A 53435-nucleotide genomic window follows, 5' to 3' on the forward strand; every position below is an offset into this window, starting at 1 on the left:
GGTGATGCCGGGCGACAACATCGCGATGACGGTCGAGCTGATCGTGCCGATCGCGATGGAGGAGAAGCTGCGCTTCGCGATCCGCGAAGGCGGCCGCACCGTCGGCGCCGGCGTCGTCGCCAGCATCATCGAGTGATCGGAACCTTCTTGCTTTGACCGCGGCGGGCGCGCCGGACCTCCGGCGCCGCCCGTCTCGTGGAGACGGACGAACATGAACGGCCAGAACATCCGGATCCGCCTGAAGGCGTTCGATCACCGCATCCTCGACACCTCGACTCGCGAGATCGTGTCGACGGCGAAGCGGACCGGCGCCCAGGTGCGCGGACCCATCCCGCTGCCGACGCGCATCGAGAAGTTCACCGTGAACCGCTCGCCTCACGTCGACAAGAAGAGCCGCGAACAGTTCGAGATCCGGACGCACAAGCGTCTTCTCGACATCGTCGACCCGACCCCGCAGACCGTGGACGCGCTGATGAAGCTCGACCTCGCGGCCGGCGTGGATGTCGAGATCAAGCTCTGATCGGATTATTGGGAAGGACGACGCACATGCGGTCCGGACTCATCGCACAGAAGCTGGGCATGACCCGCGTCTTCACGGACGCCGGCGAGCATGTCCCTGTGACCGTGCTGAAGGTTGACCAGTGCCAGGTGGTTGGCCACCGCACTGTCGAGGCTCAGGGCTACGTCGCGCTTCAGCTCGGCGCGGGCTCGCGCAAGCCGAAGAACGTGACGCGCGCCGAGCGCGGCCACTTCGCCAAGGTCGAGGTGGAGCCGAAGCGCAAGCTCGTCGAGTTCCGCGTCAGCGAGGATGCGCTGATCCCGGTCGGCGCCGAGCTGACCGCTGACCACTTTGTGGCCGGCCAGCGCGTCGACGTCACCGGCACCTCGATCGGCAAGGGCTTCGCCGGCGCCATGAAGCGGCACAATTTCGGCGGCCTTCGCGCCACCCACGGCGTGTCGATCTCGCACCGTTCGCACGGTTCGACCGGCGGCCGCCAGGATCCCGGCAAGGTCTTCAAGAACAAGAAGATGGCCGGCCACATGGGCGACGTCCGGGTGACCACGCAGAACCTGCGCGTGGTGTCCACCGACGTGGAGCGCGGCCTGATCCTCGTCGAGGGCGCGGTTCCGGGCGCCAAGGGCGGCTGGATCCTGGTGCGCGACGCCGTGAAGACCAAGCTGCCCGAGGGCACCCCGATGCCCGGCTCGTTCCGCGAGCGCGGCGCCGCCGCGGCCCCGGCCGAAGCCTCGGCCACCGAGACGGAGAACGCGTGATGGTCGACATCGCGATCACCAAGGCCGACGGCCAGGCCGGCGAGACGGTCACGCTGTCGGACAAGATCTTCGGCCTCGAGCCGCGGACCGACATCCTGCACCGCGTCGTGCGCTGGCAGCTCGCCAAGCGTCAGGCCGGCACGCATCAGACGCTCGGCCGCTCGGACATCGCCCGCACGGGCAAGAAGATGTACAAGCAGAAGGGAACGGGCCGCGCCCGTCACGCCCAGGCCTCCGCTCCGCAGTTCCGCGGCGGCGGGCGCGCCTTCGGGCCGGTCGTGCGCTCCCATGCGCATGACCTTCCGAAGAAGGTGCGCGCGCTCGGCCTGAAGCATGCGCTTTCGGCCAAGGCCCGCGACCAGCAGATCGTCGTCGTCGACGCCTTCGGTCTCGAAGAGGCCAAGACGAAGGCGTTCAAGGCGCAGATCGAAAAGCTCGGCTTCTCCAACGCGCTCGTCGTCGACGGCGCCGAGGTGAACGCCAACGTCAAGCTCGCGGCCCGCTCCGTGCACACCGTCGACGTGTTGCCGGTGCAGGGCATCAACGTCTACGACATCCTCCGCCGCGACGTGCTGGTGCTGACCAAGGCGGCGATCGATGCGCTGGAGGCGCGCTTCAAATGACCGATCTGCGCCACTACGACGTCATCCGGTCGCCGATCATCACCGAGAAGGCGACCTACGCGTCCGAAGAGAACAAGGTCGTGTTCCGGGTTTCGGACACGGCGACCAAGCCGCAGATCAAGGCGGCGGTCGAGAAGCTCTTCGACGTTAAGGTCGTGAGCGTCAACACGCTGGTCCGCAAGGGCAAGACGAAGCGATTCCGTGGCCGGCTCGGCCAGCAGTCGGACTCCAAGCGCGCGATCGTGACGTTGGCCGAAGGCCATTCGATCGACGTGACCACGGGTCTCTGAGGCGGGACGGGGAAGGGAGCCGACAATGGCGCTCAAGAGTTACAATCCGATCACGCCCGGCCTCCGCCAACTGGTGATCGTCGACCGTTCGGCGCTCTACAAGGGCTCGCCGGTCAAGCAGCTGACCGAAGGGCTTTCGTCCAAGGGCGGCCGCAACAATTACGGTCGCGTCACCGTCCGCTTCCGCGGCGGCGGCCACAAGCGGACCTATCGCCTGATCGATTTCAAGCGGCGCAAGCTCGACGTGCCGGCGACCGTGGAGCGGATCGAGTATGATCCGAACCGGTCCGCCTTCATCGCGCTGATCCGCTATTCGGACGGCGAGCTGAGCTACATCCTGGCGCCGCAGCGCCTGCAGGTCGGCGACTCCGTGGTGGCCGGCGCGCAGGTTGACGTGAAGCCCGGCAATGCGATGCCGCTCGGCGCCGCGCCGGTCGGCACGATCGTCCACAATGTCGAGCTCAAGATCGGCCGCGGCGGCCAGATCGCGCGCTCGGCGGGCTCCTACGCGCAGATCGTCGCCCGCGACCAGGGCTATGTCACGCTGCGTCTGAGCTCGGGCGAGCAGCGGCTGGTCCACGGCCAGTGCTTCGGCACGGTCGGCGCGGTCTCGAACCCGGACCACTCGAACATCAATCTCGGCAAGGCTGGCCGTTCGCGCTGGCTTGGCCGGCGTCCGCACAACCGCGGCGTCACCATGAACCCTGTCGACCATCCGCATGGCGGCGGCGAAGGCCGCACCTCGGGCGGCCGTCACCCGGTCACCCCCTGGGGCAAGCCGACCAAGGGCAAGCGGACGCGCAGCAACAAGGCGACCGACAAGTTCATCGTGTCGAGCCGTCACGCCCGGAAGAAGAAGTAAGGAGAGCCGGCCATGGCGCGTTCAGTCTGGAAGGGTCCCTTCGTCGACGGGTACCTGCTGAAGAAGGCGGACACTGCGCGGTCCTCGACCCGCAGTGAGGTCATCAAGACCTGGAGCCGCCGCTCGACGATCCTGCCGCAGTTCGTGGGCCTCACCTTCGGGGTCTACAACGGGCAGAAGCACATTCCCGTGGCGGTCTCCGAAGAGATGATCGGCCACAAGTTCGGCGAGTTCGCCCCGACGCGCACCTTCTACGGGCACGCGGCGGACAAGAAGGCGAAGAGGAAGTAACGATGGGCAAGCAAGCAGCCAAGCGCGCGCTTCCCGACAACGAGGCGAAGGCCGTGCTCCGCATGGTCCGGATCTCGCCGCAGAAGCTGAACCTCGTCGCGCAGATGATCCGCGGCAAGAAGGTCGAGACGGCGCTCGCCGATCTGACCTTCTCGCGCAAGCGGATCGCCGGCCAGGTGAAGAAGACGCTCGAGAGCGCGATCGCCAACGCCGAGAACAATCACGACCTCGACGTCGACGATCTCGTCGTTTCACAGGCCTTTGTCGGCAAGTCGATCGTGATGAAGCGCTTCAGCCCCCGCGCCCGCGGCCGCGTCGGCACGATCCAGAAGCCGTTCTCGCATCTGACGATCGTGGTTCGTCAGGTCGAGACGGAAGCGGCGAAGGCCTGAGGAGAAGACGATGGGTCACAAGGTCAACCCGATCGGGCTTCGGCTCGGCATCAACCGCACCTGGGATTCGCGCTGGTTCGCCAGCAAGGGCGAGTACGGCAAGCTTCTGCGCGAGGACGTCGCCATCCGCGACGCGCTCCTGAAGGATCTGAAGCAGGCGGCGGTCTCCAAGATCGTCATTGAGCGGCCGCACAAGAAGTGCCGCGTTTCGATCTATTCGGCGCGCCCGGGCATCGTGATCGGCAAGAAGGGCGCCGACATCGAGAAGCTTCGCAAGAAGGTCGGCTCGATGACTTCGTCCGAGGTCCACATCAACATCGTCGAGGTCCGCAAGCCCGAGATCGACGCGACGCTGGTGGCGGAGTCGATCGCCCAGCAGCTCGAGCGCCGCGTGGCGTTCCGCCGGGCGATGAAGCGCGCCGTTCAGTCGGCGATGCGTCTCGGCGCCGAGGGCATCCGGATCAACTGCGCCGGCCGTCTCGGCGGCGCTGAGATCGCCCGCACGGAGTGGTACCGCGAGGGCCGCGTCCCGCTGCACACGCTGCGCGCCGACGTCGATTACGGGGTCGCCACCGCGAAGACTGCGATGGGCACCTGCGGCGTTAAGGTGTGGATCTTCAAGGGCGAGGTCATGGAGCACGATCCGATGGCTCAGGACCGTCGCCTGAACGATGGCGAAGGCGGTCGTCCGCCGCGCCGCGACCACGCGTGAGCGGGGACGCGAGGAGTTAAGCCATGCTGCAACCGAAGAAGACCAAGTTCCGCAAGCAGTTCAAGGGCCGCATCAGCGGCGTCGCGAAAGGCGGATTCAATCTGGACTTCGGCGCTTTCGGGCTGAAGGCCCTGGAGCCCGAGCGCGTCACCGCGCGTCAGATCGAGGCCGCGCGCCGTGCGCTGACCCGCCACATGAAGCGCGCCGGCCGCGTCTGGATCCGGGTTTTCCCGGACGTGCCGGTCTCCAAGAAGCCGACCGAAGTCCGCATGGGCAAGGGCAAGGGCGCGAACGAGTTCTGGGCCGCCAAGGTGAAGCCGGGCCGCATCATGTTCGAGATCGACGGCGTTCCGGCCGACATCGCGCGCGAGGCGCTGGCGCTCGCCGCCGCCAAGCTGCCGATCCGCACGCGCTTCGTCCAGCGCATCGCCGAGTGAGGATTTGACCATGGCCAAGGCGCAGGACTTTCGCGCGATGACCGTCGACCAGCTCGACGACGAGCTCGTGAAGCTGAAGAAGGAGCAGTTCAACCTGCGCTTCCAGAAGGCCACGGGCCAGCTCGAGAACACCTCGCGCGTGCGCCAGGTGCGGCGCGACATCGCCCGCATCCGGACCGTCGCGACCGTCAAGCGCGGCGAAGCCGCCGCGAAGGCCTGAGGAGGACATCATGCCCAAACGCGTCCTTCTGGGGACTGTGATCTCCGACAAGAACGCCAAGACCGTCGTGGTCAAGGTCGAGCGCCGCTTCACGCATCCTCTTCTCAAGAAGACCGTGCGGCGGACCAAGCACTACCACGCCCATGACGAGGACGGCCGCTTCAAGGTGGGCGACCTCGTGTGGATCGAAGAGAGCCGGCCTATCTCGCGCCTCAAGCGCTGGATCGTCAGGTCGGACGCCTCGGTGAGCCCGGACGCCTCCGCGCCCGCGCCGACCGAATAACAGACCCATCTGAAGGACAGGCCCGCCGGGCGAGGTCCGCGTGAATGCGGATACCGGTCCGGGCGAAATGGAAAGGCTGAACGGCCATGATTCAGATGCAGAGCAACCTCGACGTCGCCGACAATTCCGGCGCCAAGCGAGTGATGTGCATCAAGGTGCTCGGCGGCGCCGGCCGGCGCTATGCGAGCGTCGGCGACGTGATCGTCGTCTCCGTCAAGGAGGCGATCCCGCGCGGCCGCGTGAAGAAGGGCGACGTCATGAAGGCGGTCGTCGTTCGCACCGCCAAGGACATCCGCCGTCTCGACGGTTCGGTGATCCGCTTCGACCGCAATGCGGCCGTGCTGATCAACAACCAGAAAGAGCCGGTCGGCACGCGCATCTTCGGCCCGGTTCCGCGCGAGCTGCGCGCCAAGAACCACATGAAGATCATCTCGCTCGCGCCGGAGGTGCTGTGATGGCCGCGAAGATCAAGAAGGGCGACAAGGTCGTCGTTCTCGCCGGCCGCGACAAGGGCAAAACCGGCGAGGTGCTGGAAGTGCGTCCGAAGGACGAGCGCGCCGTGGTTCGCGGCGTGAACGTCGTCGCGCGCCACCAGCGCCAGACGCAGACCCAGGAGGGCGGCATCATCCGCAAGGAAGCCGCGATCCATCTTTCCAACATTGCGCTCGCTGATCCGAAGGACGGCAAGGCGACGCGCGTTGGCTTCAAGGTCCTGGACGACGGCCGGAAGGTGCGCGTCGCGACCCGCTCTGGGGAGCAGATCGATGGCTGAGGCAGTCTACACGCCGCGCATGAAGCAGCACTACGACGAGGTGGTGCGCGCCAAGCTGATCGAGGAGTTCGGGTACAAGAACCCGATGGCCGTGCCGGCGATCGACAAGATCGTCATCAACATGGGCGTCGGCGAGGCTGTCGCGGACTCCAAGAAGGCGACCAACGCCGCCGGCGAGCTGGCCAAGATCGCCGGCCAGAAGCCGGTCATCACTCACGCCCGGAAGTCGATCGCGACTTTCAAGCTGCGTGAGGGCCAGGCGGTCGGCGCCAAGGTCACGCTGCGCCGCCAGCGCATGTACGACTTCCTGGACCGGCTGGTCACGATCGCGCTGCCGCGCGTCCGCGACTTCCGCGGCCTGAACCCGAAGAGCTTCGACGGCCGGGGCAACTACGCCCTGGGCATCAAGGAGCACATCGTGTTCCCGGAGATCGAGTACGACAAGATCGATCAGGTCTGGGGCATGGACGTCATCGTCTGCACGACGGCGAAGTCTGACGACGAGGCGCGCGCTCTTCTGCGCGCCTTCAACTTCCCCTTCAGGCAGTGACGGGAGGATCGCATGGCTAAGAAAAGCGCGATCGAGAAGAACAACCGGCGCCGCCGCCTGGTCGCCAGGGACGCTGAGAAGCGTGCCGAGCTGAAGGCGATCGCCAAGGACGAAAGCCGTGAGCTGGAGGAGCGCTTCGCGGCGCGCCTGAAGCTCGCTGAGTTGCCGCGCAACGGCTCCAAGGTCCGCATCCGCAATCGTTGCGACATGACGGGCCGGCCGCGCGCCTACTACCGCAAGCTTGGCGTCTCGCGCATCGCGATCCGGGATCTCGGCTCGAAGGGCCTGATTCCCGGTCTCCTGAAGTCGAGCTGGTGAGGAGGAGGGAATCATGTCGATGATCGATCCCCTCGGCGATATGCTGACGCGCATCCGCAACGCGCATATGCGGAACAAGACCTCGTGCTCGACGCCCGGCTCCCGGCTGCGCCAGCACGTGCTGGACGTGCTGGCTGCGGAAGGCTACATCCGCGGCTACACCCAGACCGAGCTCGCCAACGGCCGCACCGAGTTCGAGATCGAGCTCAAGTACTACGACGGCGCGCCGGTCATCCGCGAAATTCAGCGGGTGTCCAAGCCGGGCCGTCGGGTGTACGCCTCGGTCAAGAACCTGCCGCGAGTCGCCAATGGCCTCGGCATCTCGATCCTGTCCACGCCGAAGGGCGTGATGGCGGATCATGACGCCCGCGATCAGAACGTGGGTGGGGAGATCCTCTGCCGCGTCTTCTGACGCTTGGGCAGAGGGTTTTCCGAGAAGAGCAGGATACGGAGAGCGATCATGTCGCGCATCGGCAAGAAGCCGGTCGACGTGCCGTCGGGCGTGACCGCGGCGGTTGACGGGCAGAACATCAAGGTCAAGGGTCCGAAGGGCGAACTCGCCTTCCGGGCGCATGACGACGTCGTCGTCGAGTTCAAGGACGGCAAGATCTCGGTCCAGCCGCGCGAGGACACCAAGCGCGCCCGGTCCATGTGGGGCATGTCGCGGACGATGGTGCAGAACCTCGTCACCGGCGTGACCACGGGCTTCGAGAAGAAGCTCGAGATCAGCGGCGTCGGCTACCGCGCCGCCGTCCAGGGCAAGAACCTGGTGCTGGCGCTCGGCTACAGCCATGACGTGGTCTATCCGATCCCGGACGGCATCCAGATCGTGGCCGGCAAGCCGACGGAGCTCACGGTGAGCGGCGTCGAGCGGCAGCGGGTCGGTCAGGTGGCCGCGGAGATCCGGGACTTCCGTCGCCCCGAGCCTTACAAGGGCAAGGGCGTGAAGTACGCGGGCGAGTTCATCTTCCGCAAGGAAGGCAAGAAGAAGTAAGGGCCCGGAACATGTCGAAGAATCTTGCGACCCAGGCTCGCCGCAAGGCGCGCGTCCGCCGGGCCCTCCTCGCCACCGCCAACGGTCGTCCCCGGCTGTCGGTTCATCGTTCGTCGAAGCAGATCTACGCGCAGGTCATCGACGACACGAAGGGCGTGACGCTGGCCGCCGCCTCGACGCTCGACAAGGACTTCCGCGGAAGCGGCAAGACCGGAGCGGACATCGCGGCCGCGCAGGCCGTCGGCAAGATGCTGGCGGAGCGCGCCCAAGCGGCCGGCGTCAAGGACGTCGTGTTCGACCGCGGCGCCTACATCTATCACGGCCGGGTCAAAGCCCTGGCCGAGGCCGCCCGTGAGGGCGGGCTCAACTTCTGAAGCCCGCTCGAGGCGAGAGGATAGCAAATGGCTCGTGAGCCCAGAGAGAACCGCCGCGATCGCGACCGCGAGGACAGCGAGTTCGTCGACAAGCTGGTCCACATCAACCGCGTCGCCAAGGTCGTCAAGGGCGGCCGGCGCTTCGGCTTCGCGGCGCTTGTCGTCGTGGGAGACCAGAAGGGCCGCGTCGGCTTTGGTCACGGCAAGGCCCGCGAGGTGCCGGAGGCGATCCGCAAGGCGACCGAGAGCGCCAAGCGCGGCCTGATCCGCGTTCCGCTGCGGGAAGGCCGCACGCTGCATCATGACGTCGACGGTCGCCACGGCGCCGGCCGCGTCGTGCTGCGCGCAGCCCCGGCCGGCACCGGCATCATCGCCGGCGGCCCGATGCGCGCGGTGTTCGAAACGCTCGGCGTTCACGACGTCGTCGCCAAGTCGCTGGGCTCGTCGAACCCCTACAACATGGTGCGCGCCACCTTCGACGCCCTCAAGGCCGAGGATAGCCCGCGCTCCGTCGCCGCCCGCCGCGGTCTCAAGGTCTCGACGCTGCAGGCTCGCCGCCGCGACGTCGACGCCGACGCTGTCGCCGAAGGCTGACGGTTTTAAGGGAGCTTGATCATGGCTGACGCCGCCAAGAAGAAGTCGCAGTCCGGCAGCGTGACGGTGGTCCAGACCGGCTCGTCCACCCGCCGTCCTGCGGACCAGCACGCCACGCTCGTGGGTCTCGGCCTCGGGCGCATCGGCAAGCGCCGCGAACTGGCCGACACGCCCGCCGTTCGCGGGATGATCGCGAAGGTCGCGCACCTCGTGCGCGTCGAGACGCCTGCGGGAGAGAAGTGATGGTGAAGCTCAACGATCTCCGGGACAATCCCGGCGCGACCAAGGAGCGGATCCGCGTCGGCCGCGGCATCGGCTCGGGCAAGGGCAAGACCGGCGGCCGCGGCGTCAAGGGTCAGAAGTCCCGCACGGGCGTCGCGATCAAGGCGTTCGAAGGCGGCCAGATGCCGCTCTATCGCCGCCTGCCGAAGCGCGGCTTCCACAACCCGTTCTCGCTCGACCTGAACGAGGTCAACCTCGCGCGTCTCCAGCAGGCGGTCGACGCCGGCAAGCTGGATGCGTCGAAGCCGGTCACCGAGGCTGCGCTGATCGAGGCCGGCGTGCTGTCCAAGAAGCGGGACGGCGTGAAGGTGCTCGGCCGCGGCGAACTGACGACGAAGCTCGACCTCGAGGTTTACGCGGTCTCCAAGTCGGTCGCGGACGCGATCGAGAAGCTCGGCGGCAAGGTGACGCTGCTCGCTCCTCAAAAGGATGCGGACGCCGCCTGACGTCCCTATCTGGGGGCGGCGTTTGTACTCCTATTCGTGGACGTGATCGATGGCTTCCGCCGCTGAGCAGCTTGCTGCCAACCTGAACTTCTCCGCCTTCTCGAAGGCGGGCGAACTCAAGAAGCGCATCTGGTTCACGCTCGGCGCGCTGCTCGTCTACCGGCTCGGCACCTACATCCCCATGCCGGGCATCAATCCGGCGGCGCTGGCGGAGGTCTTCCGCCAGCAGTCGACCGGCATCATCGGCCTGTTCAACATGTTCTCCGGGGGCGCGGTCGGCCGTATGGCGATCTTCGCGCTCGCGATCATGCCCTACATCTCCGCCTCGATCATCGTGCAGCTGATGACCACGGTCTCGCCGCACCTGGAGGCGCTGAAAAAAGAGGGCGAGCAGGGCCGAAAGATCATCAACCAGTACACGCGCTACGGCACCGTGGCGCTGGCGGCCATTCAGGCCTACGGCATCGCCGTCGGGCTGGAGGGCCAGAACAACGTCGTCGTCGACCCCGGGCTGTTCTTCCGCCTCTCGACCGTCGTCACGCTGACCGGCGGCACGATGTTCCTGATGTGGCTCGGCGAGCAGATCACGGCGCGCGGCATCGGCAACGGCATCTCGCTGATCATCTTCGCCGGCATCGTGGCGGAACTGCCCCAGGCGATCGCCGGAACGCTCGAGCTCAGCCGTCAGGGCGCGCTGTCGACCGGGCTGATCCTCGCCGTGATGGTGATGGCGGTCGCGGTCATCGCCTTCATCGTCTATGTCGAGCGCGCGCAGCGCCGGCTGCTGATCCAGTATCCGAAGCGGCAGGTCTCGCAGAACAAGATGACGGGCGGCGAGTCCTCGCATCTCCCGCTCAAGCTCAACACCGCGGGCGTGATCCCGCCGATCTTCGCCTCCTCGCTGCTGCTGCTGCCGACGACGATCGCGAACTTTTCGGCCGCGCAGGCCGGCGGCTCGGGTTGGCTGAGCATGATCACCACGTATCTGGCGCATGGCCGCCCGCTCTACATGGTGCTCTACGTCGCGCTGATCGTGTTCTTCTCGTTCTTCTACACGGCGATCGTCTTCAACCCGACGGAGACCGCCGACAATCTCAAGAAGTATGGCGGTTTCATTCCGGGCATCCGGCCGGGCGAGCGCACCGCGGAATACATCGACTATGTGCTGACTCGCATCACGGTCGTCGGCGCGGCTTACATCGCACTCGTCTGCGTGATTCCTGAGATCCTTATCTCGTATGCGGCGGTGCCGTTCTATTTCGGCGGCACGTCCCTGCTGATCGTCGTTTCGGTGACGATGGACACGGTCGCGCAGGTGCAGGGCCATCTTTACGCCGCGCAATATGAAGGCCTCATCAAGAAGGCCAGACTGAGAGGAAAGCGCCGATGAGGCTGATTCTCCTGGGCCCGCCAGCGGCCGGCAAGGGCACGCAGGCGGAGCGTCTGGTTGAGAAGCACGGCATCATCCAGCTCTCGACCGGCGACATGCTCCGCGCCGCGGTCGCGGCCGGCACCCCCGACGGTCTCGAGGCCAAGGACCTGATCGCGCGCGGTCAGCTGTGCCCCGACGATCTCGTGGTGAAGATCGTCGCCGATCGAATCGAGCAGCCCGACGCCCAGCGCGGCTTCATCCTGGACGGTTTCCCGCGCACCGTGGGGCAGGCCGAAGCGCTCGAGCGCATGCTCGAGGAGAAGCACATGGAGCTCGACGCCGTGATCGAGCTTGTGGTCGACGAGGACGCGCTGCTCGCGCGGGTCGAGGGCCGCGCGCGCGACGCGGCTGCGGCCGGCAAGCCGCTCCGCAGCGACGACGCCCCCGAGGTCGTCGCGCGGCGGATCGCCGACTATCGCGAGGTCACGAGCCAGCTGCGGCCGTTCTACAAGCAGCACGGCCTCTACGCCGCCGTCGACGGCATGGCGCCGATCGACGAGGTGGCGCGCGCCATCGACGAAGTGCTGGCGGAGGCGCAGGCCTCCGCCTGATCGCCGCGAGCGTAAATTTCTGCTTGACGCGAGCAGCCTGAGGCGCTACGCGCACCTTCTCACCTATAGCGTGATGGTTGCTGGCGTTGAGCGCCAAGCTTCCCTCTTGCTTTTTCAGCGCGCAAGGGCCGGGCTCCACCGGACGCGCGTTTGTCCCGGCGACGCCGGATCTTACATGGAGACTGCCTCTTGGCCCGTATCGCCGGCGTAAACATCCCGACGAACAAGCGCGTCGTCATCGCGCTCCAGTACATTCACGGCATCGGCGCCCAGAAGGCGACCGAGATCTGCGAAAAGGTCGCGATCCCGTCCGAGCGCCGGGTCAACCAGCTGACCGACGCAGAAGTCATCCAGATCCGCGAGACGATCGACCGCGACTACATGGTCGAGGGCGATCTTCGTCGCGAGGTCGCGATGAACATCAAGCGCCTCATGGATCTCGGCTGCTATCGCGGCCTGCGGCACCGCCGCGGCCTGCCGGTCCACGGCCAGCGCACGCACACCAACGCCCGCACCCGCAAGGGTAAGGCGAAGCCGATCGCCGGCAAGAAGAAGTAACGGCCTGCGGCCGTCAGGCCGCAGTTCGTCATCCTGGCCGCGCGGCGGTCGGGATCGTCCTCGCGAGAGGGTGTCTCGAAACGATCCTGGATCGGCCTCCGCCGTCCTGGATGACGCAAACTCCCGAGCGCCTGGAATTACGGGCGCGCCTGAAGGATCAAGAGTTATATGGCCAAGGAAGCCCAGCGCATTCGCCGCCGCGAGCGCAAGAACATCGCGTCGGGCGTCGCCCATGTGAATGCGACGTTCAACAACACGATGATCACGATCACCGACGCTCAGGGCAACACCGTGTCCTGGTCTTCGGCCGGCGCGCAGGGCTTCAAGGGCTCGCGCAAGTCGACGCCCTACGCAGCTCAGGTCGCCGCCGAAGACGCCGCCAAGAAGGCGGCCGAGCACGGCATGCGGACGCTCGAAGTCGAGGTTCGCGGTCCGGGTTCGGGACGCGAGTCGGCGCTCCGCGCTCTGCAGGCCGCCGGTTTCATGGTGACTTCGATCCGCGACGTGACGCCGATCCCGCACAATGGCTGCCGGCCGCGCAAGCGTCGGCGCGTCTAAGTAGACCGCCGGTTTTGCGTGCGCCCCGTCCGCGGGGCGCGTGTCCGTTTCAGGCCCCCGCCGCGGCGGCGAGGCCTACTGTGGGGCGCGAGGGCGCGTTTCCGCGGTGACTGACGAAGGATGCAGTCCGTGATCCAGAAGAACTGGCAAGACCTGATCAAGCCGAACAAGCTCGAGGTCTCCTCGAGCGGCCATGGCGACCGCATCGCCACCATGGTCGCCGAGCCGCTTGAGCGGGGCTTCGGCCTCACGCTCGGCAACGCGCTGCGCCGCATCCTGCTGTCCTCGCTTCAGGGCGCGGCCGTGACCTCGGTGCATATCGACGGCGTGCTGCACGAGTTCTCGTCGATCCCCGGGGTGCGTGAGGACGTGACCGACATCGTCCTCAACATCAAGGATGTCGCGATCAAGATGCAGGGCGAAGGCCCGAAGCGGATGGTGCTGCGCAAGCAGGGCCCCGGGCAGGTGGTCGCCGGCGACATCCAGGTGGTGGGCGACGTCCAGATCCTGAACCCGGACCTCGCGCTCTGCACGCTCGACGACGGCGCCGAGATCCGCATGGAGTTCACCGTCGACACCGGCAAGGGCTATGTCCCGGCGGACCGCAACCGTCCGGAAGACGCGCCGATCGGCCTGATCCCGGTCGACAGCCTGTACTCGCCTGTGAAGAAGGTCTCCTACCGCGTTGAGAACACGCGCGAAGGCCAGATCCTCGACTACGACAAGCTCACCCTGACGGTGGAGACCAACGGTTCGGTCTCGCCCGAGGACGCGGTCGCCTATGCGGCCCGCATCCTGCAGGACCAGCTCGAAGTGTTCGTCAACTTCGAGGAGCCGAAGAAGGAAGCCGCGCCCTCGGCGATCCCGGAGCTCGCCTTCAATCCGGCGCTGCTCAAGAAGGTCGACGAGCTCGAGCTCTCGGTCCGCTCGGCGAACTGCCTGAAGAACGACAACATCGTCTATATCGGCGACCTCATCCAGAAGACCGAGGCGGAGATGCTCCGCACTCCGAACTTCGGCCGGAAGTCGCTGAACGAGATCAAGGAAGTGCTGGCCCAGATGGGCCTGCACCTCGGGATGGAAGTCGGCGGCTGGCCGCCGGACAACATCGACGAACTCGCCAAGCGCTTCGAAGAACATTACTGAGATCGCTGAGCTCGGCGGCCAAGCCGCCTGAGCTCCGAAGGAGAAGACGAAAATGTCCATGCACGCCCGGCGGGGACGCCGCTTCAACCGGCTGCAGAGCCACCGCAAGGCGATGTTCGCCAATCTCGCGCTGTCGCTGATCGAGCACGAGCAGATCGTCACCACCCTGCCGAAGGCCAAGGATCTTCGGCCGGTGGTGGAGAAGCTGGTGACTCTCGCCAAGCGCGGTGACCTGCACGCGCGCCGTCAGGCGATCTCCGAGATCCGCCACGTCCCGACCGTGAAGAAGCTCTTCGACACGATCGGCCCGCGCTACAAGGACCGCAATGGCGGCTATCTGCGCATCATCAAGGCGGGCTTCCGCCATGGCGACAACGCGCCGGTCGCAGTGATCGAATTCGTCGAGCGCGACGTCGACGCCAAGGGCGCCGCCGACCGCGCCCGGACCGAGGCCGAAGCCGCCGCCTGATCAGGCGACAGCCCATCTTCGACTTCTGAAAGCGGCCGGCGACGGCCGCTTTTTCGTTTTCAGGCGTTGGCGACCGCAGCGTTCAGCGGCGCGACCAGGCGATGAGCGCGAGCCCTCCTGCGGCAAGCCCGGCGCCGTAATACGCCCATTCGGTCTGGCGCAGCATGAAGCTGGAGGCGGGCCAGGCGATGTAGCCGAGACCCTGGCCGATCCAGAGCCCGCCGATCGCTAGGGCCGCGAGGCCGATGAAAAGCAGCAGGGGGCGCAAGGCGGTTTCCTTCGGGTTGGCTCGAGAGGGCGTGCGGCGGGGTCGCAGTTTTACGCGCGCGCCCGCCGCATTATGTGAGACGGCTTCTGACGCCGTCGATGCGGAGCGTAAGTCATGAAACTCATCCCGGCCTTGGGCGTGGCTCTGCTCGCCGCCCTTTCGGTCCTTCCGGCCGGCGCGCAGGCCGAGGACCGGCGGCTGCCGGAGAGCCGCGAGGAGGTCAAGCTGTCCTTCGCGCCGGTGGTGCACAACGTTACCCCCGCGGTGGTGAACATCTACGCCAGCCGCACCGAGCGACGGCAGCGCAACCCGCTGTTCGACGATCCGTTCTTCCGGCAGTTCTTCGGCGACGGCGGGATGCCGCGGGAGCGCGTGCAGCGCTCTCTGGGCTCCGGCGTGATCGTCGGACCCGATGGCCTGGTCGTCACCAACAACCATGTCGTGGAGGGAATGACGGAGGTGCGCGTCGCGCTCGCCGACAAGCGCGAGTTCGAAGCCAAGATCCTGCTCAAGGACCAGCGCGCCGACATGGCGGTGCTGAAGATCGGGGACGGCTCCGAGAAGTTTCCGACTCTGGACTTCGCCGACTCGGACGCCGTTCAGGTCGGCGACCTGGTGCTCGCCGTCGGCAATCCGTTCGGGGTCGGGCAGACGGTGACGTCCGGCATCGTCTCCGCGCTTGCGCGCACGCAGATCGGCGTCGACGACTACCAGTCCTTCATCCAGACCGACGCCGCGATCAACCCCGGCAATTCCGGCGGCGCGCTGGTCGATCTCGACGGCAAACTGGTCGGAATCAACACCGCGATCTTTTCGCAGTCCGGCGGCTCCGTTGGCATCGGTTTCGCGATCCCGTCGAACATGGTGCGGGTCGTGCTCTCATCCGCGCGCTCGGGCGCCAAGTCGGTGGTGCGCCCCTGGTTCGGGGCCTCGCTGCAGACGGTCACGCCGGAGATCGCGGAGGGCCTCGGCCTCAAGCTGCCCACCGGCGCGCTGGTGTCGAACGTGGCGCCTGACTCGCCCGCCGCGAAGGCGGGCGTCGAGCAGGGCGATCTGGTGGTGGCGGTCGACGGGCGGCCGGTCGATGGCGTGGAGGGCTTCAACTACCGCTTCGCGACCCGGCCGGTCGGCGGCCAGGCGGAGATCACGCTCAGCCGCGGAGGCGCCGAGCGCAAGGTCCGGGTGGAGCTTTCGCGCGCGCCCGAGATTCCGGCGCGCGAAGCGCGTGCGCTCCGCAGCGAGTCGCCTTTCCAGGGCGCGACCGTCGGCAATCTGTCGCCGGCGCTCGCCGACGAGATGTCGCTCGACCAGGCGTTGCGCGGCGTGGTGGTGATGGAGGTCGCCGACGGCTCGATCGCCCAGCAGCTCGGCTTTCAGAAGGGGGACATCGTTCGCGCCGTGAACGACGCGAAGGTCGCTGACGTGCGCGACCTCGTCCGTATCTCCTCAGGTCATCCGCGGGTCTGGAAGGTCACCATCGAGCGCGACGGGCATACCATCACCTCCGTGTTCGGAGGCTGATGGACGTGGCCAACCTGTTCGAGGCGGCTGGACTTGAGCGCGACGCGCCGCGCCCGCTTGCGGACAGGCTCCGCCCGACGACGCTCGACGAGGTGATCGGGCAGCAGCATCTGCTGGGGCCGGACGGCGCGCTGGGTCGCCTGGTGGCGGCGCGCAGCCTTGGCAGCCTGATCTTCTGGGGACCGCCCGGCACCGGCAAGACGACCGTCGGCCGGCTGCTGGCGGACGCCACGAACCTCGCCTTCGAGCCGATCTCCGCGATCTTCTCCGGCGTCGCCGATCTGAAGAAGGTGTTCGAGACGGCGCGGGCGCGCCGCGCCGCCGGCCGCGGAACCCTGCTGTTCGTCGACGAGATCCACCGCTTCAACAAGGCGCAGCAGGACAGTTTCCTGCCGGTGATGGAGGACGGCACCGTCACGCTTGTCGGCGCCACCACCGAGAACCCGTCCTTCGCCCTTAACGCCGCCCTGCTGTCCCGCGCCCGCGTGCTGGTCTTCAAATCGCTCGACGCCGAAGCGATCGAGAAGCTGCTGGCGCGCGCCGAAGCGATCGAGGGCAGGGGGCTTCCGCTCGACCCGGAGGCGCGCGCGGCGCTGATCCGCATGGCCGACGGCGACGGCCGCGCGGCGCTCACGCTCGCGGAGGAGATCTGGCGTGCGGCGCGGGCGGGGGAGGTGTTCGACGCAGAGCGCGTGCAGGACGTCGTGCAGCGGCGCGCGCCGATCTACGACAAGTCCGCCGACGGGCACTACAATCTGATCTCCGCGCTGCACAAATCGGTGCGCGGCTCGGACCCGGACGCCGCGCTCTACTGGCTGGCCCGCATGCTCGACGCCGGCGAGGACCCGCTCTACCTCGCCCGCCGGCTGATCCGCATGGCCTCCGAGGATATCGGCCTCGCCGATCCGCAGGCGCTCACCGTCGCCATCGCGGCGCGCGACGCCTATGAGCAGCTCGGGACCCCGGAAGGCGAGCTAGCGCTTGCGGAATGCGTGGTGCATCTCGCGACCGCTCCGAAGTCGAACGCGGTCTATGTCGCCTACAAGCGGGCTCGCGCGGCGGCGAAGGAGCACGGCTCGCTGCTTCCGCCCAAACACATCCTCAACGCGCCCACCAAGCTGATGAAGTCGGAGGGCTACGGCGCCGGCTACGCCTATGATCACGACGCGCCCGAGGCGTTTTCGGGTCAGGACTACTTCCCCGAGGAAATGGGCCGTCGGCGGTTCTACGATCCGCCGGACCGGGGGTTCGAGCGGGAGCTCAGGAAGCGGCTGGACTATTGGGCGAAGCTCCGGGCGGAGCGGGAGTAGATCATGGTCCCTGCGCTTCTCGTCGCGCTCGGGGGAGCGCTGGGCTCCGTCGCGCGCTATCTGGTGAACGTCGCCGCCGCCCGCGCCTTCGGGATGAGCTTCCCTTGGGGCACGTTCACGGTGAACGTCGTCGGCGGCTTCGTCATGGGGCTGATCGCGGCCATGCTGGCGTTCAGGAGCGGCTCGCAGGAGCTGCGCGTGTTTCTGATGACCGGCGTGCTTGGCGGCTTCACCACCTTTTCGGCCTTCTCGCTCGACGCGGTGACGCTATGGGAGCGGGGGGATGCGGGCCTCGCCGCAGGTTATGTGGCGGCCTCCGTCGCGCTCTCGATCGCTGCTCTGTTCGGCGGCCTCGCGCTCGGGCGCGCGCTAGGCTAAAAGACCAGTTCTTCTCAATCGAAACGTAAAGTCGTCGACGCGCCGCGAGCCGGGCGTCGCGGCCGTATCGGCGAACCGAAAGCACGTCCGTGATGGCCGACCGCACCTCACGCGGATCCAAGCCGGGGTCCCGCCCCCCTGTACGCACCAAGGCCGGCCGTCCGACCAAGGCGGCAGCCAGGGCCGCCGCCGGCGCGGCGTTCCGCAACCCGGCCAAGAAACCCGCCGCGCCGAAGCTCTCCGGAGCGCCGCGCTCGGCGGTCGAGAAGAGCATCGCGATGGCGGCCAAGCCGCTGCCGGCGCTGCCCGGCAAGGCGGCGGGCGTGCAGACGATCCCGGTGCGCGACTCCGAAGAAGGCATGCGGCTCGACCGCTGGTTCAAGGAGCGCTTTCCCGCGCTCGCATTCGGGCACCTGCAGAAGCTTTGCCGGACAGGCCAGATCCGGGTGGACGGCGCGCGCGCCAAGACGGCGACCCGGCTTTCCGCCGGCATGCAGATCCGCGTGCCGCCGCTCAAGAACGAGGACGAAGACGGGGAGGGCGTTGCCGCGCCCGCCGTGCGCCAGGCGTCGAGCGACGACAAGGACGCCAAGTTCCTGAAGGACATCACGCTCTTCGAGAGCCGCGAAATCCTGGTGCTGAACAAGCCGTTCGGTCTTGCGGTGCAGGGCGGCTCCGGCACGACGCGACACGTCGACGGGATGCTTGACGCTTTGCGCGACCGGCAGGGCCAGAAGCCGCGCCTCGTCCACCGCATCGACAAGGACACAGCGGGCGTTCTGGTGGTGGCCAAGACCCGGCTCGCCGCCTCGGAGCTCGCCCGCGCCTTCCGCTCCCGGCTCACCCGCAAGATCTATTGGGCGCTCGTCGCCGGCGTGCCGCGCGTGCGGCAGGGCCGGATCTCGACCTATCTGGCGAAGGGCGAAGGCGAGGGCGCCGAGGGAGAGCGCATGCAGGTCGCGCTGCACGGGGACGACGGCGCGGCCCATGCCCTTACCTATTACGCCGTGGTCGATCAGGCCGGGCAGAAGCTCTCATGGCTGTCGCTGAAGCCGGTCACGGGCCGCACCCACCAGCTCCGCGCCCATTGCGCCCATATCGGCCATCCCATCGTCGGCGACCCGAAGTACTTCAACGTCGAGAACTGGGAATTTCCCGGCGGCCTGCAGAATCGGCTGCACCTGCTGGCGCGCCGGCTCGTGCTGCCGCTCGCGAATGGCGACATCCTCGACGTCTCCGCGCCGCTGCCGCCCCATATGGCGCAGTCCTGGAGCGTGCTCGGCTTCGACGCCAGCGAGTACGATCCGATCGTCGACGCGCCGGAAGACTGAGCCTCGATCGCCCAGCGCGGCTCGCTTGTGCGCAACGGCGCGCGGGCTTAGGTCATGGCCTATGAAGCTCGTGATCTTCGATGTCGACGGAACCCTCGTCGACAGCCAGCACGCCATCGTGGCGGCGATGTCGGAAGCCTATCTGCAACATGGCCTCCCGGCTCCGACGCGAGAGGCGGTGCGGGCGATCGTCGGCCTCTCGGTGGCCGAGGCCGTGGCCGAGCTCTCGGCGGAGGCGTCCGACCATCCGCTCGAGGCGCTCGGCGAGGCCTTCAAGAGCAGCTTCATGGATCGCCGCAGGCGTTCGCCTGACGCGATGCCGCTCTATCCGGGCGCGCTCGAGATCATCGAGGCTCTGGCGGCGCGCGAAAATGTGCTGTTGGGCCTCGCCACCGGAAACTCGCGGCGCGGGGTGGCGCACTTCCTCGACCGGTATGGACTGCACGGCCGTTTCGTCACTCGGCAGACCGCCGACGACGCGCCCTCGAAACCGCATCCCGCGATGGTGCTTCAGGCCGCCGCCGAGGCCGGCGTGGCTCCGCAGGACGCCGCGATGATCGGCGACACCACCTTCGACATGGAGATGGCGCGCGCTGCGGGCGCGCGGGCGATCGGCGTCTCGTGGGGGTATCACCCGCGCGACCGGCTGCTGGCGGCGGGCGCGGAGACCATCCTGGATAGTTTCGAGGAACTGCCGGGAGTTCTGGGGCTTCTCAACGTGGAGGCGGCGTGATGACTGATGTTCGTTCAGATGCGCCCGGCAAGACCGCGCTGCCGAAGCGGTTCTACAAGCAGGTCGATGTTCTTGAGGACGCGGGGCTTTTTTTCGTAACGCTCGACAGCCGGAAGGTGAGGACGCCCGCCAGGGCCGAGCTCGCCTTTGCGTCGCGCCGGCTCGCCGAAGCCGTGGCGGAGGAATGGCGCGCCCAGAAAGAGGTCATAGACCCGCGGACGATGCCGCTCACCCGCATCGCCAATGTCGCGCTCGACGGCGTCGCCCGCGAGCGGGACGCCGTGGTGGCGGAGATCGTCAAATACGCTTCGAGCGATCTCGTCTGCTATCGAGCCGACACGCCCGACCGGCTGGTGGCCCGGCAGAGGGAGCATTGGGATCCGGTGCTGGCCTTCGCGCGCGACGAACTGCGCGCCCGCTTCATCCTCGCGGAAGGCGTGATGTTCGTCGATCAGCCGGCGGAGACGCTCGAGGCGGTGCGCCATGCGGTGCCGCGGGAGGACGATTTCGTCCTCGCCGCCCTCAGCACGATCACGACCTTGACCGGTTCGGCGCTTCTCGCGCTTGGCGTCCTGCGGGGCTGGCACACGGCCGAACAGGCGTGGGCGGCCGCAAACGTGGATGACGGGTGGAACGCCGAACTCTGGGGCCATGACGCCGAGGCCGCGGCCCGGCAGGAAGCCCGGCGCGTCGAGATGGACGCCGCCGCGCGCATGCTCGCTCTGAGCGCCTTGCGCGACTGAAGCAGCCTGCGATCTCGCCTCAAGCGGCGGCCTAGACGCCTGAAACGCAGTTCCTCTGCAGATCCCGCTGCTGACCTACCCTGGACATAGTTGTCGCACCTTCCGGTGGAGAACTTTGCTCTGATTGATCATTCGACAATATTCTGCGCGTCGCGGTTGAGGGCTTCGGTTAAGCAGGAGCTTTCCGGGGGGAAACAACATGCGAATCGTTCGTCTGCTCCACGTCGCCGCCGCCGCGCTCGCGCTTGGCGTCAGCGCCTGCGCAAGCTATCCGCCAATGGTTCCGAGAGAGTCCTTCATCGACAAGGTCGATGTGAGCCTCAAGGAAACCGTGACGTCGCCCACGATCGGCGGCCTCGTCGCCGCGCAGACGCGCCGGGAGGCCTCGCGTTTCGGTCACAGCGGCGCGCCGAAGCAGCTGCGGATCATGGTCACGGAGCTTCACTACAAAGACGCTTTGAAGTCCGCTCTGGTGGGCGACGCCAATAAGCTGTCCGCTCACGTTTCGGTCGCCGACGCCAGCGGCAGGCCGCAAGGCGAATTCGACGCCGTCGCGCTCGACCAGGTGGCGCTGAACGGGCTGTCGGGGGTGCTGATCGCGGCGATGCAGGACAAGAGCGTCGTCGACCAGCGTCTCGCTGACGGGCTCGCGGTCGAAGTCATGGCCAAGGTTTACGGCTCCGACGCCGCCGCCGAGGCCAGCAAGCGCCCGATCGTCGAGGAAGCGGAGCCCGCGCCGATCGCGCCATCCCCCGCAGCGCCTGAACGACAGGGTGCGCCGGTGAAGCCCAAAGCGGCTCCTGCGCCCAGCGCCTGAGGGCGCGGGTGTGAAGATCGGCCCCGCAGGCCGGGCCGGTCTTCCTCCTTTGTCGACGTTGCCGCGCCGCGTGCGCCGGGCTAGGGCTGCACCGCAACATCCTTGATTTTCGAAGGGCGCGGTCGCGATGAAGGACATTCTGCAGGAGCTTGAGCAGCGCCGCGCGACGGCCCGACTCGGGGGCGGAGAGAAGCGCATCGCCGCCCAGCACGCGCGCGGCAAGCTCACGGCGCGCGAGCGGCTCGAGATCCTGCTCGATCCCGGCTCCTTCGAAGAATACGACATGTTCGTCGAGCACCGCTCGAGCGACTTCGGCATGGAGAAGCAGAAGATCCCGGGCGACGGCGTCGTCACCGGCTGGGGCACGGTGAACGGCCGCAAGGTCTTCGTCTTCGCCAAGGACTTCACCGTGTTCGGCGGTTCGCTGTCCGAGGCGCACGCGCAGAAGATCACCAAGATCCAGGACATGGCGATCCGCAACCGGGCGCCGGTGATCGGCCTGTTCGACGCCGGCGGCGCGCGCATCCAGGAGGGCGTCGCGGCGCTTGGCGGCTATGGCGAGGTGTTCCAGCGCAACGTGCTGGCCTCAGGCGTGATCCCGCAGATCTCGGTGATCATGGGTCCGTGCGCCGGCGGCGACGTCTATTCGCCGGCGATGACTGACTTCATCTTCATGGTCCGCGACCGCTCCTACATGTTCGTGACGGGTCCGGACGTGGTGAAGACCGTGACCAACGAGACGGTCACGTCCGAGGAGCTGGGCGGCGCAAAGGTCCACACCACCAAGTCCTCGATCGCCGACGGCGCCTATGACAATGACGTCGACGCTCTGGTCGACATGCGCCGGCTGATGGATTTCCTGCCGGGCAACAACATCGAGGGCGTGCCGGAATGGCCGTCCTTCGACGATCCCGACCGGCTGGACGCCTCGCTCGACACGCTGATCCCGGACAATCCGAACAAGCCCTACGACATCAAGGAGCTTATTCTGAAGACGGTCGACGAGGCCGACTTCTTCGAGATCCAAGAATCCTTCGCGCGCAACATCGTCACCGGCTTCGGGCGGATGGAGGGCCGCACGGTCGGCATCGTGGCAAATCAGCCGATGGTGCTGGCCGGGGTTCTCGACAGCGATGCGAGCCGCAAGGCCGCGCGCTTCGTGCGCTTCTGCGACTGCTTCGAAATTCCGATCGTGACCTTCGTCGACGTGCCGGGCTTCCTGCCCGGCACCGCGCAGGAATATGGCGGCCTCATCAAGCACGGCGCCAAGCTGCTGTTCGCCTACGCGGAGGCGACCGTGCCGAAGGTCACCGTCATCACCCGCAAGGCGTTCGGCGGCGCCTATGACGTCATGGCGTCCAAGCATCTGCGGGGCGACGTGAACTACGCTTGGCCGTCGGCGCAGATCGCCGTGATGGGCGCCAAGGGCGCGGTCGAGATCATCTTCCGCGGCGCCGACGCCGAGGGCATCGCGCAGAAGACGAAGGAATACGAGGACCGCTTCATGTCGCCCTTCGTCGCGGCCGAGCGCGGCTACATCGACGAGGTCATCCTTCCTCGCTCGACGCGCCGCCGGGTGGCCCGCGCGCTCGCCATGCTGAGGGGCAAGCGGCTCGAGAACCCGTGGAAGAAGCACGACAACATTCCGCTGTAAGGCTTGTTTCGTCCCACCTTGGGACGGGCCGTCCGAAAAAGGTTGACGCCGATTTGCGGCGATAAACCTTTCGGTAACTTCCGACTCGCTTTCGCGCGCTGTTAACGCTTCATTAACCCTCGCGATCGAGAGCGAGGGCGTGCGCCTGCGCGCCGCTGACCAGGCGGCGCTTCGTGGCCGATCGCGCGTAGCGATGAGGTCAGGAATGGTCGCACTCGATCTTGCACCGCTCCGCGGCGAAGCCGAGGAGCGTGTTCACCCGCGCAAGGGCGTCAAAGTCGGCGGGCCCGACGCGCTCTGGAAACGGCTTGAATACGGCACGCTGATCGGCGGCATGGCGGTCGGCGCCATGTTCGGCGTCTGGTGGATGTTCACGCACCAGATGACCTGGATCGAGTGGACCTCGCTCGCCGTCGGCTACGTCGTCATCAATGTCGGCGTGGGGATGGGCTATCACCGCTACTTCACCCACCGCGCCTTCGAGACTTCAACGCCGATGCGCTACGCGATCGGCATTCTGGCGCAGCTCTGCTGCCAGGGCTCGGTGCTGCGCTGGGTCGCAGACCATCGCCGCCACCACGCGCACGCGGACCAGTGCGGCGACGTCCACAGCCCGGTCGTCGACGGCATGTGCAACAATGAGGGCACGCTGAGGGGCCTGTTCCACAGCCATATCGGCTGGCTCGGCGACGCCACGACCACCGACCTCGACGTCTTCGCCCGCGACCTGCAGCAGGATCCAGTGATCATGTGGTGCCATCGCACCCGCTGGTTCTGGGCCTTCGTCTCCATGGCCGGAGCGCCGTTCCTGTTCGGCTACGCCTTCGGCGGCCTCGAGCACGGGATAGGTTCGATGCTGGTCGGCGGGTTCCTGCGGACCTTCCTGTTCCTCAACATCGTGCTCGCGGTGAACTCGATCGGCCATACCTTCGGCTCCGAGCGGTTCGACAACCACAGCCACGCGAAGAACAACTGGATCCTCGCGCTGCTGACCTTCGGCGACGGCTGGCACAACAACCATCACAAGCATCCGCGCAACGCCTATGCCGGGCTCGCCTGGTACGAGATCGACGTCAACGGCTACATCATTTCCGGGCTGGAGAAGCTCGGACTTGTCTGGAACGTCGTGCGCGTGCCGACCGCCAAGGCGGACTGAATCCGCCGCCTTTCCTTTCTCCCGCGACTGCCTGCCGGAGCCATGTGCTCCGGCTTTTTTGCATGCGCGGATTTGCGCGCCGAACGGGAAGCCCTTCTCGCCTCGCAAGTCCTATAGTTAGACGGAGGCCGGTGGGCGGGCTCGGACGGTCAGGCTACATGATGCGCGTACTGGTCGTGTCTATCGGCACTTATGGCGACGTGCTGCCGTTCATCGCGATGGCGGCGGAGCTCAGCCGCCGCGGGCACGACGTCACGCTTGCGAGCGCCGAGACGTTCGAAGCGCCGGCGCGGCGGGCCGGCGTCGACTTCAAGCCGCTGATGTCTGCCGCCGACTATGCCGGCCTGTTCAATCATCCGGATTTCTGGCGGCCATGGGCGGGCCCGCGCCGCCTGTTCGCCGCGCTTCCTGACCTGGTTCGGCCGACCTACGACTTCATCGCGCGCAATCATGTGCCCGGCGAGACCGTCGTGGTCGCGTCCGCGCTCGCGCTCGGCGCCCGCGTGGCCGAAGAAGTCCTCGGCGCGCCGGTGGTCTGGGCGCATCTCACGCCGATCCTGCTCCCGAGCCGTCATGAGCCGCCGCGGTTGCCCTTTCTGCCGCTGCCGCGCTGGTTGCCTCGGAGTCTGAAGTGGAAGCTGCAGACAGGCGCATACAAATTCGCCATCGCGCCGCGACTGCGCCCCAGGCTGAACGCCTTCAGGTCCGAACTCGGCTTGTCCCCGATCAAGAACCTCCGCAAGTGGTGGCGGCCGCGCCGGCGCATGGCGCTGCTGTTCCCGGACTGGTTCGCCGCGCCGCAGCCGGACTGGCCCGGGCAGGCGCGCCAGCTTGATTTCCCCCGCGCTGATCTCTTCGGCGCCCGGTCGGAGCGGCTGGACCCCGCTCTGCAGGAATTCCTCGAGGCAGGCGAGCCGCCGATCGCGGTGACCTTCGGGTCTGCGCGGTTCGGGTCCGACAAGCTCTACCGCGCCGCGATCGAGGCCTGCGTGCGGCTTGGCCGGCGCTGCGTGGTGCTCTCGCAGCAGCCCATGGAGGCGCTGAAGGGGCTCGAGCACGCCGCCTTCTTCACCGAATACGCGCCGCTGAGCGAGGTGCTGCCGCGATGCGCGGCGCTGGTGCACCATGGCGGCGTCGGCACGGTCTCGCTCGCCTTCGCCGCGGGCGCGCCCCAGCTCATCGTGCCGATGGCTTTCGACCAGTTTGATCATGCGGCGCGTGTGCGACGGCTCGGCTGCGGAGCGTCCGTGTCCCGCCGACGCTTCAGCGCGCGCCGCGCCGCTGACGTCCTAAGCCGGATGCTCGTCTCGCCAGAGGTTGCAGAGCGGTGCGCGGGCGTGGCGGCGCGCTGCGGCCGCACGGACGCGATCGTCGACGCCTGCAATTTGATCGAGAGCGAGGGAGCGCCTCGCGCCGTGGCGACGCCCGCGCGGCGGCGCCGGAGCATTTGACGAGGCGGCCGCTCCCTGCATGAATTGAGGGGAAGCGCTTGGTTGGCCCCTCTGGCCGCCAAGCTCGGCCTCATGCACGTGCTGATTGCGGCGATCGGGAGCTCCGGGGACGTCCTCCCGCTGATCGCGATAGGGGGCGCGCTCCGGCGACGCGGGCATCAGGTGACGCTGGCCGCGCCGGCTCCGTTCGGCCCGCTCGCCGCGCGCGCCGATATCGGCTTCGAACCTCTTGGAACAGAGCAGGATTATGCGGCCGCCTTCGCTGATCCCGTGCTCTGGAGCTCACGCCGCGGCGTGAGGAGGCTTTTTGCGGCCGTCGCTGCGGCCATCGAGCCGACATTCGCCTTTGTGATGCGGCGACACCGCCGCGCGCGGACGGTCGTGTTGGCCTCGTCGCTGGCGCTTGGGGCGCGCGTGGCGGTCGGCGTACGACGGTGCCCGTTCATTGTCGTCCATCTGCAGCCGGTGCTGATGCAGAGCCGGCATGAGGCGCCGCGACTGCCGGGGCTGTTTCGGATGGGGTGGCTGCCGGCGGCGCTGAAATGGCGACTTCAGCTCGGCGCCGACCGATACGTCATCGACCCGGCGCTGCTCCCGGCGCTGAACGCGTTCCGCGCCGGGATCGGGCAGGACCCTGTGCGCCGCCTGCGGCACTGGTGGAACGCGCGCGGCCGGGTGCTGCTGCTCTATCCGCCATGGTTCGCGGCGTTCCAGCCGGACTGGCCGGACAACGCGCGGCAGGTCGGGTTCCTCTGCGCCGACATGCTGGGACCGCCGGACGACCAGCAGCAGGCGCTCGCCGCCTTTCTGGACTCCGGGCCGCGGCCCGTCGCCGTGACCTTCGGCACGGGCATGCTGTATGGAGAGGCGATGTATCGAGCGGCAGTGGCCGCCTGCGCCTTGCTCGGGCTCCGGTGCGTCGTGACGTGCCCGCATCCGCTCGAGATCCCGCCTGAGCATCGGCGACAGGTCTTCGTCCTGCGCTATGCCCCGTTCAGCGTTCTGCTGCCGCGTTGCCGCGCAATCATCCATCACGGCGGAATCGGCACCTTGGCGCAGGCGTTCGCCGCGGGCATTCCGCAACTGATCGTGCCGCTCGCCTTCGACCAGTTCGACAACGCGGATCGCGTCAGGCGGCTCGGCTGCGGTCTCATTCTGCGCCGCGAGCTCTTCGGCGCGCGCACGGCCGCGTGGCGCCTGCGGCGGCTGCTCGCCTCGACCCGGATCGCCGAGGCCTGCGCCGGCGTTGCGGCGCGCTGCGTCGGAGCGGACGCGATCGCGGAAATCTGCGAGGAGGTCGAGACGGTTTTTGCAAAGAGCAGGGCCGGGCGCGGCCGAGGAGGTCGATAGACGAGCGTCCTGCGTCGTCAGAGGATATGCATGGGGAGGGCCGACTCGCGAGGTGAAACGATGCGCTTACCCGACCGGGCGGAGATGGAGCCGACGCGATCCGCGTCCGCCTCCACGACCTCCCCTGGCCGCGACGGCGCCCCACCCGACGCAGGAGGCCCATCGGCGGCGGAAGCCGCAGCGTCGGCCCAGGAGGTCAGGCGTCGGCACGTCCTCTACATCCAGGGCTACGATCCGCGCGGCCCGGGGGAGTATCGGCGCCTGATCGCGCTCGAGCTCCGTCGCTTCGCCCGTCTCTGGGGCGCGGCGGTGAGCATCAGGCCGGGTCTTCGCGATGACGACCGGACTCCGAGCGCGGAGTGGACGGCTTCCTTTCGGGGCGGCGAGGCGCACGTCGAGGTCCGATACGAAACCCTGCGTTGGGACGACCTGGTCCAGAAGGACTTCGCGGCCCCGCTCCCGATCAAGGTGCTGCGCGGGTTCGTGACGCTCTGGGACGCGGTGACGTCAGGTCTGCTGTGGCGGGTCGCGCGGGCTTCGCCGCGCTGCGCGGTGGCCTGGAGCTATCCCGTGGTCGTGACCCTGCTGATCGCGGCCATATGCGCGGCGATCGGTTGGGCCGCCGGCGGGTGGGCGGCGGCGCACGTTCCCTGGGCGCTCGCTGTGGCGCTGGGCTGCGCGCTCGCGGTCTGCCTGATGCTGGGCGCGATGCACCTCGTGAAGCGGGCCGGCGGCTTCGTCATCCACCTGATGGACGATGGCCGCTCGCAGCGGCGCTATGCGCGGCGCGCCGACGCGGCGTTGCACGCCCGCGTCGACCAGTTCGCCGTCCGGATCCGCGAAGTGGCGGCCGAGGGAGGTGCCGACGAAATCCTGGTCGTCGGCCATAGCAGCGGCAGCTTTCTCGCGATTGACGCGCTTGCGCGCGCCTTTGAAGCGGACGCCGGCTTCGCGGAGCGCAGTCGCTCGACGCTCTCGCTGCTCACGGTCGGCGCGACCGAGCTCCTGATCGGCCTGCACTCCAAGGGCGGCTGGTTCCGCGATCGCCTGCGCCGGCTCGCGGCCGAGCCGACGCTGTTCTGGGCGGAAGTCGTAGGTCCCTGGGACTTCCTCAATTTCCCGCACCGCGACCCGGTGACCGAGCTGCGCCTGTTTCCGGGCCAGAAGCCTCCGAACCCGACGTTCCGGCGGGCCTATCTGACCAAGATGCTCGGCCAGCAGAGCATCGAGCGCATGCGGCGGCGCTGGCAGGTGTTCCGCCTCCATTTCCAGTTCATCATGGCGAACGAGGTGAAGGGGCCGTACGACTACTTCTCGCTCGTGTGCGGTCCGTGGGCGGCGCGCAGCCAGTTTGCGCGCACCGCGAAAGGATCGCTGATGGCGCCGCTCCCTGGTCCGCCGCCGCCGCCGCTGCCACGGCCCGCCTATCTTCCGCCTCTGCCCGCCGCCGACCGATGAACGGGACGCTCCCTCCGCCCTTCGGCCGATGGACGCGGCGTCCGCAGCTACCGTAAGAACGCGCGTTCCCTCCGTCCTGTCCCGTTCGGGACGCTGCCTCCGTCTGGGGATTTAAGCCTCCATGTTCAGCAAGATCCTCATCGCCAACCGGGGCGAGATCGCCTGCCGCGTCATCAAGACGGCCCGGCGGATGGGGATTGCGACCGTCGCGGTGTTTTCGGACGCGGATCGCGATGCGCTGCATGTCGAGATGGCCGACGAGGCGGTGCATATCGGACCGCCGCCGGCCGCGCAGTCCTACCTGCTGATCGACAGGATCGTCGCCGCCTGCAAGCAGACTGGGGCGCAGGCGGTGCATCCCGGCTACGGCTTCCTGTCGGAGCGGGCCGCCTTCCCGGAGGCGCTCGCGGCCGAGGGCATCGTGTTCATCGGACCGAACCCAAGGGCCATCGAGGCCATGGGCGACAAGATCGAGTCCAAGAAGGCCGCGGCCGCCGCCGGAGTTTCGACCGTGCCGGGCAACCTCGGAGTGATCGAGACGCCGGAGGACGCCGTGCGGGTCGCCGAGGAGATCGGTTTCCCGGTGATGATCAAGGCCTCGGCGGGCGGCGGCGGCAAGGGCATGCGCATCGCGCATTCGGCCGAGGACGTCGCAGAGGGTTTCCGGGCGTCGCGCTCGGAAGCCAAGTCGTCATTCGGCGACGACCGGGTGTTCATCGAGAAGTTCATCGTCAATCCGCGCCACATCGAGATCCAGGTGCTGGGCGATAAGCACGGCAACGTCATCTACCTCGGCGAGCGCGAGTGCTCGATCCAGCGCCGCAACCAGAAGGTGGTCGAAGAGGCGCCGTCGCCGCTGCTCGACGAGGCGACCCGCCGCGCCATGGGCGAGCAGTCGGTCGCGCTGGCGCAGGCGGTCGGCTACGATTCCGCCGGCACGGTCGAATTCGTCGCCGGCCAGGACAAGTCCTTCTACTTCCTCGAGATGAACACCCGGCTGCAGGTCGAACATCCGGTGACGGAACTCGTCACCGGGATCGACCTTGTCGAGCAGATGATCCGGGTCGCGGCTGGCGAGAAGCTCTCGATCCGCCAGGAAGACGTCAAGCTGAGCGGCTGGGCGGTGGAGAGCCGCGTCTACGCCGAGGACCCGTATCGCAACTTCCTGCCCTCGATCGGCCGGCTCACCGCGTATCGGCCGCCGGCGGAATCGACCGAGAACGGGATCACCGTCCGCAACGACACCGGCGTGACGGAGGGCGGCGAGATCTCGCTGTTCTACGATCCGATGATCGCAAAGCTGGTGACCCACGGTCCGAACCGGCTGGCTGCGATCAAGGCGCAAGGCGCGGCGCTCGACGCCTTCGCGATCGACGGCATCCAGCACAACATCCCGTTCCTCGCGGCGCTGATGGAGCATCCCCGCTGGCGTGAGGGCCGTCTGTCGACGGGGTTCATCGCCGAGGAGTTCCCCGACGGCTTCGCGCCACGCAAGGCTGAGGGCGAGATCGCCCAAACGCTGATCGTGATCGCGGCCCAGATCGACTGGCTCGTAATGGAGCGCCGCCGGCTGATCTCGCACCAGCTCCGCAAGGGCGCGGCGACCAAGGAGCGCCTGCGCACTGTGTTGCTCGACGGCGAGGCGACCTGCGTCGAGACCAGCGCCGACGGCGATGCGGTGATCGTTCGCACGCTGGACGGCGCCGGCGCGGAGACGGGGGTGCGGCGCGTCGTGACCGACTGGCGGCCAGGCGAGCCGGTGTGGCGCGGCGAGATCGACGGCGCAGCCGTCTCGGCGCAGGTGCGCCGCCGGCGCGGCGCCTATGGCTATGACCTCTCCCACCGGGGCGTCGCGGTCTACGCCCGCGTCCATGGCGAGCGCATCGCCGAACTGCTGGCGATGATGCCCGAGAAGGCCGTCGCCGACACCTCCAAGCAGCTGCTGTGCCCGATGCCAGGCCTCGTCGTGTCGATCGCCGTCGACGAGGGGCAGGAGGTCAAGGTCGGCGAGACCCTGGCCGTGGTGGAAGCCATGAAGATGGAGAACGTGCTGCGCGCCGAGCGCGACGGGACCGTCCAGAAGGTCCACGTCAAGGCCGGCGACAGCCTCGCGGTCGATGCGGTGATCCTGGAGTTCGCCTGAGAATTCCAGGCCGGGCGAGCGGGGCCGGCGATCTTGCCGGTAGATGTTGCTCCCCCATGTCCTCGGCATGACCGAAGCCGTCGAGCGCCTCGAGATCACCGGCCGCGTGCAGGGCGTGTTCTACCGCAAGTGGGCGAGGGACGCCGCCCGTTCGCTCGGCCTGCGGGGCTTCGTCCGCAACCGCAGCGACGGCTCGGTGGAGGCTGTCGTGGCAGGACCGCAGGAGAGCATCGACGCCTTCGCGGAAGCGTGCCGCCAGGGACCTGAGCGGAAGCAGGTGAGTTCGGTGCGCCGCTCGGCGGCCGAGGCCTCGGACGTCGCCGGCTATGACGGCGTCTTTGTCGCGGACGACGCCTGAGCGGTCTTAGCGCTCGTCGACGGTCGGCCCGAAAATCTCCTCGAACGTGTCGCGCAGCGCCATGTCGACTTCGGCCATGGAAACGATCCGGCCGAGATCGGCGAGACTCGTGACGCCGTGCTCGCGCACGCCGCAAGGCACGATGCCGGCGTAGTGCGCAAGGTCCGGCTCGACGTTCAGGCTGACGCCATGGAGCGTGACCCAGCGCCGCACGCGCACGCCGATCGCCGCGATCTTATCCTCGGCGCCGCGGCCGCGATCCGGCCGGCGCACCCAAACCCCGACGCGGTCCTCGCGGCGCTCGCCCGTGACGCCGAAGCGATCGAGGGTCGCGATCAGCCAGGCCTCGAGGGCGGCGACGTAGCGGCGGAGGTCCGGCGCACGCCGGCGGAGGTCGAGCATCGCATAAGCCACCCGCTGCCCGGGTCCGTGATAGGTGTACTGGCCGCCGCGGCCGGTCGGAAACACCGGCAGAAGGTCCGGCTGAGTCAGGTCGGCCGCGCGCGCGCTCGTGCCGGCCGTGTAGAGCGGGGGATGCTCGAGCAGCCAGACGAGTTCCGGGGCGCGGCCCTCGGCGATCGCCGCGGCGCGCGCCTCCATAACCCCGGCGGCCTCCTGGTAGCCGACAAGCCCGTCGGTGACGCGCCAGCCGACCGGCGCGGCCGCGGCCGTGGGCAGAAATGCGCCGATGAGCGAATCGCGACGACTGGAAGGCGCTGGATCAACCATGCGTTAACCACGTCCGTGGCGTGATCGGCGGGAGCGCGGCTAAAGTCCGCGCCGCGGAGACGACGTTTCGTGCCCCCGATCGACAAGGTCAACCTCGAGATCTCCGTGGTGCTCGGCGCCACGACCATGCCCATCCATCAGTTGCTGCGGATGGGGCGCGGCGCCGTGATCGAGCTTCAGGCCGGCGAGGACGACGCCGTGACGCTGCTCGCAAATGACCATCCGATCGCGCGCGGCGCGGTGTTCGTGAACGGCGACCGCATCGGCGTCGAGATCACCAGCATGCTGCTGCGCGACCAGCGGGGCCGCACGGAACGCGAGCCCGCGGAAGAGCCCTCGGAAGTCGCGGCCTGACAAGCCGCCGAACGCGCTTGTGGTCCGGAGATCGATTTGTTATCAGCACGCCGCCGCGGTCGTGGCGGAACTGGTAGACGCGCAGCGTTGAGGTCGCTGTGGGGCAACCCGTGGAAGTTCGAGTCTTCTCGACCGCACCAATTGAACTTGACTGAAGATCGCCGTCGCGCCCGACTTCTGGCTGGGCCTCCGGACCTCCGATCAAAAAAAACGGCCCGCCTCAGAGCGGGCCGTTTTCGTTTGCGCAGACCTTCAGCGGGACACGGTGAGCCGAACGCTGCCGCGATTATTGTCGTAGAAGTGCCAGGCGTCGTTGGCGAAGCAATAGAGGTAGCCGGACGCCTTCGGCGTGAGGGTGCAGCCTGAACCGATCTTGAAGGTCTGGTTCAGGGTGACCTTGCGTCGCTCCTCGTCCGTCAGCGGTTGCGGCGACAGATTGCCCTTGGCGTCGAACCAGCGGCCGCTCGCCACCATGCCGACCAGCGCGAACCACTCGATGCTCTCCTCGCGGCGCGTCATCCAGAAGTCCGCCTCCGGATTTCCGGTCATGTGCTTGTAGAGCGACTCGACCTTGCCCCAGGCGGACCCCACCATGTGCACCGCCTCGCCGATGTGGAACTTCCGGTCCTTCATGCCTTCCGGGCCGCAGGGAATCGTCTTGTCGAGCCATTGGCCGGCGGCGCGGAACCGATATTCCACGCCTGCTTCGAGATAGAGGCCGGTCACGTTCCAGTGGCGAACGGCGAACACCTCCGTCTCATGCGACTGGCCCGCAGCGAGGTTCGTGGTGCGCCAATAGGGAAACTGCGTGAGCGGGGGATCGTCGTAGCGAGCGTAGGCTGACTTGTGCAGCGTGCCGTCGCCGTCGGCCTGCGGCCGCGGACCCGCGAAGTTCGGCGCGTGGCGCGGTCGCGACTTCAGCGGCTTGAACACGCCCGTCAACGAATCGTGCAGCACGTCGCGTTCATCCGGCTTGACCTGCGCCGCCGCGTTCCCCCGGAAGGCGAGCCCTTGCGCGGAGGCCTCGTCCATCATCCACTTCAGCGCTCCGTCCGAGAGGCCGGTGCGGCTGTAGCCCCCGCCGACATCGGCGTGGACTCCGGGAAACCACACCTGCTTCAGGTCCTGATGCGGCGGCAGGTCGTCCCAGAGGGTCGGCGTGAAACTCTGCCGCTTCTCGTCGAGCGCCACCGCGTGGCGGGCGTGGCCAACGTTCTCGCTGAGGGCTGTGTTGTGGAACTCGTACCTGCGCGGATCGTCGATCAGGTTCAGCAGCGCCATGTCGTCCGGAATCCCGAGCGCGCCGACCGTGTCCCAGACGCCGATGAAATAGATCGGGGTGCTGTCCTTCGCGGCGGCTCCGAGAGGGGCGCCATGCAGCGGCCGATCCGCCGTCGCTTTGGGCGCGGACTTGCTGCGGTAGTCGTCGTAGATCCCGTCGACCGCCTTCCAGACCCGCTCCTCGGTCATGTTTGAAGGGTCGAGCAGCCCGCAGCGGGAGATCATCCCGCCGAGCGAGCGAACCGTGAAGGCGCCGCGGCTGAAGCCGAACAGCCAGATCCGGTCTCCCGGCTGGTAGACGCTGGCGAGCCACCGATAGGCGCTGATCACGTTCTTGCCGAGACCCGTCCCGACGCCTCCGCCTTTCAGACGCTCCCACCAGCCGCCGTCGGTTCCGACGCCGGGGTGGTAATACCGTCTGATCGCGGATCCGGGTCCATCGTCGGTGTCCAGCGCATTGTAGATCTTCACGACGTTGGTCGGCGCCGGGAGACCGGCGTCGAGATCGTCGGGCGTGTTCCACGTCCCGTCGCAGCACACCACCAGGTCGGCCATCTTCCATCCTCCCCCAAGCCGAGGACAGGATGATGCACGTATAAGATGTAATGCAATAAGAAATCGCGCAGCGGTCTTGCGGCGCGCTTTCCTTGTCGGGCGGGCCCGCGCTGTCGAGTTGCGGCGCGGCGCCGGACAACCTACACCGCGAGCGCGCTGCCGCTTCCATTCAGAACCTGCCGAGGGCGCATGACCGCTGACGCCGATCCGCGCGACGCGACCCGAGAGCTCGAGCCGGAAATCCGCGACGAGGACGGCCGGCTCGCCTCGGGCTTTGTCGATGAGGTCGCCGAGGCCATCTCGGCGAATGACGCGGCGCGCGTCCGCGAATTGTCGGGCCGACTTCACGAGTCCGATCTCGGCGACCTGATCGAGACGCTCGAGCCCGACGACCGGCCCAAGCTGATCGAACTGCTCGGCAAGGACTTCGATTTCGCCGCGCTGACCGAGCTCGACGAGACCGTGCGCGTCCAGCTCCTGGAGGAGCTGCCGCCCGAGACCGTCGCGCGCGGCATGCGGGAGCTCGAGTCAGACGACGCGGTCTACATCCTCGAGGATCTCGACGAGGTCGACCGCGCCAAGATCCTGGCGCAGATGCCCGCGCTCGATCGAGTGGCGCTGACGCGCAGTCTGGACTATCCGGAAGACTCCGCCGGCAGGCGCATGCAGACCGAGTTCGTAGCGGCGCCGCCGTTCTGGACCATCGGCCACGCCATCGACTACATCGCAGACGCCGACGGCCTGCCGGACACCTTCTACGAGATCTTCGTCGTCGACCCGGCCTACAAGCTGCTGGGCTCCGTGCCGCTCGACCGTCTGCTCCGGACCCGCCGCAGCCGGCTGCTCTCCGACATCCTCGAGGAGAACCCGCGCACGATCCGGGCCACGGAAGACCAGGAGCAGGCGGCGCGGATGTTCGAGCGCTACAACCTGGTCTCGGCCGCCGTGGTGGACGACGCTGGGCGGCTTGTGGGCGTCCTGATGGTCGACGACATCGTCGACGTCATCGAGGAGGAGGCGGACGAGGATCTGCGCGCGCTTGGCGGCGTCACGGGCGACGAAGAAATTTCGGATCCGGTGCTCTACACCGCGAAGAGCCGGATCTTCTGGCTGCTGGTGAACCTCGCCACCGCCTTCTTCTCGGCGAGCGTGATCGGCCTGTTCGAAGCCACGATCGAACAAATGGTCGCTCTAGCGGTGCTGATGCCGATCGTCGCCTCGATGGGCGGCAACGCCGGGACCCAGACGATGACGGTCGCGGTGCGCGCGCTCGCCACGCGCGAACTCGGCAGCCACAACGCCCGTCGGCTGGTCGGACGCGAGACCCTGGTCGGGCTTGTGAACGGCGTCGTCCTCGCCGTTCTGGTCGGCCTCATCGCCGGCGGCTGGTTCCACAGCCTCCAGCTCGGCCTGATCATCGCCGGCGCGATGGTGACCAATCTGGTCTGCGCCGGGCTTTTCGGCATCTTGATTCCGCTGAGCCTCGACAAGCTCAAGGCCGACCCGGCGGTTTCCTCCGGCGTGTTCCTGACGACAGTCACCGACACGGTCGGCTTCTTCTCGTTCCTGGGGCTCGCCACGTGGTGGTTCGGCCTGGGGATCGGGCGCTGAAAATATGGTGAGCGGAGTGTTAACGGTTTCGCCACTATTGGCGATTTAGGCTGCGCGTGATCCCACCGTCACGGAGTGAGTTGCAATGATCGAACCGATGATCGGCCGGCTGGCAGGGTGTCTGGTGTTCGGCGGCCTGCTCTTCGGAATGGTCACGCTGGTCGACGGAACAAGGGAATCGCGCGCCTCTCAGCGGGTCGCCGCGGCGGAGGTCCAGCAGCGCGTGCTGAACCACACGTCGTTCACGCGTCCGTGAAGCGTCGGCAGGCCTCAATCGGACTAAGATACCTCTGACAACGGGGAGCGCTCGGGGCCATGCGACGGAACGGGGGACGCGCCGCGCGCCTGCGCGGCCTTGGCGTCGCAGTCGCGGCGCTCGCGATGACGGGCCTGAGCGCCTGCTCATCCGTCGGCGACGAGGTTGAGATTCAGCCGACGCGCCTGACCACCACGGTCGACACGGGCGTCGGCGTCTCGTCGCCGCTTTCCGGGATCGTCACGACCCCGGACGATCACGGGATCAAGGGCATCGACGTCTCCAAGTTCCAGGGCCAGATCGACTGGGCCACGGTTCGAGCGTCCGGCGTCTCCTTCGCCTATATCAAGGCCACCGAAGGCGGCGACCGCGTCGACGATCGCTTCGCCGCGAACTGGGCCGCCGCGAAGGCCGCCGGGGTCCGGCATGGCGCCTACCACTTCTACTATTTCTGCCGCACCGGCGCCGAGCAGGCCGCCTGGTTCATCCGCAACGTGCCGGCCGATCCGGACGCGCTGCCGCCGGTGCTGGACATGGAGTGGAACCCGCAGTCGCCGACCTGCAAGCGGCGGCCGCCGGTCGCCGAGATCCAGCGCGAGATGGCGAGCTTCCTGCGGATCGTCGAGAAGCACTACGGCAAGCGGCCGATGATCTACACCAGCGTCGATTTCCACCGCGACGCGCTGACCGGCTCCTTTCCGCAGCACCAGTTCTGGCTCCGCAGCGTGGCCGGCCATCCTTCGGTGAAGTACGGCTCGCGCAGCTTCGCGATGTGGCAGCACACCTCGACCGGGCGGGTGCCGGGGATCACTGGCAACGTCGACCAGAATGTCTTCGTCGGCGCCCCCGCCGACTGGCAGCGCTTCGCCTCGACGGGCTACTGAGACGGCTGTCTGCCGCACGCGTCGGCCGTACCGAGCGTCCCGCGGCCGCCGGGAGCAGGGGGACCTTTCCGGCGCGCTCGGCCGCTTGGTTGATCCTCAGTCGCGTCCCAGCGGGACCGACGCCTCCCGCGGACCTTGGCGCAGAATGGAGAGGCGACGCCGGATCGCCGCGGTGAGCGCGTCGACGCGCGCGCCGCCGGGCCGCTCCAGATAGATCCACGACAGAGCCCCCGCGCTCAGCGCCAGCGGGAAGGCCGCCAGGAAGACCTGCGGCGCAGACCATCCCGGCGCGGCGTAGGCGAGGGTCTGCTCGATCATGTAGCCCCAGACGTAAAACCCGTAGGACCAGGTCCCGAGCCGCGCGAGCGCAGCGGTGAGGCGGCCGCCAAGAAAGCCGACGCAGAGGATCGCATAGGCCATCAGGATCATGCCGGCGAGCGCCGCCACGTGTGAATAGGCCAGCGGCGCCGCCAGCGCCGCGATCACGAGCAGGATGCGGCTCGAGACAGGCACGCGTTCGGCATAAAGCGCCAGCAGCGCACCGATGCCGAAGGCGGTGGTGAACCGCACGAGGTGGTGAGGCGATCCCAGATAGGCGTAGCTCTCGCCGTTCCAGAACCACGCCAGATTGACCGCCATGGTCAGGGCGAGCGCCGCCAGCGCCAGCCGGCGCCGCCTCATCAGCCCAAGCGCCCAGGCGATTACGAGCACCAGCGAGAACACCAGCTCGTAATGCACCGTCCAGAGCGGGACGAAGAGAATGCCGGGCTCGGCGCCCTGCATGAAGGCGCCCGGGAGGGTCGCGTTGACGTCGTAGAGCGTCGAGACCGCCAGCACGAAGCGGAGGGGCCGCGCGCCGAGATAGTCCTGAAGCGGCAGCGTTGTCACCAGCGGCCCCACCACGATCGCCGCGAACAGCGCCGCGACGACGATCGGCGGCACATAGCGGACAAGGCGGGCGACGATGAAGCGGAGCGCGTCCGGTCGCAGCATGAGGCTGCGGGTCAGCAGCATGCCGGACAGGATGAAGAAGGCGTGCACGCCGTGGAAGTCCGGCGAGAAGCCGAAGATATGGAAGAAGCTCGCCGTCTTGGTCCCGGGCGTGGTGATGATCCAGGCGTGCGCGTACAGCACTGCGGTCGCGGCCAGCAGCCGAACGGCGGCGAGATCGTTCTTCTCGCGCCCGAGGCAGTCAGCGAGAGTGGCAGGCAACCGGCGAAACCTTTCGCGGCGCGGAGCGCTCTGGAGCCGTCCTCGTAACCCGGCTTTCATGAAAAAAGCGTCGAGTCGATCGTAGAGTCGCAGGGTGGCAGGCCGTCATGTTTTTCGTTCTGTCCAAAGTCCTGGGATTTCTCGCCACGCCCTCGAACCTTGCGGTGATGGCGGGCCTCGCCGGCGGCGCCGCGGCCCTGCTGGGCGCCCGCGGGCTCGGCTCCGCCGTGATGGGCGCGGCGATCCTGTCACTGGCCGTGGCCGGCCTCTCGCCGCTCGGCAATCTCCTGCTCATTCCGCTGGAGGAGCGCTTCCCGCGCGCGTCCGACGAGCCGGCGCCGACCGGCGTGATCGTCCTTGGCGGCGCCTTCGACACGGTGATCGCCGCATCCCGCCAGGAGGTCGCCTTGACCAAGGCCGCCGAGCGGCTGACCGAGATCGCCGAACTCGCGCGCCGCTGGCCGAAGGCGCAGATCGTCTTCTCCGGCGGTTCGGGCACGCTGCTGTTCGACGGCGCGACAGAGGCCGACCTCGCCGCGCGGCTGCTGCAGAGCTTCGGCGTCGAGCCGGAGCGCATTCTGCTCGAGGGCCGTTCCCGCAACACCGTGGAAAACGCGCGCTTCACCCGCGACCTGATCGAGCCGCGTCCCGGCGACCGGTGGCTGCTGGTGACGTCGGCCTACCACATGCCGCGCGCGGTGGGCTGCTTCCGCGCGGCGGGCATCGAGGTCCAGGCATGGCCCGTCGACTTTCGCACCCGCGGCTCGGAGGACGCCCTGCGACCGTTCCGGTCCGTCAGCGCCGGGCTCAGCCGGGTCGACGTGGCGGTGCGGGAATGGGTTGGTCTTGTGACCTATTGGCTGTTGGGCTATGTGACCGGCCCGTTGCCCCGTCCCTGATTACTCACAGATATGGCAAGGCGTCGTATGTTGTGCGGCGCAACGTCTACTCTTCCGCGGACGCGGCTCAAGGGTCCCGATGACGACAAGCTCCGACGAAGGCGCGGCTCCGCAGCCTGCGCCCTCCGCCCACGCCTATGAAGCCGTGACGACGGGGGCGAGCGGCACTCACGGCGCGAGCGCCGCGCAGAGCTCCGCGGTGCGCGGAGAACGCCACGGTTTCTGGACCCTGACGATCGGCAGCGTCGGGGTCGTCTATGGCGACATCGGGACAAGCCCGCTCTATGCGATGCGGGAGTCGCTGCTGCACATCGGCCACGCGCCGAGCGTAGAGGAGGTGATCGGCGTCACCTCGCTGCTGATCTGGGCGCTGATCGTCGTCGTCACCTTCAAATACGTGCTGATCCTCCTGCGGGCCGACAACCACGGAGAGGGCGGCACGCTGTCGCTCATGGCGCTCGCGCAGGAGGCGATGGGCCGCTCGACCTGGGCGCTTTTGGCGCTCGGCGTGGTGGGGGCCTCGCTGTTTTATGGCGACGCCGTCATCACGCCTGCGGTCTCGGTGCTGTCCTCCGCTGAGGGCCTGAAGGTCGCGAGCCCGATCTTCGGGCCGTACGTGCTCCCGATCACCATCGCGATCATCGTGGCGCTCTATACCGTCCAGTCCTTCGGCACCGGCCGCGTCGCGGCGCTGTTCGGGCCCGTCATGGTGATCTGGTTCCTCGCGCTGACGGCGCTCGGCGTCATCCACATCTTCGACGCGCCGACCGTGCTCCGGGCGTTGAACCCGTACCACGCGCTGCTCTTCCTGTTCGCGCACGGGTTCCTTGGCTTCGTGGTGCTCGGCGCGACCTTCCTGGCCGTCACGGGCGCAGAGGCGCTTTACGCTGACATGGGCCACTTCGGCCCGGGGCCGATCCGCACGGCCTGGCTTGGCCTGGTCCTGCCGTCCCTGGTCATCAATTATCTCGGCCAGGCCGGCCTCGCGATCTCCCATCCGGAAGCGATCGAGAACCTGTTCTTCCTGATGGTGCCGGACTGGATGCGGCTGCCCTTCGTGCTGTTCTCCTGCGTCGCGACCGTCGTGGCCAGCCAGGCGAACATCAGCGGCGCTTATTCGCTGACGCGGCAGGCGATGCAGCTGGGACTGCTGCCGCATCTCGAGGTGCAGCACACCTCGGAGACGCAGCACGGGCAAATCTACATGCCCAAGGTGAACTGGCTGATGCTCGCCTGCGTGCTGTTCCTGGTGATCACCTTCCAGACCTCCGGAAGGCTGGCGGCTGCTTACGGCATCGCGGTGATCGGAACGATGATCATGTCGAGCGTGCTGGCGATCGTCGTCATCGCCAAGACCTGGAAGCTCGGCTGGCCGCTCGCGATCCTGATCATGACGCCGCTCATCATCACCGACGCGACGTTCCTCAGCGCGAACCTGCTGAAGATCAAGGACGGCGGCTACATCCCGCTGATGCTCGGCGCGCTCGGGGTGGTGGTGATGTGGACCTGGATTCGCGGCACCCGCTTCGTCGAGGGGCGGATCGAGCGCGAGAGCATCCCCATCAAGGAGTTCGCGAAGTCGATGAGCACCAGCTCGGCGACGCGCGTAAAGGGCACGGCGATGTATCTCACCTCGTCGCCGCAGATCACGCCGCCTGCGCTGCTCCACAACCTGAAGCACAACAAGGTGCTGCACGAGCGCAACGTCATCCTGACCGTGCACACGATGAACCAGCCGACCGTCCCGCAGGAGGATCGGATCAGGCTGGACCGGGTCTCGGAGGATTTTGCGACGCTCGAGATCCACTATGGCTTCATGGAAGACCCGAATCTGCCGCGCGTGCTGGCCCAGGCGCGCGAGCATGGGCTGCCGTTCGACATGATGAAGACCTCGTTCTTCGTGGGACGGCGCTCCTTCCGCGCCTCGGCGAGCGTAGGCATGCCGCTCTGGCAGGACCACGTCTTCATCTTCCTGGTGCGGCAGTCCTACGACGCGACCGAGTATTTCCGCATTCCGGCCGGACGCGTGGTGGAGCTCGGCAACCAGATGGTGGTCTGAGCCCGCGTCACAGCGCCCGGTCGAGCAGGGCTGCGATCGCCGCCTCCTTGGTGTCGGCGACGGAGCGCGCGACCTCCCGGCCGCTCCGGAACACGATGATCGTGCTGCGGTCTGGCGCATTCAGCGCCCGCATCGCCTTCTTCTCGGTGTCGTAATCGATCTGGAAGGCGCGGAAGGCGGCGAAGCGGCCATCCTGGAGAAGCTTCGTCAGTATGGGCCGCTGAGCGCGGCATGTGGGGCACCAGTCGGCGTCGATGTGCGCGACCACGGGCGCGCCCGACGCAAGCGCTTCCTCGAAGTTGACGTTGGCGTAGCGCTGCATGCCCGCGGCGGCCGCGAGCGAGGGGAGGGCGAGCGCCGCGGCGGCGGCAAACAGGAACTGGCGACGGTTCGGCATGGAACGCTCCGAGGCGGCTGCGTCTCCTGCTTACGCCGTCGGCGCCCGCCTGGTTCGGCCCCGTTCGTCAGTCGGCGTCGGCGGCAGGCGGTTCCGTCTGCTGTTGCTCCGGCTCGCCAGCGGCGGGCGGCAGGCCGATGCGGTAGACGCCCTTGAAGCTCTCCGGATCGACCGGCTTGCCCTTGCGATAGATCGCGAGCCGGCCCCGCAGGGCCAGACGGGTAGCCGCGGCCTTGACGCCGCCGAGCCGTCCCTGCCAATCGGCTTCGCCGCGTTGCTCGGCGGCCGCCTTGGCGGCTTCGGCCGGGCTGATCGTCTTGCCGGCGCCGCGCTCGGTCGCAAGCCGCAGAACGAGATCTTCGACAGTCTCGCTCATTCGGCCGCCTCGGCGGCAGGCGATGCAACGCCGGAGAGCCAAGCCGCGAGGTCCGCGCGAGCCCTGTCGGTGAACATCCGCTTCTTCGCCTGCGCCTTGGCGGCGCCGCGCGGGCGTGAGCCGTCCGGCGCCCGCAGCGGGCCTTCGATCGGCGGGAACAGGCCGAAGTTCACGTTCATCGGCTGGTAGCTCTTCGGGCCCTCGCCCTCGACCGTGAGGTGGCCGCCTGTGACGTGTCCCAGCAGGGCGCCGAGAGCCGTGGTCGCCGGCGGCGAGGAGATCGCCCGTCCAAGGCGCTCCGCCGCCGCGAAACGGCCGGCCAGCAGGCCGATCGCGGCGCTTTCCACATAGCCCTCGCAGCCCGTCATCTGCCCGGCGAAGCGCAGGCGCGGCTCCGCCTTCAGCCGCAAGGAGCGGTCGAGCAGTTTTGGGCTGTTGAGATAGGTGTTGCGGTGAAGTCCGCCGAGGCGGACGAATTCCGCCCGCTCGAGCCCCGGGATGGTCCGGAACAGCCTGACCTGCTCCGCATGGCGCAGCTTGGTCTGGAAGCCGACCATGTTGAAAAGGGTGCCAAGGGCGTTGTCCTGGCGGAGCTGGACGACCGCATAAGGCTTCTCGTCGGGCCGGTGCGCGTTGGTGAGGCCCATCGGCTTCATCGGCCCGTGGCGAAGCGTCTCGGGGCCTCGCTCCGCCATGACCTCGATCGGCAGGCAGCCGTCGAAATAGGGCGTCGAGGCCTCCCACTGCTTGAACGAGACCTTTTCGCCCGCGACCAGGCCCGCCACGAAGCTCTCGTACTGCTCGCGGGTCATCGGGCAGTTGAGATAGTCGGCGCCCGTCCCGCCGGGTCCGACCTTGTCGTAGCGCGACTGCCTCCAGGCGACGTTCATGTCGATCGTCTCGGCGTGGACGATCGGGGCGATCGCATCGAAGAACGCGAGTTCGCCTTCGCCGGTGAGCTTCGCGATCGCCTGGGCGAGCGGATCGGAGGTGAGGGGGCCGGTCGCGACGATCACGCTGTCCCATTCGGCAGGCGGCAGGCCGGAGACTTCCTCGCGGCGGATCTCCACCAGCAGGTGCTCTTCCAGCGCCCTGGACACCGCGGCCGAAAAGCCGTTGCGGTCGACCGCGAGCGCGCCGCCGGCCGGAACCTGATTGGCGTCGGCCGATCGCATGATGAGCGAGCCAAGCCCGCGCATCTCCTGATGCAGCAGACCGACGGCGTTCTGCTCGGCGTCGTCGGAACGGAACGAGTTGGAGCAGACGAGTTCGGCGAACGCGTCTGTCTGGTGCGCCTCGGTGGAGCGCTCAGGCCGCATCTCGTGCAGCACGACGCGAACGCCCGCTTGGGCGAGCTGCCATGCGGCTTCGCTGCCGGCGAGGCCGCCGCCGATGACATGGACGGGCGATGTGGGGGCGTCGATCATGGCGCGACCGTAGTGGTCCGGCTCGGCGCCCGCAACGCTGGGCCCGCCGACAAAAAAGCCCCGGCGGGCCGGGGCTCTTCGATCATCGGAAGCGCAGGATCAGGAGGCGGCGAGCGCCGCACGCCGCGCGATCAGCGGGATCTGGCTACGCGCCACGTCGATGTCGGCGAGCGCGCGGTCATCGAGGCTGGCGAGCTGCGCGAAGGTCGCGCGATAGCGCTTCCAGGTCCGGAAGCGGTTGAGAAGGAAGGTCCAGAACAGCATGTCCGTCGTCCAGAGTTCGCGCGGCGCGAGCGGAGCGACCTCCGCTCGACCAGCCTCCGCGATGCGAGTCGATGACGGGGGAGATAAGCGTTTCTGCTGCACTGCAGAAGAAGTGGGCGCACAGTTCTGCACTGCGCGCCAGGCATGCGGCTGGTCATAAAACGTAGAGGAATGCGCCGATCGGCTCGCACGGAACGGCGCGAACGATGCGCCTCCGGAGCGTGTTGCTCAGAAAGGCGGCGCCGCTGCGCCTTATTCGGCGGCGTCCTTCATGGCCTGCCTGAGCGGCCGACGCTTCAGCACGTCGGCCAGAAAGCGCCCGGTGTGGCTGCTCTTTGTCTTGGCGATCTGCTCGGGCGTTCCGGCCGCAACGACCGTTCCGCCGCCGTCGCCTCCCTCCGGTCCCATGTCGATGATCCAGTCCGCGGTCTTGATGACCTCGAGATTGTGCTCGATCACCGCGACGGTGTTGCCCTGGTCCACAAGCTCGTGCAGCACCTCGAGCAGCTTCGCGACGTCGTGGAAGTGCAGGCCGGTCGTCGGTTCGTCGAGGATGTAGAGCGTGCGTCCGGTGGCGCGCCGCGACAGCTCCTTCGAAAGCTTCACGCGCTGCGCCTCGCCGCCCGAAAGCGTGGTGGCCTGCTGGCCGACCTTCACATAGCCGAGGCCGACGCGCGCCAGCGTCTCCATCTTCTCGCGGATGGACGGGACCGCCTTGAAGAACACCACGGCCTCGTCGACCGTCATGTCGAGCACGTCGGCGATCGACTTGTTCTTGTACGTCACCTCGAGCGTCTCGCGGTCGTAGCGCTTGCCCTTGCAGACGTCGCAGGTGACGTAGACGTCCGGCAGGAAGTGCATCTCGATCTTGATGACGCCGTCGCCCTGGCAGGCCTCGCAGCGCCCGCCTTTGACGTTGAAGGAGAAGCGTCCCGGCTTGTAGCCGCGCGCCTTCGCCTCCGGCAGGCCGGCAAACCAGTCGCGGATCGGCGTGAAGGCGCCCGTATAGGTCGCGGGGTTCGAGCGCGGCGTGCGGCCGATCGGCGACTGGTCGATGTCGATGACCTTGTCGAGCGCCTCAAAGCCCTCGATCCGCTCATGCGCGCCTGGGTTTTCGTTGGCGCCGTTCAGCTTTCTGGCCGCCGCCTTGAACACCGTGTCGATCAGCAGGGTGGACTTGCCGCCGCCCGAGACGCCGGTGACGCAGGTGAAGGTCCCGAGCGGGATCTCGGCGGTCACGTCCTTCAGGTTGTTGGCGCGGGCGCCGATCACCTTCAGGGTCTTCTTCTTGTCGAAGGGCTGACGGCGCGGCGGCGTCGGCACCATCCGCTCACCCGTCAGATACTGCCCGGTCAGGCTGTCGGGGTTCGCCATCACCTGCTCGGGCGTGCCCGAGGCGACGATCTCGCCGCCATGAACGCCCGCGCCCGGACCGACGTCGACGACGTAATCGGCGAGCCGGATCGCATCCTCGTCATGCTCGACAACGATGACCGTGTTGCCGAGGTCGCGCAGCCGCTCCAGCGTGCCGAGCAGCCGCTCATTGTCGCGCTGGTGCAGCCCAATCGACGGCTCGTCGAGCACGTAGAGCACGCCCGTGAGCCCCGAGCCGATCTGGCTCGCCAGCCGGATGCGCTGGCTTTCGCCGCCCGACAGCGAGCCCGAGCCGCGGGCGAGTGTCAGATAGTCCAGCCCGACATCGACCAGGAAGCGCAGCCGGTCGCGGATCTCCTTGAGGATCCGGTAGGCGATCTCGTTCTGCTTGTCCGTCAGGCGGCCCGGAAGCTCTTCGAACCAGGCGTGCGCGGCCTTCACGGAGAGCTGCGACGCCTGGCCGATGTGGCTGTCCGCCACCCGGACGGCGAGCGCCTCCGGCTTCAGCCGGTAACCCTCGCAGACCAGGCAGGGGACATCGGACATGTAGCGCCCGATCTCCTCGCGCGCCCAGTCGCTGTCGGTCTCCTTCCAGCGGCGCTCGAGGTTGCGGACGACGCCCTCGAAGGTCTTCACCGTCTCGTAGGAGCGCAAGCCGTCGTCATAGACGAAGCGCACCTTCTCGTCGCCGGAGCCGTAGAGGATGACGTTGCGCGCCTTCTCCGGCAGGTCCGCCCAGGGCTTGGTCAGCGAGAAGCCGTAGTGCTTGGCGAGCGCGTCGAGCGTCTGGATGTAATAGGGCGAGGTCGAGCGCGCCCAAGGGGCGATCGCGCCCTTTCGGAGCGAGAGGCCGCCCTCCGGGACCACGAGATTGGGATCGACGCTGAGCTCGGTGCCGAGGCCGTCGCAGGCCGGACAGGCGCCGAACGGGTTGTTGAACGAGAACAGCCGCGGCTCGATCTCGGCGATGGTGAAGCCCGAGACCGGGCAGGCGAACTTCTCCGAGAAGGTCAGCCGGCGCGGCTCGCCATGCTCGTCCGTCTGATCCGCGAACTCGGCGATCGCGATGCCGTCCGCGAGCCCCAGCGCCGTCTCCAGGCTGTCGGCGAGACGGCTCGCGATCTCGCCGCGGATCACCACGCGGTCCACCACGACGTCGATGTCGTGCTTCAGCTTCTTGTCGAGCGTCGGAGCGTCGGCGATCTCGTAGAACGTCCCGTCGATCTTGAGGCGCTGAAACCCCTTCTTCTGGAACTCGGCGATCTCCTTGCGGTACTCGCCCTTGCGGCCGCGCACCACGGGCGCGAGCAGATAGAGGCGGGAGCCCTCCGGCAGTTCGCGCAGCCGGTCGACCATCTGGCTGACCGTCTGGCTCTCGATCGGCAGCCCGGTCGCAGGCGAATACGGGATGCCGACGCGCGCCCACAGCAGGCGCATGTAGTCGTGAATCTCCGTCACCGTCCCGACGGTCGAGCGTGGATTTTTGGAGGTCGTCTTCTGCTCGATCGAGATGGCCGGCGACAGGCCGTCGATCTGGTCGACGTCCGGCTTCTGCATCATCTCGAGGAACTGGCGCGCATAGGCGGACAGGCTCTCGACATAGCGCCGCTGGCCCTCGGCGTAGATCGTGTCGAAGGCGAGCGACGACTTGCCGGAGCCCGAAAGGCCGGTGAACACCACGAGGCGGTCGCGCGGTATGTCGAGGTCGACGTTCTTGAGGTTGTGCTCGCGCGCGCCGCGGATCGAGATCAGCCGCGCGTCACGCGCCTCCCGCCTGCCTGCGGAGGCGTCGAACGCCGCCTCGAGCGCGGCCGCGCGGTTCTTTCCGCGTGCGGAGGCCGGCGTTGCGTCAGCCTTCTTGGCGCGCGCAGCCGGCTTGGCGGAGCGCGTCGTCGTCTTCGTCATGTCGCATCGTCCCGTGGCGGGGGGAGGACCCGCCGGTCGTCCGTTAGGTCGTGTCGCACAGCGCCGGATCAAGGGAGCGCTTGCGAGGCCCGGACCCGAATGCTAGAGAACATAAAAAGAACGATTGCGCTAGCGGCCAGCATTTTCCCAAATGGCGCGCTTGTGGACAAGGCGGCGCATGCGCGCGACCGCCACCTCCGAACGGCGTAATGTGTCCTCTTAGCTTCAGGAGATCGCCATGGCGGGCAGCGTTAACAAGGTCATACTGGTCGGCAATCTCGGCCGTGACCCCGAGGTGCGTCGCCTGAATTCCGGCGAGCCGGTGGTCAACCTGAGGATCGCCACCTCCGAGAGCTGGCGCGACAAGCAGAGCGGAGAGCGCCGCGAGCGCACCGAGTGGCATCAGGTCGTGATCTTCAATGAGCAGCTGGCGAAGGTCGCCGAGCAGTACCTGCGCAAGGGCTCCAAGGTCTATATCGAAGGCCAGCTCCAGACCCGCAAATACACCGACGCCCAAGGCGCCGAGAAGTATTCGACCGAGATCGTGCTGCAGCGCTATCGGGGCGAACTGGCGATGCTCGACGGCCGCGGCGGCGGGGAGAGCGGCGGCGACGCCTATGAGGGCGGCGGGGAGAGCTTCGGCCGGTCGAGCCCGACCGAGCGCAGGGCGCCGGCTCCGGCGGCGGGCGGCGGCGGGCGCGGGGGCTACAACGACGCGATGGACGACGACATTCCGTTCTGAGCGACTGCTTCGCCGGCCCCTGGGCGCGGCCTCCTGCCGGCGCTAACGGTGCGGCAGGAGGCTCAGCGCCTCCGCGGCTTCGACGAGGGTTTCGGCCGCGATATCCGGCGCAGCCATGGTGGCGGCAGGGTAGCGCTGACCGCGCGCGATGAAGACGCCGGTCAGGCCGGCGGCCTTTGCGCCGTTCACGTCCCACGCGTGCGCCGCGACCATACAGGCGTCCTCAGGCGCAACATCGCAAGCCTGGAGGAGCGTCCGGTAGACCTCGGGTCGCGGCTTGGAGGCCTGGGCGTCGTCGACTGAGCCGACACGTTCGAAGAAGCCCTCGAGCCCGCCGTCGCGCAGCAGTTTGCGGGTCGTGGCCGCCGCGCCATTGCTGAGCGCGACGAGCCGGAAGCCTGCGCTGGCGAGCATTTTGAGCGCCGGCTGCGCCTCCTCGTGCGGGCGGAGCTCCGCCATGCCGCCGACGATCGTCGCCGACTGCTCCTCCGTCGCGCCTGGCGCGATCTGCCCCAGAACGCCGCGAAGGACTTCGGCGAAGGGCCGGAAGCCGCCGGCGGCGGCGATCGCGAAGGCGTCGCGCAGGCCGGACGCAAACCAGAGTTCCAGCGTCTCCGGCGGCAGCCCAACGGCCTCAAAGCGCGGGCGCAGGGTTTCGAGCGACATCACCGTCTCGATGATGTCGAACACGATCAGCTTTGGCCGCGCCTGCATTCGTGACCCCAATAAAGCTCTGTCGCGACCCAGGTAGGGCGCCAGACGCTACGCACTATGGAGCGCGTCGTCAGCATGACCTCGCGCGGCTGATCCGCGCGCCGTGAGGTGCTGAAGCATAATATTGATATAACTACGCTTTTTCTCGCGGCGGGCGATCGTCGGAAATTGGCCTTTCAGGGTGGAATCGTCTAGGGTCGCGCGCGCAAAGCGATAACGAAAGCCCCCTGATCTTGGCTGATCCCAAAGACCCGACGTCGGGCGAGCCGTCCGATGTCCGCCTCGTCTCGATCGCGGACGAGATGCGCCGCTCCTATCTCGACTATGCGATGTCCGTCATCGTGGCCCGGGCGCTGCCCGACGTGCGCGACGGCCTGAAGCCGGTGCATCGCCGCATCCTGTTCTCGATGAACGAGAACGGCTATTTCCCTGATCGGCCTTACAGAAAGTCGGCCCGCGTCGTCGGCGACGTGATCGGTAAGTATCACCCGCACGGCGACCAGTCGATCTACGACGCGCTGGTGCGCATGGCGCAGCCCTTCTCGATGCGGCTGATGCTGGCGGACGGGCAGGGCAATTTCGGTTCGGTCGACGGCGATCCGCCGGCGGCGATGCGGTACACCGAAATCCGGCTCGCCAAGCCCGCCATGGCGCTGCTGGCGGACATCGACGAGGACACGGTCGACTTCCAGGACAATTACGACGGCTCCGAGCGGGAGCCGACGGTCCTGCCGGCGCAGTTCCCGAACCTGCTGGTCAACGGCGCGGGCGGCATAGCGGTCGGCATGGCGACCAACATCCCGCCCCACAATCTCGGCGAAGTCGTCGATGCCTGCGTGGCGCTGATCGCCGAGCCTGAGATGGAGCTCGAGGCGCTGCTCGAGATTGTCCCGGGACCCGATTTTCCGACCGCCGGCCGCATTCTGGGCCGCGGCGGGATCCGCTCGGCTTACTCCACCGGCCGCGGCTCGATCATCATGCGCGCCAAGGTCGACGTCGAGGAAATTCGGAAGGACCGCGAGGCGCTGATCGTCACCGAGCTGCCTTACCAGGTGAACAAGGCCCGGCTGATCGAGCACATCGCGGACCTCGTGCGCGACAAGCGTGTCGAAGGCATCTCCGATTTGCGCGACGAGAGCGACCGCCAGGGCATGCGGATCGTAATCGAGCTCAAGCGCGAAGCCGTCGCCGACGTGGTGCTCAACCAGCTTTACCGGTTCTCGTCGCTGCAGACGACCTTCGGCGCCAACATGGTGGCTCTGAACGGCGGCCGGCCGGAGCTGATGAACCTCAAGGACGCCCTGACGGCGTTCATCGCGTTCCGCGAGGACGTCATCAGCCGGCGCACCAAGTTCCGGCTCAACAAGGCGCGTGACCGCGCCCATGTGTTGGTCGGCCTGGCGATCGCCGTCGCCAACATCGACGAAGTCATCCACCTGATCCGCACCGCGCCCGATCCCGCCACGGCGCGGGAGCGACTGATGGACCGCGACTGGCCAGCGGCGGACGTCGCGCCGCTGATCGCGCTGATCGACGACCCCCGCCACATGCTCTCGGAGGACGGGACCTACCGCCTCTCCTTCGAACAGGCGCGGGCGATCCTCGACCTCAGGCTGCAGCGCCTGACCGCGCTCGGCCGCGACGAGATCGGCGGCGAGCTCGACAAGCTGGCGGCCGAGATCGCCGACTACCTCGACATCCTGCGCTCGCGCGAGCGCGTGCAGGGGATCGTGCGAGAGGAGCTTCTCTCGGCCAAGGCCCAGTTCGGGACGCCGCGGCGCACCGAGATCCTCGAATCTGAAGCCGACTTCGAGGACGAGGACCTGATCCAGCGCGAGGACATGGTCGTCACCTTCACGCATGGCGGCTACATCAAGCGCGTGCCGCTGGCGACCTACCGCTCCCAGAACCGCGGCGGCAAAGGCCGCTCCGGCATGGCGACGCGCGACGAGGATTTCGTGAGCCGCCTGTTCGTGGCCAACACGCACACGCCGGTGTTGTTCTTCTCGTCGCGCGGGCAGGTCTACAAGGAGAAGGTCTGGCGCCTGCCGCTCTCGGCCCCGCAGGCGCGCGGCAAGGCGCTGGTCAACATGCTGCCGCTCGAGCAGGGCGAGCGCATCACCACCATCATGCCTCTCGTCGAGAACGAGTCCGAGTGGGCGCGATACGACGTGATGTTCGCGACCTCGGGCGGCACCGTCCGACGCAACAAGCTGTCCGACTTCGTCAACGTCAATCGCGCTGGCAAGATCGCGATGAAGCTCGACGAGGGCGAGGCGATCGTCGACGTGCAGATCTGCTCTGAGGATGACGACGTCCTGCTGACGACGCATCTCGGCCAGTGCATCCGCTTCCGCGTCACCGACGTCCGCGTCTTCAAGGGGCGCGACAGTGTCGGCGTGCGCGGCGTGACGCTGGCGGATGGCGACCGGGTCATCGGGCTCTCGATCCTGCGTCACTTCGAGGCGACGCCCGCCGAGCGCGTGGCCTACCTCAAGCTCGCCAACGCAGTGCGCCGCGGCCAGGGCGAGAGCGTCGCGGAGGAGGGCGCGGCCGACGCGGACAGCGACATCGAAGCCGGCTCCGAGATCGAGCTCGGCCAGGACCGCTACACCGCGATGAGCGAGGCCGAGCAGCTGATCCTGACGATCTCCGAGAACGGCTATGGTAAGCGCTCGTCCTCCTTCGAGTACCGCGTCACCGGGCGCGGCGGGAAAGGCATCGTGGCGATGGTCACGAACGAGCGGAACGGGCCGCTGGTGGCGTCGTTCCCGGTCGAGCACGCCGATCAGATCATGCTGGTGACCAATGGCGGCCAGACGATCCGCGTGCCTGTGGACGGCATTAGGCTGGCCGGGCGCAGCACCCAGGGCGTGATCGTCTTCGCCACCGGTGATGGCGAGCGGGTGGTCTCGGTCGAGCACATCGGCGAGGAACAAGAGGCCGAGTAGCCGCGGAGGCGCTGGGCGCGCAATTAACGCTAATTCGCGCGACTTCTTGTCGACGCCCGACCGCCGTGGAAAGACTTATGCGTCGGCCCGGTGGGGGAATGGCTACCCGGGGGGCGGGAACGTCCTCTTATCCTGGTTCAACTCCAGGCTGGGCCTCCAAGATAGAAGCGGCGTCGCTCGAGAGGGCGACGCCGCTTTCTTTTGGGAGCCGGGGATCATCGATCAAGAAGTCGCCCGGCCGCTCCCCATGCGGCCGGGCGTCCTCGTGCGTGTCCGGAACGGAGAGGGGCGGGTATCCGGTCCGTCGCCGTTTCGCGGCGGGGGTCAGCGCTCGAGGGGGCCCAGGTCGAGGGAGGTGCCGGACGGAGGGCGACAGGCCTCGCCGCCCACGCTCGCCGTGGCGAGAACCGCCAGCGCCGCGGCGGCGCACAGGAGCGCGAAGGCGGTCACTGCCGCCTTCCATCCTGTGACGCGTGCGCCCGGCTCAGCCGTCATCGCCGACTCCCTTGAAATCATGACCTCAGGCTAGCCGCCGGCACTGAACGGAGGCTGGCCCCGCCGTTCATCAATCGTTCACCCGAAGCGCGCTTGCAGCCGGCGCCGGCCGCGGGGTAAGCACGGCGACCAATCGCCCGGACGCCAGCATGCCCCGCACTGCCTTCTATCCGGGCTCTTTCGACCCGGTCACCAACGGCCATCTCGACGTGCTGGCGCGGGCGTGCCGGCTCGCCGACCGGCTTGTGGTCGGGGTCGGCGCCCATGCGGGCAAGACGCCTTCGTTCTCCGCCCAGGAGCGTGCGGAGCTCCTCCGTAGCTGTGGCGCCCCCCTCGCGGAGGCGGCCGGCGTGGCGCTCGAGGTGATCACCTTCGAAGGGCTGGTGGTGGAGGCGGCGGCGCGCAGCGGCGCGTCTCTTCTCGTGCGCGGGCTGCGCGATGGCGCGGACTTCTACTACGAGATGCAGATGGCCGGCATGAACGGAGAGCTTGCGCCGGGCCTCCAGACGGTGTTCCTGCCCGCGGCGCCTGCTGTGCGGGCGATCAGCGCCACCCTGGTCCGGCAGATCGCCGCCATGGGCGGCGACGTGACGGCTTTCGTGCCGGCGATCGTCGCAGAGCGGCTGGCCGCGCGGTTCCCGCGGTGAGCCGAGCCGCCACAGCGTTCCTCCAGAGAGGTTTTACGATGCGAATCCTGCTCGCCTTCCTGGTCGCCCTGGGCTTTGCGACCACCGCCGTCGCCGCCGGACCCGCGCCCTCGATCGTGCTGGAGACCACCAAGGGAACGGTCACGATCCGCCTGCGGCCCGATCTCGCGCCGAACCACGTCGCGCGCATCGAGCAGCTTGTCCGCGAGAAGTTTTACGACGGCGTGCCGTTCCACCGTGTCATCGCCGGGTTCATGGCGCAGACCGGCGATCCGACCGGCACTGGCGAGGGCGGCTCCAAATATCCCGATCTGAAGGCGGAGTTCTCCAAGGAGAGCTTCAAGCGCGGCACGGTCGGAATGGCGCGAACCTCCGAGCCGGACACCGCCAACAGCCAGTTCTTTATCTGTCTGGCGCCGGCCACCTGGCTCGACGGCCAGTACACGATCATCGGCGAGGTCACGAGCGGCATGGACGTCGTGGACAAGCTGAAGAAGGGCGCCGCAGGCAGCGGGACGGTCCAGAATCCCGACAAGGTGAAGTCGATCAGGCTCGCCGACGGTCCGGCGTGAGCCTGGACCATACCGCTAAGGAGACGATCATGAGCGATCTCGAAAACACCCTTCTGATCGAGACCTCGCAGGGTCCGGTGAAGATTGAGCTGAGGCCCGACCTGGCGCCTGTGCACGTCGCCCGCATCAAGGAGCTCGCGCGCGAGGGCTTCTATGACGGCGTCGTGTTCCACCGCGTCATCGACGGCTTTATGGCCCAGACCGGTGATCCCGAGGGCACCGGCCGCGGCGGTTCGGGCAAGAAGCTGAAGGCTGAGTTCTCGAAGGAGAAGCATGTCCGCGGCACCGTCTCCGCCGCGCGCGCGATGGACCCGGATTCCGCCGACAGCCAGTTCTTCATCTGCTTCGGGGAAGCCCCCTGGCTCGACGGCCAGTATTCGGTGTGGGGCAAGGTCGTCGAGGGCATGGAGAACATCGACAAGATCAAGCGCGGCGAGCCCGTGCGCGATCCCGATCGCATCGTGTCCATGAAGGTCGCGGCCGACGCCGCCTGACGCGAGGCCACGAGGCGATGGTGGGCCCGCTGTTCTTCGCCCTGCTCGCCGTCGCGCTCGGTTGCGCGATGGCGCTGCAGGGCGTGGTCAATGCGGGCCTGGCGCGCTCCCTTGGATCGAGCGTGTTCGCCGCGACG

Annotated in this window: 64 protein-coding genes, 1 tRNA gene and 1 pseudogene (1 of these 66 running past the window's edge); 55 read left to right on the plus strand and 11 right to left on the minus strand. The window is 67.8% G+C overall.

The annotated features are described in order from the left end of the window. The 28 genes and pseudogenes from tuf to rplQ all read left to right on the plus strand — a co-directional run. A pseudogene (tuf, locus tag VM780_RS02545) lies at positions 1-136 on the plus strand (elongation factor Tu); the annotation flags it as partial. Positions 137-211: 75 nt separating this feature from the next. Then, positions 212-520 (plus strand): 30S ribosomal protein S10, encoded by a 309-nt coding sequence (gene rpsJ / locus VM780_RS02550; protein WP_020178162.1) that lies wholly within the window; start codon positions 212-214, stop codon positions 518-520. A 26-nt stretch (positions 521-546) separates the two neighbouring features. Further along, positions 547-1275, plus strand: a complete 729-nt coding sequence (rplC, locus tag VM780_RS02555) for a 50S ribosomal protein L3 (RefSeq protein ID WP_325444808.1) — start codon at positions 547-549, stop codon at positions 1273-1275. Continuing rightward, the gene (gene rplD / locus VM780_RS02560) at positions 1275-1898 is read left to right on the plus strand and encodes a 50S ribosomal protein L4 (RefSeq protein ID WP_325444810.1); all 624 of its coding nucleotides are present in this window, start codon (positions 1275-1277) and stop codon (positions 1896-1898) included. Before rplC ends, rplD begins: the two co-directional genes overlap by 1 nt. After that, the gene (locus tag VM780_RS02565; protein ID WP_325444812.1) at positions 1895-2188 is read left to right on the plus strand and encodes a 50S ribosomal protein L23; all 294 of its coding nucleotides are present in this window, start codon (positions 1895-1897) and stop codon (positions 2186-2188) included. The genes rplD and VM780_RS02565 overlap by 4 nt, the downstream gene beginning before the upstream one ends. Positions 2189-2213: 25 nt before the next feature. Then, positions 2214-3050, plus strand: coding sequence for a 50S ribosomal protein L2 (gene rplB / locus VM780_RS02570; RefSeq protein WP_325444814.1), 837 nt, complete (start codon positions 2214-2216; stop codon positions 3048-3050). Positions 3051-3062: 12 nt separating this feature from the next. Further along, positions 3063-3341, plus strand: coding sequence for a 30S ribosomal protein S19 (rpsS, locus tag VM780_RS02575; RefSeq protein WP_325444816.1), 279 nt, complete (start codon positions 3063-3065; stop codon positions 3339-3341). A 2-nt stretch (positions 3342-3343) separates the two neighbouring features. Next, positions 3344-3733 carry a 50S ribosomal protein L22 gene (gene rplV, locus VM780_RS02580; protein WP_325444818.1) on the plus strand — a complete coding sequence of 130 codons (390 nt, stop codon included), beginning with the start codon at positions 3344-3346 and terminating at the stop codon, positions 3731-3733. Positions 3734-3743: 10 nt separating this feature from the next. After that, complete coding sequence (gene rpsC, locus VM780_RS02585; protein WP_325444820.1) at positions 3744-4445, plus strand: 30S ribosomal protein S3; 702 nt, start codon at positions 3744-3746, stop codon at positions 4443-4445. A gap of 23 nt (positions 4446-4468) precedes the next feature. Beyond that, positions 4469-4882: a 50S ribosomal protein L16 gene (gene rplP / locus VM780_RS02590; RefSeq protein WP_325444822.1), complete on the plus strand. Its 414-nt coding sequence runs from the start codon at positions 4469-4471 to the stop codon at positions 4880-4882. Between the two features lie 10 nt (positions 4883-4892). Next, positions 4893-5102 carry a 50S ribosomal protein L29 gene (gene rpmC / locus VM780_RS02595; RefSeq protein ID WP_325444824.1) on the plus strand — a complete coding sequence of 70 codons (210 nt, stop codon included), beginning with the start codon at positions 4893-4895 and terminating at the stop codon, positions 5100-5102. A 10-nt stretch (positions 5103-5112) separates the two neighbouring features. Further along, positions 5113-5385 carry a 30S ribosomal protein S17 gene (gene rpsQ / locus VM780_RS02600; RefSeq protein WP_325444826.1) on the plus strand — a complete coding sequence of 91 codons (273 nt, stop codon included), beginning with the start codon at positions 5113-5115 and terminating at the stop codon, positions 5383-5385. 86 nt (positions 5386-5471) lie between these two features. After that, entirely contained in the window at positions 5472-5840 is a 369-nt protein-coding gene (rplN, locus tag VM780_RS02605) for a 50S ribosomal protein L14 (RefSeq protein WP_325444828.1), read from the plus strand. Continuing rightward, the gene (gene rplX / locus VM780_RS02610) at positions 5840-6157 is read left to right on the plus strand and encodes a 50S ribosomal protein L24 (RefSeq protein WP_325444830.1); all 318 of its coding nucleotides are present in this window, start codon (positions 5840-5842) and stop codon (positions 6155-6157) included. Before rplN ends, rplX begins: the two co-directional genes overlap by 1 nt. Beyond that, positions 6150-6707: a 50S ribosomal protein L5 gene (gene rplE, locus VM780_RS02615; RefSeq protein WP_325444832.1), complete on the plus strand. Its 558-nt coding sequence runs from the start codon at positions 6150-6152 to the stop codon at positions 6705-6707. The genes rplX and rplE overlap by 8 nt, the downstream gene beginning before the upstream one ends. Before the next feature lie 12 nt (positions 6708-6719). Next, a complete protein-coding gene (gene rpsN / locus VM780_RS02620; protein ID WP_325444834.1) occupies positions 6720-7025 on the plus strand; it encodes a 30S ribosomal protein S14 in 306 nt (101 codons plus the stop codon). 13 nt (positions 7026-7038) lie between these two features. After that, on the plus strand, positions 7039-7437 hold the full coding sequence (gene rpsH, locus VM780_RS02625) for a 30S ribosomal protein S8 (RefSeq protein WP_325444836.1): 399 nt from the start codon (positions 7039-7041) through the stop codon (positions 7435-7437). Positions 7438-7485: 48 nt separating this feature from the next. Next, positions 7486-8019, plus strand: a complete 534-nt coding sequence (gene rplF / locus VM780_RS02630) for a 50S ribosomal protein L6 (protein ID WP_325444838.1) — start codon at positions 7486-7488, stop codon at positions 8017-8019. Between the two features lie 11 nt (positions 8020-8030). After that, positions 8031-8393, plus strand: a complete 363-nt coding sequence (rplR, locus tag VM780_RS02635) for a 50S ribosomal protein L18 (RefSeq protein ID WP_325444840.1) — start codon at positions 8031-8033, stop codon at positions 8391-8393. Between the two features lie 27 nt (positions 8394-8420). Further along, positions 8421-8987, plus strand: a complete 567-nt coding sequence (rpsE, locus tag VM780_RS02640) for a 30S ribosomal protein S5 (RefSeq protein WP_128775912.1) — start codon at positions 8421-8423, stop codon at positions 8985-8987. A 21-nt stretch (positions 8988-9008) separates the two neighbouring features. Then, on the plus strand, positions 9009-9230 hold the full coding sequence (gene rpmD / locus VM780_RS02645; protein WP_183393868.1) for a 50S ribosomal protein L30: 222 nt from the start codon (positions 9009-9011) through the stop codon (positions 9228-9230). Between the two features lie 2 nt (positions 9231-9232). Then, a complete protein-coding gene (gene rplO, locus VM780_RS02650) occupies positions 9233-9715 on the plus strand; it encodes a 50S ribosomal protein L15 (RefSeq protein WP_325444971.1) in 483 nt (160 codons plus the stop codon). A gap of 49 nt (positions 9716-9764) precedes the next feature. Further along, complete coding sequence (gene secY / locus VM780_RS02655; RefSeq protein ID WP_325444847.1) at positions 9765-11105, plus strand: preprotein translocase subunit SecY; 1341 nt, start codon at positions 9765-9767, stop codon at positions 11103-11105. Further along, positions 11102-11698, plus strand: a complete 597-nt coding sequence (locus VM780_RS02660) for an adenylate kinase (protein WP_325444849.1) — start codon at positions 11102-11104, stop codon at positions 11696-11698. The genes secY and VM780_RS02660 overlap by 4 nt, the downstream gene beginning before the upstream one ends. Positions 11699-11887: 189 nt before the next feature. Next, complete coding sequence (gene rpsM, locus VM780_RS02665) at positions 11888-12256, plus strand: 30S ribosomal protein S13 (RefSeq protein WP_325444852.1); 369 nt, start codon at positions 11888-11890, stop codon at positions 12254-12256. Positions 12257-12424: 168 nt separating this feature from the next. Continuing rightward, positions 12425-12814, plus strand: coding sequence for a 30S ribosomal protein S11 (gene rpsK / locus VM780_RS02670; protein WP_020178186.1), 390 nt, complete (start codon positions 12425-12427; stop codon positions 12812-12814). Between the two features lie 120 nt (positions 12815-12934). Continuing rightward, positions 12935-13960 carry a DNA-directed RNA polymerase subunit alpha gene (locus VM780_RS02675; RefSeq protein ID WP_325444857.1) on the plus strand — a complete coding sequence of 342 codons (1026 nt, stop codon included), beginning with the start codon at positions 12935-12937 and terminating at the stop codon, positions 13958-13960. Between the two features lie 58 nt (positions 13961-14018). Then, positions 14019-14429 carry a 50S ribosomal protein L17 gene (rplQ, locus tag VM780_RS02680; protein WP_325444973.1) on the plus strand — a complete coding sequence of 137 codons (411 nt, stop codon included), beginning with the start codon at positions 14019-14021 and terminating at the stop codon, positions 14427-14429. Positions 14430-14511: 82 nt separating this feature from the next. On the opposite strand, the gene VM780_RS02685 is transcribed toward rplQ, so the two are convergent. Continuing rightward, positions 14512-14697: a hypothetical protein gene (locus VM780_RS02685; protein WP_325444859.1), complete on the minus strand. Its 186-nt coding sequence runs from the start codon at positions 14695-14697 to the stop codon at positions 14512-14514. Between the two features lie 114 nt (positions 14698-14811). Here VM780_RS02685 and VM780_RS02690 point away from each other — a divergent pair, with 114 nt between their 5' ends. From VM780_RS02690 to VM780_RS02755, 14 genes are all read left to right on the plus strand, one after another. Next, entirely contained in the window at positions 14812-16218 is a 1407-nt protein-coding gene (locus tag VM780_RS02690) for a DegQ family serine endoprotease (protein ID WP_325444861.1), read from the plus strand. After that, a complete protein-coding gene (locus tag VM780_RS02695) occupies positions 16218-17528 on the plus strand; it encodes a replication-associated recombination protein A (RefSeq protein ID WP_325444863.1) in 1311 nt (436 codons plus the stop codon). Before VM780_RS02690 ends, VM780_RS02695 begins: the two co-directional genes overlap by 1 nt. Positions 17529-17531: 3 nt before the next feature. Then, positions 17532-17906, plus strand: coding sequence for a fluoride efflux transporter CrcB (gene crcB, locus VM780_RS02700; RefSeq protein ID WP_325444865.1), 375 nt, complete (start codon positions 17532-17534; stop codon positions 17904-17906). 92 nt (positions 17907-17998) lie between these two features. Further along, entirely contained in the window at positions 17999-19237 is a 1239-nt protein-coding gene (locus VM780_RS02705; RefSeq protein ID WP_325444869.1) for an RluA family pseudouridine synthase, read from the plus strand. Positions 19238-19298: 61 nt separating this feature from the next. Beyond that, positions 19299-19970 (plus strand): HAD-IA family hydrolase, encoded by a 672-nt coding sequence (locus VM780_RS02710; RefSeq protein WP_325444871.1) that lies wholly within the window; start codon positions 19299-19301, stop codon positions 19968-19970. Next, positions 19970-20713 (plus strand): ATP12 family chaperone protein, encoded by a 744-nt coding sequence (locus VM780_RS02715; protein ID WP_325444873.1) that lies wholly within the window; start codon positions 19970-19972, stop codon positions 20711-20713. Before VM780_RS02710 ends, VM780_RS02715 begins: the two co-directional genes overlap by 1 nt. A gap of 199 nt (positions 20714-20912) precedes the next feature. Continuing rightward, on the plus strand, positions 20913-21530 hold the full coding sequence (locus VM780_RS02720) for a hypothetical protein (RefSeq protein ID WP_325444875.1): 618 nt from the start codon (positions 20913-20915) through the stop codon (positions 21528-21530). 127 nt (positions 21531-21657) lie between these two features. Next, a complete protein-coding gene (locus VM780_RS02725; protein WP_325444877.1) occupies positions 21658-23184 on the plus strand; it encodes an acyl-CoA carboxylase subunit beta in 1527 nt (508 codons plus the stop codon). 205 nt (positions 23185-23389) lie between these two features. Beyond that, on the plus strand, positions 23390-24340 hold the full coding sequence (locus VM780_RS02730) for an acyl-CoA desaturase (protein WP_325444879.1): 951 nt from the start codon (positions 23390-23392) through the stop codon (positions 24338-24340). 158 nt (positions 24341-24498) lie between these two features. Further along, positions 24499-25791, plus strand: a complete 1293-nt coding sequence (locus VM780_RS02735) for a glycosyltransferase (protein ID WP_325444881.1) — start codon at positions 24499-24501, stop codon at positions 25789-25791. A 42-nt stretch (positions 25792-25833) separates the two neighbouring features. Beyond that, positions 25834-27141 (plus strand): glycosyltransferase, encoded by a 1308-nt coding sequence (locus VM780_RS02740; protein ID WP_325444883.1) that lies wholly within the window; start codon positions 25834-25836, stop codon positions 27139-27141. Between the two features lie 60 nt (positions 27142-27201). Further along, positions 27202-28599, plus strand: coding sequence for a hypothetical protein (locus VM780_RS02745; protein ID WP_325444885.1), 1398 nt, complete (start codon positions 27202-27204; stop codon positions 28597-28599). Between the two features lie 121 nt (positions 28600-28720). Continuing rightward, positions 28721-30742, plus strand: coding sequence for an acetyl/propionyl/methylcrotonyl-CoA carboxylase subunit alpha (locus VM780_RS02750; protein WP_325444887.1), 2022 nt, complete (start codon positions 28721-28723; stop codon positions 30740-30742). A 43-nt stretch (positions 30743-30785) separates the two neighbouring features. Next, positions 30786-31100, plus strand: coding sequence for an acylphosphatase (locus tag VM780_RS02755; protein ID WP_325444889.1), 315 nt, complete (start codon positions 30786-30788; stop codon positions 31098-31100). A 6-nt stretch (positions 31101-31106) separates the two neighbouring features. On the opposite strand, the gene lipB is transcribed toward VM780_RS02755, so the two are convergent. Beyond that, positions 31107-31829 carry a lipoyl(octanoyl) transferase LipB gene (lipB, locus tag VM780_RS02760; RefSeq protein ID WP_325444891.1) on the minus strand — a complete coding sequence of 241 codons (723 nt, stop codon included), beginning with the start codon at positions 31827-31829 and terminating at the stop codon, positions 31107-31109. Positions 31830-31898: 69 nt separating this feature from the next. On the opposite strand from lipB, the gene VM780_RS02765 reads away from it, so the two are divergent. Both VM780_RS02765 and VM780_RS02770 read left to right on the plus strand, forming a co-directional pair. Next, complete coding sequence (locus VM780_RS02765) at positions 31899-32183, plus strand: FliM/FliN family flagellar motor switch protein (protein ID WP_325444893.1); 285 nt, start codon at positions 31899-31901, stop codon at positions 32181-32183. 55 nt (positions 32184-32238) lie between these two features. Next, positions 32239-32323: transfer RNA gene (locus VM780_RS02770), tRNA-Leu, on the plus strand. Between the two features lie 112 nt (positions 32324-32435). Here the strand turns inward: VM780_RS02770 and VM780_RS02775 are convergent. Next, on the minus strand, positions 32436-34019 hold the full coding sequence (locus tag VM780_RS02775) for a DUF2235 domain-containing protein (protein WP_325444895.1): 1584 nt from the start codon (positions 34017-34019) through the stop codon (positions 32436-32438). A 189-nt stretch (positions 34020-34208) separates the two neighbouring features. On the opposite strand from VM780_RS02775, the gene mgtE reads away from it, so the two are divergent. The 3 genes from mgtE to VM780_RS02790 all read left to right on the plus strand — a co-directional run bounded on the left by mgtE (position 34209) and on the right by VM780_RS02790 (position 36770). Continuing rightward, a complete protein-coding gene (gene mgtE, locus VM780_RS02780; RefSeq protein WP_325444898.1) occupies positions 34209-35630 on the plus strand; it encodes a magnesium transporter in 1422 nt (473 codons plus the stop codon). An 85-nt stretch (positions 35631-35715) separates the two neighbouring features. Beyond that, positions 35716-35886 carry a hypothetical protein gene (locus VM780_RS02785; RefSeq protein ID WP_325444900.1) on the plus strand — a complete coding sequence of 57 codons (171 nt, stop codon included), beginning with the start codon at positions 35716-35718 and terminating at the stop codon, positions 35884-35886. 59 nt (positions 35887-35945) lie between these two features. After that, positions 35946-36770 (plus strand): GH25 family lysozyme, encoded by an 825-nt coding sequence (locus VM780_RS02790; RefSeq protein WP_325444902.1) that lies wholly within the window; start codon positions 35946-35948, stop codon positions 36768-36770. 96 nt (positions 36771-36866) lie between these two features. Here the strand turns inward: VM780_RS02790 and VM780_RS02795 are convergent, their stop codons facing one another. Then, complete coding sequence (locus tag VM780_RS02795) at positions 36867-37982, minus strand: acyltransferase family protein (RefSeq protein WP_325444904.1); 1116 nt, start codon at positions 37980-37982, stop codon at positions 36867-36869. 107 nt (positions 37983-38089) lie between these two features. Here VM780_RS02795 and VM780_RS02800 point away from each other — a divergent pair, with 107 nt between their 5' ends. Together VM780_RS02800 and VM780_RS02805 are read left to right on the plus strand one after the other, a co-directional pair. Then, positions 38090-38881, plus strand: coding sequence for a YdcF family protein (locus VM780_RS02800; RefSeq protein WP_325444906.1), 792 nt, complete (start codon positions 38090-38092; stop codon positions 38879-38881). A gap of 145 nt (positions 38882-39026) precedes the next feature. Further along, the gene (locus VM780_RS02805; protein ID WP_414652769.1) at positions 39027-40940 is read left to right on the plus strand and encodes a potassium transporter Kup; all 1914 of its coding nucleotides are present in this window, start codon (positions 39027-39029) and stop codon (positions 40938-40940) included. Positions 40941-40947: 7 nt separating this feature from the next. Here VM780_RS02805 and VM780_RS02810 read toward each other — a convergent pair whose 3' ends face one another. The 5 genes from VM780_RS02810 to uvrA all read right to left on the minus strand — a co-directional run bounded on the left by VM780_RS02810 (position 40948) and on the right by uvrA (position 46683). Further along, complete coding sequence (locus tag VM780_RS02810) at positions 40948-41337, minus strand: thioredoxin family protein (protein ID WP_325444910.1); 390 nt, start codon at positions 41335-41337, stop codon at positions 40948-40950. Between the two features lie 67 nt (positions 41338-41404). Then, a complete protein-coding gene (locus tag VM780_RS02815) occupies positions 41405-41713 on the minus strand; it encodes a DUF3253 domain-containing protein (RefSeq protein WP_325444912.1) in 309 nt (102 codons plus the stop codon). Beyond that, positions 41710-43140, minus strand: a complete 1431-nt coding sequence (gene trmFO, locus VM780_RS02820) for a methylenetetrahydrofolate--tRNA-(uracil(54)-C(5))-methyltransferase (FADH(2)-oxidizing) TrmFO (RefSeq protein WP_325444914.1) — start codon at positions 43138-43140, stop codon at positions 41710-41712. Before trmFO ends, VM780_RS02815 begins: the two co-directional genes overlap by 4 nt. Positions 43141-43239: 99 nt before the next feature. Further along, entirely contained in the window at positions 43240-43404 is a 165-nt protein-coding gene (locus tag VM780_RS02825) for a DUF1127 domain-containing protein (RefSeq protein WP_325444916.1), read from the minus strand. A gap of 252 nt (positions 43405-43656) precedes the next feature. Further along, positions 43657-46683 carry an excinuclease ABC subunit UvrA gene (uvrA, locus tag VM780_RS02830; RefSeq protein ID WP_325444918.1) on the minus strand — a complete coding sequence of 1009 codons (3027 nt, stop codon included), beginning with the start codon at positions 46681-46683 and terminating at the stop codon, positions 43657-43659. Positions 46684-46921: 238 nt separating this feature from the next. On the opposite strand from uvrA, the gene ssb reads away from it, so the two are divergent. Further along, entirely contained in the window at positions 46922-47425 is a 504-nt protein-coding gene (gene ssb, locus VM780_RS02835) for a single-stranded DNA-binding protein (RefSeq protein WP_325444920.1), read from the plus strand. Between the two features lie 42 nt (positions 47426-47467). Here ssb and VM780_RS02840 read toward each other — a convergent pair whose 3' ends face one another. Then, positions 47468-48139 carry a haloacid dehalogenase type II gene (locus VM780_RS02840; protein ID WP_325444922.1) on the minus strand — a complete coding sequence of 224 codons (672 nt, stop codon included), beginning with the start codon at positions 48137-48139 and terminating at the stop codon, positions 47468-47470. Between the two features lie 233 nt (positions 48140-48372). Here VM780_RS02840 and gyrA point away from each other — a divergent pair, with 233 nt between their 5' ends. After that, positions 48373-51090, plus strand: coding sequence for a DNA gyrase subunit A (gene gyrA / locus VM780_RS02845; protein ID WP_325444924.1), 2718 nt, complete (start codon positions 48373-48375; stop codon positions 51088-51090). Between the two features lie 324 nt (positions 51091-51414). Here gyrA and VM780_RS02850 read toward each other — a convergent pair whose 3' ends face one another. Continuing rightward, complete coding sequence (locus tag VM780_RS02850; protein ID WP_325444926.1) at positions 51415-51585, minus strand: hypothetical protein; 171 nt, start codon at positions 51583-51585, stop codon at positions 51415-51417. 149 nt (positions 51586-51734) lie between these two features. Here VM780_RS02850 and coaD point away from each other — a divergent pair, with 149 nt between their 5' ends. The 4 genes in view from coaD to VM780_RS02870 are tightly spaced (at most 38 nt apart) and all read left to right on the plus strand, a layout consistent with a single transcriptional unit that may run on beyond the window. Then, positions 51735-52232 (plus strand): pantetheine-phosphate adenylyltransferase, encoded by a 498-nt coding sequence (gene coaD, locus VM780_RS02855; protein ID WP_325444928.1) that lies wholly within the window; start codon positions 51735-51737, stop codon positions 52230-52232. A gap of 38 nt (positions 52233-52270) precedes the next feature. Next, complete coding sequence (locus tag VM780_RS02860) at positions 52271-52804, plus strand: peptidylprolyl isomerase (protein ID WP_325444930.1); 534 nt, start codon at positions 52271-52273, stop codon at positions 52802-52804. Between the two features lie 29 nt (positions 52805-52833). Further along, on the plus strand, positions 52834-53298 hold the full coding sequence (locus tag VM780_RS02865) for a peptidylprolyl isomerase (protein ID WP_325444932.1): 465 nt from the start codon (positions 52834-52836) through the stop codon (positions 53296-53298). A 17-nt stretch (positions 53299-53315) separates the two neighbouring features. Then, positions 53316-53435, plus strand: partial view of a DMT family transporter gene (locus VM780_RS02870; RefSeq protein WP_325444934.1) — the start only. The gene runs 333 nt beyond the window's last position; the window shows 120 of its 453 coding nt (coding positions 1-120); its start codon is at positions 53316-53318; the stop codon falls past the right edge of the window.

This window comes from Hansschlegelia sp., assembly GCF_035538955.1.
Lineage (GTDB): Bacteria > Pseudomonadota > Alphaproteobacteria > Rhizobiales > Methylopilaceae > Methylopila.

Excerpts from the sequence above, each read along its gene's own strand:
- rpsJ (WP_020178162.1), top strand. The coding sequence starts at position 212 with ATGAACGGCCAGAACATCCGGATCCGCCTGAAGGCGTTCGATCACCGC.
- rplC (WP_325444808.1), top strand. The coding sequence starts at position 547 with ATGCGGTCCGGACTCATCGCACAGAAGCTGGGCATGACCCGCGTCTTC.
- rplD (WP_325444810.1), top strand. The coding sequence starts at position 1,275 with ATGGTCGACATCGCGATCACCAAGGCCGACGGCCAGGCCGGCGAGACG.
- VM780_RS02565 (WP_325444812.1), top strand. The coding sequence starts at position 1,895 with ATGACCGATCTGCGCCACTACGACGTCATCCGGTCGCCGATCATCACC.
- rplB (WP_325444814.1), top strand. The coding sequence starts at position 2,214 with ATGGCGCTCAAGAGTTACAATCCGATCACGCCCGGCCTCCGCCAACTG.
- rpsS (WP_325444816.1), top strand. The coding sequence starts at position 3,063 with ATGGCGCGTTCAGTCTGGAAGGGTCCCTTCGTCGACGGGTACCTGCTG.
- rplV (WP_325444818.1), top strand. The coding sequence starts at position 3,344 with ATGGGCAAGCAAGCAGCCAAGCGCGCGCTTCCCGACAACGAGGCGAAG.
- rpsC (WP_325444820.1), top strand. The coding sequence starts at position 3,744 with ATGGGTCACAAGGTCAACCCGATCGGGCTTCGGCTCGGCATCAACCGC.
- rplP (WP_325444822.1), top strand. The coding sequence starts at position 4,469 with ATGCTGCAACCGAAGAAGACCAAGTTCCGCAAGCAGTTCAAGGGCCGC.
- rpmC (WP_325444824.1), top strand. The coding sequence starts at position 4,893 with ATGGCCAAGGCGCAGGACTTTCGCGCGATGACCGTCGACCAGCTCGAC.
- rpsQ (WP_325444826.1), top strand. The coding sequence starts at position 5,113 with ATGCCCAAACGCGTCCTTCTGGGGACTGTGATCTCCGACAAGAACGCC.
- rplN (WP_325444828.1), top strand. The coding sequence starts at position 5,472 with ATGATTCAGATGCAGAGCAACCTCGACGTCGCCGACAATTCCGGCGCC.
- rplX (WP_325444830.1), top strand. The coding sequence starts at position 5,840 with ATGGCCGCGAAGATCAAGAAGGGCGACAAGGTCGTCGTTCTCGCCGGC.
- rplE (WP_325444832.1), top strand. The coding sequence starts at position 6,150 with ATGGCTGAGGCAGTCTACACGCCGCGCATGAAGCAGCACTACGACGAG.
- rpsN (WP_325444834.1), top strand. The coding sequence starts at position 6,720 with ATGGCTAAGAAAAGCGCGATCGAGAAGAACAACCGGCGCCGCCGCCTG.
- rpsH (WP_325444836.1), top strand. The coding sequence starts at position 7,039 with ATGTCGATGATCGATCCCCTCGGCGATATGCTGACGCGCATCCGCAAC.
- rplF (WP_325444838.1), top strand. The coding sequence starts at position 7,486 with ATGTCGCGCATCGGCAAGAAGCCGGTCGACGTGCCGTCGGGCGTGACC.
- rplR (WP_325444840.1), top strand. The coding sequence starts at position 8,031 with ATGTCGAAGAATCTTGCGACCCAGGCTCGCCGCAAGGCGCGCGTCCGC.
- rpsE (WP_128775912.1), top strand. The coding sequence starts at position 8,421 with ATGGCTCGTGAGCCCAGAGAGAACCGCCGCGATCGCGACCGCGAGGAC.
- rpmD (WP_183393868.1), top strand. The coding sequence starts at position 9,009 with ATGGCTGACGCCGCCAAGAAGAAGTCGCAGTCCGGCAGCGTGACGGTG.
- secY (WP_325444847.1), top strand. The coding sequence starts at position 9,765 with ATGGCTTCCGCCGCTGAGCAGCTTGCTGCCAACCTGAACTTCTCCGCC.
- VM780_RS02660 (WP_325444849.1), top strand. The coding sequence starts at position 11,102 with ATGAGGCTGATTCTCCTGGGCCCGCCAGCGGCCGGCAAGGGCACGCAG.
- rpsK (WP_020178186.1), top strand. The coding sequence starts at position 12,425 with ATGGCCAAGGAAGCCCAGCGCATTCGCCGCCGCGAGCGCAAGAACATC.
- VM780_RS02675 (WP_325444857.1), top strand. The coding sequence starts at position 12,935 with ATGCAGTCCGTGATCCAGAAGAACTGGCAAGACCTGATCAAGCCGAAC.
- rplQ (WP_325444973.1), top strand. The coding sequence starts at position 14,019 with ATGCACGCCCGGCGGGGACGCCGCTTCAACCGGCTGCAGAGCCACCGC.
- VM780_RS02690 (WP_325444861.1), top strand. The coding sequence starts at position 14,812 with ATGAAACTCATCCCGGCCTTGGGCGTGGCTCTGCTCGCCGCCCTTTCG.
- VM780_RS02695 (WP_325444863.1), top strand. The coding sequence starts at position 16,218 with ATGGACGTGGCCAACCTGTTCGAGGCGGCTGGACTTGAGCGCGACGCG.
- crcB (WP_325444865.1), top strand. The coding sequence starts at position 17,532 with ATGGTCCCTGCGCTTCTCGTCGCGCTCGGGGGAGCGCTGGGCTCCGTC.
- VM780_RS02705 (WP_325444869.1), top strand. The coding sequence starts at position 17,999 with ATGGCCGACCGCACCTCACGCGGATCCAAGCCGGGGTCCCGCCCCCCT.
- VM780_RS02710 (WP_325444871.1), top strand. The coding sequence starts at position 19,299 with ATGAAGCTCGTGATCTTCGATGTCGACGGAACCCTCGTCGACAGCCAG.
- VM780_RS02715 (WP_325444873.1), top strand. The coding sequence starts at position 19,970 with ATGACTGATGTTCGTTCAGATGCGCCCGGCAAGACCGCGCTGCCGAAG.
- VM780_RS02720 (WP_325444875.1), top strand. The coding sequence starts at position 20,913 with ATGCGAATCGTTCGTCTGCTCCACGTCGCCGCCGCCGCGCTCGCGCTT.
- VM780_RS02725 (WP_325444877.1), top strand. The coding sequence starts at position 21,658 with ATGAAGGACATTCTGCAGGAGCTTGAGCAGCGCCGCGCGACGGCCCGA.
- VM780_RS02730 (WP_325444879.1), top strand. The coding sequence starts at position 23,390 with ATGGTCGCACTCGATCTTGCACCGCTCCGCGGCGAAGCCGAGGAGCGT.
- VM780_RS02735 (WP_325444881.1), top strand. The coding sequence starts at position 24,499 with ATGATGCGCGTACTGGTCGTGTCTATCGGCACTTATGGCGACGTGCTG.
- VM780_RS02745 (WP_325444885.1), top strand. The coding sequence starts at position 27,202 with ATGCGCTTACCCGACCGGGCGGAGATGGAGCCGACGCGATCCGCGTCC.
- VM780_RS02750 (WP_325444887.1), top strand. The coding sequence starts at position 28,721 with ATGTTCAGCAAGATCCTCATCGCCAACCGGGGCGAGATCGCCTGCCGC.
- VM780_RS02755 (WP_325444889.1), top strand. The coding sequence starts at position 30,786 with ATGTTGCTCCCCCATGTCCTCGGCATGACCGAAGCCGTCGAGCGCCTC.
- lipB (WP_325444891.1), bottom strand. The coding sequence starts at position 31,829 with ATGGTTGATCCAGCGCCTTCCAGTCGTCGCGATTCGCTCATCGGCGCA.
- VM780_RS02775 (WP_325444895.1), bottom strand. The coding sequence starts at position 34,019 with ATGGCCGACCTGGTGGTGTGCTGCGACGGGACGTGGAACACGCCCGAC.
- mgtE (WP_325444898.1), top strand. The coding sequence starts at position 34,209 with ATGACCGCTGACGCCGATCCGCGCGACGCGACCCGAGAGCTCGAGCCG.
- VM780_RS02785 (WP_325444900.1), top strand. The coding sequence starts at position 35,716 with ATGATCGAACCGATGATCGGCCGGCTGGCAGGGTGTCTGGTGTTCGGC.
- VM780_RS02790 (WP_325444902.1), top strand. The coding sequence starts at position 35,946 with ATGCGACGGAACGGGGGACGCGCCGCGCGCCTGCGCGGCCTTGGCGTC.
- VM780_RS02800 (WP_325444906.1), top strand. The coding sequence starts at position 38,090 with ATGTTTTTCGTTCTGTCCAAAGTCCTGGGATTTCTCGCCACGCCCTCG.
- VM780_RS02810 (WP_325444910.1), bottom strand. The coding sequence starts at position 41,337 with ATGCCGAACCGTCGCCAGTTCCTGTTTGCCGCCGCCGCGGCGCTCGCC.
- VM780_RS02815 (WP_325444912.1), bottom strand. The coding sequence starts at position 41,713 with ATGAGCGAGACTGTCGAAGATCTCGTTCTGCGGCTTGCGACCGAGCGC.
- trmFO (WP_325444914.1), bottom strand. The coding sequence starts at position 43,140 with ATGATCGACGCCCCCACATCGCCCGTCCATGTCATCGGCGGCGGCCTC.
- VM780_RS02825 (WP_325444916.1), bottom strand. The coding sequence starts at position 43,404 with ATGCTGTTCTGGACCTTCCTTCTCAACCGCTTCCGGACCTGGAAGCGC.
- uvrA (WP_325444918.1), bottom strand. The coding sequence starts at position 46,683 with ATGACGAAGACGACGACGCGCTCCGCCAAGCCGGCTGCGCGCGCCAAG.
- ssb (WP_325444920.1), top strand. The coding sequence starts at position 46,922 with ATGGCGGGCAGCGTTAACAAGGTCATACTGGTCGGCAATCTCGGCCGT.
- VM780_RS02840 (WP_325444922.1), bottom strand. The coding sequence starts at position 48,139 with ATGCAGGCGCGGCCAAAGCTGATCGTGTTCGACATCATCGAGACGGTG.
- VM780_RS02850 (WP_325444926.1), bottom strand. The coding sequence starts at position 51,585 with ATGACGGCTGAGCCGGGCGCACGCGTCACAGGATGGAAGGCGGCAGTG.
- coaD (WP_325444928.1), top strand. The coding sequence starts at position 51,735 with ATGCCCCGCACTGCCTTCTATCCGGGCTCTTTCGACCCGGTCACCAAC.
- VM780_RS02860 (WP_325444930.1), top strand. The coding sequence starts at position 52,271 with ATGCGAATCCTGCTCGCCTTCCTGGTCGCCCTGGGCTTTGCGACCACC.
- VM780_RS02865 (WP_325444932.1), top strand. The coding sequence starts at position 52,834 with ATGAGCGATCTCGAAAACACCCTTCTGATCGAGACCTCGCAGGGTCCG.